Below are 57,466 nucleotides of genomic sequence, written 5' to 3'. Positions count from 1 at the left end.
GACGAATTTACCGATGCGGGTTGTACCAGTGTCATCCATCTGAACTGCCGCAACCAGCGTTGGGTAGGTTGGCAGAATGAACAGGCCGGAAACAGCTGCGAAAGAGGCAACAGCGGTCAGCGGGGAAACGTTCAGCGCCAGAGCCATCGGCATCAGTGCTTTAGCGGTTGCTGCCTGAGAGTACAGCAATGCAGAAGCAAAGAAGAAGATGACGGCCAGCAGCCACGGATGACCCTGAATTACGCTACCTGCAGTATCTTTGATCCAGTCAATGTTGTGAGATACGAAGGTATCACCCAACCACGCAACGCCCAGGATACAAATACAGGCGCTCATACCGGCTTTGAAGGTGCTGGAGTTCAGAATGGAGTCAGTTTCAACGCGGCAGATGATGGTAGTCAGCGTCGCGATGCTCAGCATGATGATCAGGATAGCGTTGGTGGTATTCATCAGCGGTTTAGCGACCAGACCGAGGCTTGGGCTGTTAACGATCGCATAGACAACAACGCAAATTACGCCCAGCAGGAACAGCCAAACGGAAGTTTTTGCGCCTGCTTTGATTTCAACTTGTCTTTCACCGCGCAGTTCAACCAAACCTTCTTCCAGACGTTTACGATAAATCGGATCGTCAGACAGTTTAGAGTTGAACAGCATAGTCACCAGGAAGGACATCACCAGAACGGCCAGCAGGGTGGACGGAATAACCACGGACAGCAGGTGAATATAGCTGATGCCATGACCTTCCATTACGGAAGACATGTAAACCACGGCTGCAGAGATTGGTGATGCTGTGATCGCAATCTGAGCAGAAACCACCGCAGTTGAGAGCGGACGGCAAGGTTTGATCCCTTGTTCCTTCGCAACTTCAGCGATAACCGGCAGAGTGGCCAGAGAGATGTTACCCGTACCCGCAAAGATGGTCAGGAAATAGGTCACGATGGGTGCCAGGATCGTGATGTATTTCGGGTTCTTACGCAGCAGTTTTTCAGTTTGATGAACCAGATAGTCCAGACCACCTGCAATCTGCATAGCTGAGATGGCAGCGATAACCGCCATGATAATGGAAATGACATCGAACGGGATATTACCGGGTTTTACGCCGATAGCGGCGAGAACCAGGACACCCAGCCCACCTGCAAATCCAATACCGATCCCCCCAAGTCTGGCACCTAAAAAGATTGCCAGCAAAACGATGATAAGTTCTAAAACTATCATATTAGCCTTCCTTGTTGTTTAACAAGTTGATATTAAATTGTTGTTTTTAAGTAACTTCGTGCAAGAAAAAAGGCACGTCATCTGACGTGCCTTCTCTGGTACTACCCTACACGATTACTGCTCGCTTTCATCAGTATAACGTTTTGCTTTATAAGCCGGGTGCATCAGGTTCTGTACTGAGAAGATATCGTCCAGTTCGGCTTCGGTCAACAGGCCGCGCTCGAGGACAACTTCACGTACGCTCTTACCGGTTTCGGCACAAATTTTACCAACGATGTCGCCGTTGTGGTGGCCGATGAACGGGTTGAGGTAAGTAACGATACCGATAGAGTTGTATACGAATGCTTCGCACACTTCTTTGTTAGCAGTAATGCCGCTAACGCATTTTTCCAACAGGTTGTAGCAAGCGTTGCTCAGAATGTGAATGGATTCGAACATTGCCTGGCCGATTACTGGCTCCATAACGTTCAGCTGCAGCTGACCTGCTTCAGACGCCATGGTGACAGTGATGTCGTTACCGATGACTTTAAAGCACACCTGGTTTACGACTTCCGGAACAACCGGGTTCACTTTAGCTGGCATGATGGAAGAGCCAGCCTGCAGTTCCGGCAGGTTGATCTCGTTCAGGCCGGCACGTGGACCAGAGGAGAGCAAACGCAGGTCGTTACAGATTTTGGACATCTTCACAGCCAGACGTTTCAGTGCGCCATGCACCATAACGTATGCGCCGCAGTCAGAAGTTGCTTCAATCAGGTCTTCTGCAGGAACACAGGCAAAACCGGTAACTTCAGCCAGTTTTTTCACTGCCAGCGGAGAGTATTCTTTCGGTGTGTTCAGACCCGTACCGATTGCCGTTGCGCCGAGGTTAACTTCCAGCAGCAGCTCTGCAGTACGCCCAATGTTTTTCACTTCTTCTTTCAGCAGGATGCTGAAAGCACGGAATTCCTGACCGAGGGTCATCGGCACAGCATCCTGCAGCTGGGTACGACCCATTTTCAGGATGTCCTGGAATTCATCGGCTTTTTTCTCGAAGCCTTCACGCAGCTGGTTCAGGGCATCAATCAGTTTGATGATGGATGCGTATACCGCGATACGGAAACCGGTTGGGTATGCGTCGTTGGTAGACTGACATTTGTTAACGTGGTCGTTCGGGTTCAGGTACTGATATTCACCTTTCTGGTGACCCATCAGTTCCAGACCGATATTGGCCAGCACTTCGTTGGTGTTCATGTTGACGGAGGTACCCGCACCACCCTGGTAAACGTCTACCGGGAACTGATCCATGCATTTTCCGTTATTCAGGACTTCATCACACGCCGCGATGATGGCATTTGCCACACTTTTAGGAATGGTTTGCAGCTCTTTGTTGGCCATCGCCGCTGCCTTTTTCACCATTACCATGCCGCGAACAAATTCAGGAATGTCGCTGATTTTGTTATTGCTAATGTAGAAGTTTTCAATCGCTCTCAGAGTGTGAACACCATAGTAAGCGTCCGCTGGAACTTCCCTGGTACCCAACAAGTCTTCTTCGATACGAATGTTGTTTAACATGTGAACCTTCTTTTTCAAGCTGCCAATGATTTGACTAAACACACAGGATATATGTGATTTCGATTGTTTCTCGACCGACGATTATCCCCTGCATCGGTCTGATACTCGAGATCATATGCTGGTTCAGGATTTCTACCGTAATCTGGATCACTTAAAGCGTGGAATTTACCCCTTATTTATTATTCTGTGAAATAGATCACCCCTTTAGGATTAACACTAAATATTAGTGTACAAGCGACTTGAAATTTTGCTAACCACCTCAATATCTGACTGATGCGAGTCACATAATTTTTGAACAGACGTTGTACAAAACGCCTGTTATTAACAGGAGTCCCCTTTGCGCTGGATACCATTACTTGCCATTTTTCTCTATGTTTACATAGAGATATCTATTTTTATTCAGGTTGCCCATGTGTTGGGCGTTCTGATGACCCTGATTTTGGTTATTTTTACGTCGGTTATCGGGATGTCTCTGGTTCGTAATCAGGGATTTAAGAACTTTTTACTGATGCAACAAAAAATGGCGGCAGGTGAAAGCCCGGCTGCAGAAATGATCAAGAGCGTTTCGCTGATTATTGCCGGTCTGCTATTAGTGCTGCCGGGTTTTTTCACCGATTTCCTTGGTCTTCTTCTTTTATTACCCCCGGTGCAGAAGCATCTGACGATGAAACTGCTGCCACATTTGCGTTTTTCTCGTATGCCCGGCGGTGGTTTTAGCGCCGGAACGGGTGGGGGCGAGACCTTTGACGGTGAGTTCCAGCGCAAAGACGAGCATCATGACAGTATCGAACATAAAGACGATCGTCGGGATTAAGCATCAGTATGTAGGCCGGATAAGCGTTAGCGCCATCCGGCACGTGTTCATATGCCGGATGATGGCGTCAGCGTCGACTTATCCGGCCTGCCGGGTAAAAATAACCACAGCGCAGCCAGCATAATCAGTGCATACAGGCTCTTCCAACCCACCATCGCCAGCAATAGCAGACATAGCAAACCGCCAACGATCGCTAATGCGCGATAGTGTCCTTTCAGTAATCGACAACCTGCCAGCATGCACAGCAGATAAATTATAATAAAGATGCCGTTAGCGTAGACGATTAACGCATCGAGATTGATTTGCAGCATATAGATGCACAAGGTACTGACCACGCAGCAACCTAGCACGGCGTTCAGCGCATTGCGCGGAAGGTGACGAGGGGAAAGACGCGCCAGATAACTCCCCGGCTTGTATTGTGCTTGCGACCAGACCAGCCGGGCGAAACTTTGAATATAAATGTTGAGACTGGCAAAGCAGGCCAGATAACCAATAATGCAGGCGACCCACAGTGCCTGTACGCCAAACAGCTGTACAACAATTTCTGGCAGTGATGCCGCCGCCGCCATTTTCTCGCCATAAGCGCCAAAATGGAGGACGACGACGGTGCATGCCCAGTAGACAGAACCTGCCAGCAGTAGACCGATCATTAGCGCGCGCGGGAAGTCTCGCTCCGGATTTTTAAATTCAGAGGCCAGGTGGGCAAATGCTTCAAGACCGACAAAGCACCAGAACATCACTGACAGGGCAGCGAACAGTCCGGGAAGCTCAATTTCGCTAATTGCAGGGAAGGGGATTTCACTGGGTTTTAGATCGCCCGCCCACCAGATGGCGACAATCAGGGCCACGATCAGCCCGGCAATGACCGTTTGTAGGTTAGCGCTGGAGCTGGCGCCGCGGGAGCCTATGTACCAGACCAACGCCAGTGTACCGAGTTCTGCCAGCAGAAGCTGCTCGTCATGCCAGCCAAACATCGCCTGGCCGAATCCTGCGGCAATATGTAATGCCGCAGGCAAGCCAACCGGGATTACCGACAAAAACAGCCATCCGGTGACGCGCTCCAGGCGCGAGCCAAAGGCCATACCGACAAAATGCGCCACGCCGCCCGCGCTGGGGAAATGGCGGCCGAGCACGGCAAAGACAATCGCCACGGGAAAGACTAAAACAATCAGCACCGGCCAGGCCCAAAGACTGTTGTTGCCAGCGACCAGCGCAGCCAACGCGGGGACGGCAAAAACGCCTGTACCTAATAATGATGTCGACAACAGGCCAACGCCCTGAGCCAGTCCCAGCTCTTGTTTCAGTCCGCTCATAAGTTGTTATCCGGTTATGCCCATTGACTGGGCTACAGCGCAGATTTTGATGGTATCACAATCGGATTTACTTATGACGACGTGACTGAAATCGTTATGAAATGTGAGGCGTGTCGGTGTTTTGACGGGATTTTCTGCTGATAAAAAATTTTTTTCGCTTGCCCCCTTGAAGGCACAAAAGCCCATCCCCATCTCTCTGGTCACTAGCCGGGAAACCGTTTACGGGCCGGCGTCACCCATAACTGATAAAGACTTTCTCAAAGGAGAGCTATCAATGAGTATTCGTCCGTTACATGATCGTGTGATCGTCAAACGTAAAGAAGTTGAATCCAAATCTGCTGGCGGCATCGTACTGACCGGTTCTGCAGCAGGTAAATCAACTCGTGGCGAAATCATCGCTGTCGGTAAGGGTCGCATCCTGGACAACGGTACCGTACAGCCGCTGGACGTGAAAGTCGGCGATATCGTTATTTTCAACGATGGCTACGGTGTTAAATCTGAGAAGATCGACAATGAAGAAGTGTTGATCATGTCTGAAAGTGACATCCTGGCAATTGTTGAAGCCTAATCCGCGAACGACACTGAACATACGAATTTAAGGGAAAGAGAAAATGGCAGCTAAAGACGTAAAATTCGGTAACGACGCTCGTGTGAAAATGCTGCGCGGCGTAAACGTACTGGCAGATGCAGTGAAAGTTACCCTCGGTCCAAAAGGCCGTAACGTAGTTCTGGATAAATCTTTCGGTGCACCGACCATCACTAAAGATGGTGTTTCCGTAGCACGTGAAATCGAACTGGAAGACAAGTTCGAAAACATGGGTGCGCAGATGGTGAAAGAAGTTGCCTCTAAAGCGAATGACGCTGCAGGCGACGGTACCACCACCGCAACCGTACTGGCTCAGTCCATCATTACTGAAGGTCTGAAAGCTGTTGCTGCGGGTATGAACCCGATGGATCTGAAACGTGGTATCGACAAAGCTGTCGCTGCTGCCGTTGAAGAACTGAAAGCGCTGTCCGTACCGTGCTCTGACTCTAAAGCAATCGCTCAGGTTGGTACCATCTCCGCTAACTCCGACGAAACCGTAGGTAAACTGATCGCAGAAGCGATGGACAAAGTCGGTAAAGAAGGCGTGATCACCGTTGAAGACGGTACCGGTCTGCAGGACGAACTGGACGTGGTTGAAGGTATGCAGTTCGACCGTGGCTACCTGTCTCCTTACTTCATCAACAAGCCGGAAACTGGCGCTGTTGAACTGGAAAGCCCGTTCATCCTGCTGGCTGATAAGAAAATTTCCAACATCCGCGAAATGCTGCCGGTTCTGGAAGCTGTCGCGAAAGCAGGCAAACCGCTGCTGATCATCGCAGAAGATGTTGAAGGCGAAGCGCTGGCAACTCTGGTTGTTAACACCATGCGCGGTATCGTGAAAGTGGCTGCTGTTAAAGCACCTGGCTTCGGCGATCGTCGTAAAGCGATGCTGCAGGATATCGCTACCCTGACCGGTGGTACCGTTATCTCTGAAGAGATCGGTATGGAACTGGAAAAAGCCACTCTGGAAGATCTGGGTCAGGCAAAACGCGTTGTTATCAATAAAGACACCACCACCATCATTGATGGCGTGGGCGATGAAGCGGCAATCCAGGGTCGTGTGACTCAGATTCGTCAGCAGATCGAAGAAGCTACTTCAGACTACGACCGTGAAAAACTGCAGGAGCGCGTAGCGAAACTGGCAGGCGGCGTTGCGGTAATCAAAGTTGGTGCTGCGACTGAAGTTGAAATGAAAGAGAAGAAAGCCCGCGTTGAAGATGCCCTGCACGCAACCCGTGCTGCGGTAGAAGAAGGCGTGGTTGCTGGTGGTGGTGTTGCGCTGATTCGCGTAGCGTCCAAAATTGCCGGCCTGAAAGGTCAGAACGAAGACCAGAACGTCGGTATCAAAGTTGCGCTGCGCGCAATGGAAGCTCCGCTGCGTCAAATCGTTCTGAACTGCGGCGAAGAACCGTCTGTAGTGGCTAACACCGTGAAAGCGGGTGACGGTAACTACGGTTACAACGCTGCAACTGAAGAATACGGCAACATGATCGACATGGGTATCCTGGATCCAACCAAAGTAACGCGTTCTGCTCTGCAGTATGCAGCTTCTGTTGCGGGTCTGATGATCACCACCGAGTGCATGGTTACCGATCTGCCGAAAGGCGATGCGCCTGACTTAGGTGCTGCTGGTGGTATGGGCGGCATGGGTGGAATGGGCGGCATGATGTAATTTAATCTTCATACTTCAAGCCGCAGGTTCGTTGGCTGCGTTCGTTCACCCCAGTCACTTACTTATGTAAGCTCCTGGGGTTCATGAACTTGCCGCCTGCCTGCAACTTGAATTATTTGATTAAATACGCCTCTCGCGAAAAATGAGAAACCCCCGGGCAGAAATGTCTGGGGGTTTTTCTTTTGGTCATCTTTTTAGTATATGATTCAGCTACGGACATAACGTCCAACTAATTGATTATGGGGAATGACATGCACGTGAAATATTTAGCAGGGATCGTTGGTGCCGCGCTACTGATGGCGGGTTGTAGCTCCAGCAACGAACTGAGTTCAGCCGGACAAAACGTACGCTTTGTCGAAGACAAGCCAGGCGCAGAGTGCCAGCTGATTGGCACTGCAACCGGTACGCAGAGCAACTGGCTTTCTGGTCAGCATGGCGAAGAGGGTGGGTCTATGCGTGGCGCAGCGAACGATCTGCGTAACCAGGCCGCAGCAATGGGGGGTAACGTAATTTATGGCGTCAGCAGCCCATCACAGGGAATGCTGTCCAGTTTTGTTCCTACCGCCAGTGAGATGAATGGTCAGGTTTATAAGTGCCCAAACTGATAAAAGCTGTTGATGCCGGATGGCGACGCTAAAGCGTCTTATCCGGCCTACGGTATAAATGATCGTAGGCCTGATAAGCGCAGCGCCATCAGGCATTCTGAGCTTTATGCGCAGACTGAACGCGTAAATGATGTAGCGCGCGCAAACACTGATCCTGATTGAGCTTTTGGGTTTTATCTGCCGTCAACGTTTTGACAAACACCTGGCACGGGACACCGGCAAGTTTTTTCAGTCGTGGGCTGAAGTCCAGAAGGCGTCGGGTAATGGCCTCAGCTTCTTTACTGCCGGAAAGGGCGCGAGTTTTCACTACTGAGCCACAGAATTGAGCTTTACCCTTTTCATCCTTATAGCGGTAGATAATCGCCAGGTAATGGTTAAACAGGTTATGTTTCCATTCTGGTTGTGTATATGAATCATATTCAAGATTATCGTTTTGCTGGCAGTCAACATCGTACAGCGGCAGGAAATCCAGCAGCGATGTCATTCTTAGCGCTAATTCCTGCATGCCAGCATTTTTTATTGCATGAATGATTGCATAGGCTAATACCTGGATCTGCAGTTCATTAATCAGTAATTCGTGGATTTGTCCGTTATGCAGTGTCAGAGAAAATGCTAAGCTTTCTCCTTTATCATCCACTAACACCAGAGAATTGATGCGACGGTTTATATCCGCATTTTTTAACTCATCTTCCTGAATTAAAGGGATATTCTCGTGCATCTTTTTACTGGCTTTGTCGCGTTCTTTTTCATATCGCAAACGCGCTTCTTCGCTAAGCTGGTGCTTCGCATGGAGTCTGCTCTCCAGAGCGATAAGCAGATCTCTTAGCCCCAACGGTGAGAGAAAAAACAGCGACTCTTTATTTCTTGGTTCTTTGATCTTGAGTGCCAGAGCAATAAATTCATTCTTCTGACGAATAACACCGGTATTAATACCCTTAATACTAATAGCCATCTAGGGTTCTCCCTAACCATATATTTATTGGGAATTTATATTTGTATTAATTTATAAATTTTGCAAATGAGTTGTTGCACAGTACCAGTTAAAATAGCACATATTAAAAGTGCGACTCCACCTGCACGGATATTAAATACTCGGGATTGGTAGTGAGTGTCCATAATCGGACACTCAATAAGCATTATTGCTGGCGTAATTGCAGATCCAACGGCGTTTTACTGGGTTCTCCGCCAATTTCTCGCGCCAGTTTAGGGACCATATAACCGGAAACCAGCGTCAGCAGTTCACGCACAATCTGACGTGCTTCGTCGTCGCTGACCATAAAGTGGGCGGCACCCTGCACTTTATCCAGTACGTGCAGGTAATAGGGCATAACACCCGCATCAAACAGTGCGTTACTTAGGTCGGCCAGGGTTTGGGCGTTATCGTTAACACCCCGTAGCAATACGCTTTGATTGAGTAGCGTGACGCCTGCTTTGCGCAGTCTGAGCATCGCCTGGCGAAACGTCTCATCAACTTCATTGGCATGGTTAATATGATTGACCAGCAGAATTTGCAATGAAGAGTGAGCAAAACGCTCGGTCAGCCCTTCGGTAATGCGCGCAGGGATCACAATCGGTAAACGGCTGTGAATGCGCAGACGCTTAATGTGTGGAATGGTTTCCAGTTGCGTGAGCAGCCAGTCCAGTTCGTGATCCTTGGCCATCAACGGATCGCCGCCGGAGAAGATTACCTCATCTAACTCAGGATGAGCAGTAATGTAGTCCAGAGCGACCTGCCAGTTGCGCTTGTTGCCCTGATTTTCGGCGTACGGGAAGTGTCGGCGGAAGCAATAACGACAATTTACCGCGCAGCCGCCTTTGACCAGCAGCAGCGCCCGGTTGCGATATTTATGCAGCAGGCCGGGAACCACACTGTGCTGTTCCTCCAGTGGATCGGTCGAGTAGCCTGGCGCCGCAACAAACTCTTCCTCGGCGGTAAGTACCTGACGCAGAAGCGGATCGTTCGGATTGCCTTTCTCCATGCGCGCAATAAACGCGCGTGGTACGCGCAGGGCGAAAAGTCGTCTCGCGTCGCGTCCGGCCAACAGTTTTTCATCTGCGTCTATATTCAAAAGATGCAGAAGTTCATCGGGATCGGTCACAACATCGGCAAGTTGCGATAACCAATCTTCTCTGGATGGGGTATTTAGGGTTACAATATGCGCCATTTTGTGGCTTAGCTACCAGTTAACAATTTTCAGAGGGCCTTATGGCAACGTACTATAGCAACGATTTTCGTGCTGGTCTTAAAATCATGTTGGACGGCGAACCGTATGCGGTTGAAGCCAGCGAATTCGTTAAACCAGGTAAAGGCCAGGCGTTTGCGCGCGTTAAGCTGCGTCGCCTGCTGACCGGTACTCGCGTAGAGAAAACCTTCAAGTCTACCGACTCTGCCGAAGGCGCAGATGTAGCCGACATGAACCTGACCTTCTTGTATAGCGACGGTGAATTCTGGCACTTCATGAACAACACCACTTTCGAACAGCTGGCTGCAGACGAGAAAGCGGTAGGCGATAACGCTAAATGGCTGCTGGACCAGGCTGAATGCATCGTGACCCTGTGGAACGGTCAGCCGATCTCCGTGACTCCGCCGAACTTCGTTGAGCTGGAAGTTATTGAAACCGACCCAGGTCTGAAAGGCGATACCGCTGGTACTGGCGGCAAACCGGCTACTCTGTCTACCGGCGCAGTCGTTAAAGTTCCGCTGTTCGTACAGATCGGCGAAGTGATCAAAGTGGATACTCGCTCAGGCGAATACGTTTCCCGCGTAAAATAAAACACTTATTTGATCTTGTGGCGCAGGTTGCTGCGCCATACTTTTTCCAGGGCAGGAATGATGAAACGTCTTCTCAGTCTTGTAATGCTAATCCTTTTCACCAGCACCCTACTGGCGGGCTGTAATACCGCGCGCGGCTTCGGTGAAGACATCAAACACCTCGGCAATTCAATCTCTCACGCCGCCAGTTAAACTTCTCACATAATCTGAAAAACGATTGTTTATCCATCACACTTCCGGATCTTGTCTATTATTAAGTAGCTATACACAAACAATATTGGCTAGAAAAGGAAGACGTTATGATTAAGAAGACAATTGCTGCGATCTTTTCTGTGTTGGTACTTTCTTCCGTATTAACTGCGTGTAATACCACGCGAGGCGTAGGGGAGGATATTTCTGACGGTGGTAACGCTATTTCTGGTGCAGCGACAAAAGCTCAGCAATAACGCTCAACGGTACGACGCCGGGTCGTACCGTTAACTTTCCTTATGCGGGAGCGAGAGAAACGGTGAGAAGCGGTTCCCCAGATGAAGCTTCATACGAATATTTCGTTTATAGGTATACACCGTTTTGCCATGAATGCTGAGCGTGGCGGCTATCGCATTGTTGCTCACACCATCCATCCACATTGACAATACTTTCTCCTCCTGCGGCGTCAGCAGTGGCGTCGGGTTTTCGGCTAATGCTAATGTGGGGCGATCTTGTAGCGCTTCCTGAATCGTGTGTGTGAGTGCGTTTAGCGAGGTGTGTTTGGTTAATACCGAATGGGCGATGGCTTGAGAAGTCGGGACGGATGTGTGCTGTCTGTCCGCTGATTGCAGTAAAATCAACGGGATGACGCCACAGCTCATGAAAAAGGGCTTAACTGGCGGAGTGGAATGCGCCTCGCTAATAAAACTGTATAAATCCGCAATGACCAGATGCGGTTTCCACTGCAAAATATGCTCTTTTGCCAACAGAAGATTATTAATTCCTGATACCAGAAATGAGGAGCTGAACCTGCCAGAATGATTAAGCAAGGCCTCAATCCCTGTGCGGGTAAAGTGGCATCGGTCAATCACTAAAATTTTAAGCATAAACTTTTCGCATTCAGAAGAGGGGCAATCGACTTTCTGATTTCAGAAAGCCCTTCATCATAGAGAACTCCGATGAGTGCCAAATGCGGGAACTACGCCGCTAATTATGCTTAATTCTTGCTTTTAACAGACGGTGAATAAAAAGGTTGAAATTCATTTTCTGTCGGGCAAAAATGCCATTTCACACACCAGCTTTGCAGGACGACCTGCAAACGCTTCTTTCACCGGGGACGGCCCCATTGTTCTGGAGCCTGATATGTCCTGGATCATTTTATTAATTGCCGGTTTGCTCGAAGTTGTTTGGGCGATTGGCCTGAAATACACCCACGGCTTCACTCGTCTGACGCCAAGCATTATCACCATTGTCGCGATGATCGTCAGTATCGCCATGCTCTCCTGGGCGATGCGCACCTTGCCAGTTGGGACCGCCTATGCCGTCTGGACCGGTATTGGCGCCGTCGGGGCGGCCATTACCGGGATTCTGCTGTTGGGTGAATCTGCCAGCCCGGCGCGTTTGCTGAGTCTGGGGCTGATTGTGGCTGGCATTATTGGTCTGAAGCTGAGCACTCACTAAGCACCAGGCTGTTTCACCCAAATCAGTTTATTGACGTCAAACCCTTCCCGGGTCGCGATAGCCAACATTTGCTGCTTCATTTCATCTGAAATGGTGGGTGTCCGTGAAAGGATCCACAGGTAATCGCGATCCGGACCACACACCAGCGCGTGGCGATATTCCCGGTCGAGCGCAATCACGTTATACCCACCATAGAAGGGGCCGAAGAATGACACCTTGAGCGCCGCCCGATTTGGGTCGCCGGTGAAATAGGCTTTACCCTCCGTTTTTTGCCACATCCCTCTGTCCGGGTTATAGCCCTTATTGATCACGTTGATACCGCCGTCGTCGCGCAAGCTATACGTTGCGGTCACTTTTTCCAGTCCACGTTCGAAGCGATGGTCTAAACGTGCAATTTCATACCAGGTACCAAGATAGCGTTTGGCGTCAAAGTTATTCACAACGGTAACGCCTTTTGGCGGTGTAGGGGAACTGCAGGCGACAACCAGAAATGCAGCGGTAACTGCAGCAACGACGGGCAGAATGCGCATAAGATTTTCCTTACTGTTTTTTGTTAAGTGTAGATGACAGCAGGAAAAGAAGAGGAAGAAACGAGGTCCGCTATAGCGGACCTCATCGTCAGTTACTGCAATTTTTCAAGAATGCGCCAGGCGGCCTCGACGCGAGCAGGGTTTGGGTAGCTTTTGTTTGCCAGCATCACGATGCCGAGATTTTTTTCCGGAACGAACGCAACGTAGCTGCCAAATCCGCCAGTGGAGCCGGTTTTGTGCACCCATGAGGCTTTCACTGCAGGGGCGGGCGGATTGACCTCAACGGCGGGAAGCGCCGCTAACGCGACTTTACTGTCGCTACCGTTGATTATCGAGTCGGCATTCACCGGCCAGTTCAGCATCTCCCAACCTAACCCCTGGTACATATCGCCAATATGCCAGTAACGAGCCTGCGCAATTTCAATTCCCTGTCGGAGCGTTTTCTCCTGCATCTGGCTGGCGTCCATGTTGGCCTGAACCCAACGAGTCATATCGACAAGGCTGGATTTCACCCCGTAGGCTTCGGCATCAAGCTGGCCCGGAGATACGTGCACGGGCTTCCCTTCGCGATAACCCCAGGCATAATCCTTTTGTTCGCTCTGTGGAACCGTAATCCAGGTATGCGCCAGTTTTAATGGTTGCAGGACGCGTTTGGTCATCGCCTCTTCATAGCCCATTCCTGAAGGTTTCACCGCCAGTGCGCCAAACAGACCAATACTGGAGTTAGCATACAGGCGTTTAGCGCCCGGGGCCCATTGCGGCTGCCAGTTTTGATAAAAGCGCAGTAATGCCGCTTTATCTGTAACGTCGTCAGGTACCTGAAGCGGCAGACCACCCGCCGTATAGGTGGCCAGGTTCAGCAGGCTGATACCCTGCCATTGTTTGCCAGTTAATTCGGGCCAGTATTGGGTGACCGGATCGCTGAGCTTAATTTCACCACGGGCGATAGCATCGCCGCCCAGCACACCGTTAAACGTCTTACTTACCGATCCAAGCTCAAACAGCGTTTGCCGGGTGACGGGGCGGTCATTGGCGATATCGGCTTTCCCCCAGGTAAAGTAATAGGGTTTTCCCTGGTAGATAATTGCCACGGCCATACCCGGAATAGCCTGTTCTTGCATCAGCGGTGTGATGGTACGGTTTACGATATCGGCAATCTGTTGTTCTGTTTTTGCGGCGGCAAACGTGGAGAAAGAGGCTGTCAGCAGCAACGCGCAGCATAACGATTTTTTCATCATGAAATCAGTTCCGTAATAAAAAGCGAAAGGGTGTCCGGGCCCGTCAGACGCAATCAGTTTGTTTGATTTGCAGTGTGTTGACAAACGGTTAAATTTAGCAGCAGATATAAGTTTTTCTAACAGGCCGGATGATGACGCGTAGCTATATTCCTCTTAACTCACTGCGAGCTTTTGAAGCCGCGGGCAGACACCTTAGCTTTACCCGCGCTGCGATTGAGCTCAACGTGACGCATTCTGCCATCAGCCAGCATGTCAAAGCGCTGGAACAGCAGCTAAATTGTCAGCTGTTTGTGCGCGGCTCCCGTGGGTTAATGCTGACGACAGAAGGGGAAAGTCTGTTACCTGTACTTAATGATTCTTTCGATCGTATGGCGGAGATGCTGGATCGTTTTGCTACTAAAAAAACCCAGGAAAAACTTAAAATCGGAGTGGTGGGGACCTTTGCGGTCGGTTGTCTTTTTCCTCTGCTCAGCGACTTTAAGCGTAGTTATCCGCATATTGATTTGCATATTTCCACCCACAATAACCGCGTGGATCCCGCCGCCGAGGGACTGGACTATACCATTCGCTACGGAGGAGGTGCCTGGCACGATACCGATGCACAATATTTGTGTAGCGCGCTGATGTCCCCGCTTTGCTCGCCAGAATTAGCCGCACAGATCAAGGTACCTGCAGACCTCCTGAAATTCCCGTTATTACGCTCTTATCGGCGAGATGAGTGGACGCTTTGGATGCAGGCCGCCGGAGAAGCGCCTCCGTCACCGACGCACAACGTGGTGGTGTTTGATTCGTCCGTCACAATGCTGGAGGCCGCGCAGGCGGGGATCGGGGTGGCGATTGCCCCGGTAAGAATGTTCACTCATCTGCTTGGTAGTGAACGTATCGTTCAACCGTTTCTAACGCAGATTGATCTGGGGAGCTATTGGATAACGCGTTTGCAATCCCGACCGGAGACATCTGCAATGCGTGAGTTTTCCCGTTGGTTGGCTGGGGCTCTGCACAAATAAAAAGGCCCGCCAATGGCGGGCCTGATAGTTAACGCATGCAATTAGATGGTCAGGATACCAATGGCCGTTACAACGGTCAGGATAGCTGCCAGTCCGTAGAATACCCATTTGCCAGCAGGCACGTGGATTTTCAGGTCATGCATCGCGTGATGCATACGGTGTAAACCGCACCACAGCGGCAGGACGATCATCAGGAACAGGAATGCGCGACCGATAAAGCTCTGAGCGAATGCCAGGACGCGTTCATAGCTGAAGGCATCAGGAACAAAGCCCAGCGGCAGCATAATGCCTACCAGCAGAATCATCACCGGCGCAATGATTGCGCTCCACATACCGCCTGCACCAAACAGGCCCCAGAATACGGGTTCGTCAGAGCGTTTTGGATTTGGATTAATCATTCCGGACTCCTTACCAGAACAGGGCAACAAACAGTATTACTACTGTCGCAACCACAGTAACCGCCCAAAGCCCTTTGATGATTGGCTCTGGCCCCATTTTTTCGTCTTTTACGATGATGTTGGCCGCTTTCGGCGCCAGCTCAAACCAGGTCTTGGTATGCAGCAGCGCGGCTGCCAGGGCGATGATGTTAAGGATCACCACCACCGGGTTCTGCAGGAACCCGACAAAGCCAGCCCAGGATTCCACACCGTGCTTAAGCGCAAACAGGCCGAAGATCAGTTCAATACTGAACCAGACAGCCGGAACGGCTGTGCCTTCACGCAGCATGTAAAAGCGATAAAACGGCAGTTTCTTCCACCAGGTGGACGTCATTGGCCGCACATAGGCGTTGCGTTTAGTCGTCATGTTGCACTCCTTAGCGTGGTTTCAGGGTTGCGATAAGAAAGTCTTTTGAACTTTCAACTTTACCCTGCTGAATGGCCGCAGCCGGATCGACGTGTTTCGGGCAGACTTCGGAGCAGTAGCCCACGAAAGTACAACTCCAGACGCCGTTCGGGCTATTCAATTGAGCCATACGCTCTTTCTTACCGTGGTCGCGGCTATCTTCGTTGTAACGATGCGCCAGCGTAATCGCAGCCGGTCCAATGAACTCAGGGTTCAGGCCGAACTGCGGGCACGCGGCGTAACACAGACCACAGTTGATGCAACCGGAGAACTGATGATACTTCGCCATCTGCGCCGGAGTCTGGGTGTTTGGACCCTGATCCGGTGTACGCGGGTTACCGATGATGTACGGTTTGATCGCTTCAAGGCTTTCGATAAAGTGCGTCATATCGACGACCAGATCGCGCTCAATCGGGAAGTTGCCCAGCGCTTCAACCTTCATACCGTTGGTGTAATCACGCAGGAAGGTTTTGCACGCCAGCTTCGGCACGTTGTTGACCATCATGCCGCAGGAGCCGCAGATTGCCATACGGCAGGACCAGCGATAGCTCAGGTCCGGCGCCAGGTTATCCTTGATGTAGCCCAACGCATCGAGCAGAGACGTGGTTTCATCGTAAGGAACTTCGTAGAAAGCACTGTGCGGCGCGGTATCGGTTTCCGGGTTATAGCGCACCACCTCAACTTTCAGGTTTTTCATCTCAGCCATTCGCCTTCTCCTTCTTATCGGCTGCTTCCGCTTCGCCACCGTAAACACGTTTAGCCGGTGGCAGAGTGGTGATTTTCACGTCGCTGTATTCCAGGCGAGTCGTGCCGTCAGCATCGCGGAAGGCGAGGGTGTGTTTGAGGAAGTTCACGTCGTCACGCTCGGTGCAGCCTTCATCCAGACGCTGATGCGCGCCGCGGGATTCTTTACGCGCCAGAGCGGAGTGCGCCATACATTCAGCAACGTTCAGACCGTGACCCAGTTCGATGGTGTACAGCAGGTCGGTGTTGAAGACGCTGGAGGTATCAGTGATACGCACGCGCTTGAAGCGCTCCTGCAGCTCAGCCAGCTTATCAACGGTTTTCTGCATGAGTTCCGGCGTACGGTAGATACCGCAACCTTCTTCCATGGAGATCCCCATTTCGTCACGGATCTTAGACCAGTTTTCGTTACCTTCCTGGTTAACCAGATCTTTCAGACGTTTTTCAATACCGGCAACCTGTGCATCAAGCGCGGCACTGTTTGCAGCGCCAGCCGTTGCAGCACGTTCCGCAGCCTGTTCGCCGGCCATACGACCGAAGACCACCAGTTCCGCCAGGGAGTTAGAGCCCAGACGGTTAGCGCCATGCAGACCAACAGAGGAACATTCGCCGACAGCGAACAGACCTTTAATGCGGGTTTCACAGTGCTGATCGGTTTCGATACCGCCCATGGTGTAGTGCGCGGTCGGACGTACCGGGATCGGTTCTTTAACCGGATCGACACCCACGTAGGCTTTCGCCAGTTCGCAGATGAACGGTAAACGTTCGAGCAGTTTTTTCTCGCCGAGGTGACGCAGGTCGAGGTGAACCACATCGCCACGCGGAGTGGAAATGGTGTTGCCTTTGCGCCATTCGTGCCAGAAAGCCTGAGAAACTTTGTCGCGCGGACCGAGTTCCATATATTTGTTTTTCGGCTCGCCCAGTGGGGTTTCCGGACCCATGCCGTAGTCTTGCAGATAACGGTAGCCATTTTTGTTGACCAGAATACCGCCTTCACCACGGCAGCCTTCAGTCATCAGGATACCGGAGCCTGGCAGACCCGTCGGGTGATACTGAACGAATTCCATATCACGCAGCGGAACGCCGTGGCTCAGCGCCATGCCCATACCGTCGCCGGTTACGATGCCGCCGTTGGTGTTGTAACGGTAAACGCGACCTGCGCCGCCCGTTGCCATTACCACTGCGTTAGCACGGATCTGCACCAGCGTGCCTTCCATCATGTTCATCGCGACGACGCCGCGAGCATGACCATCGTCAACCAGGATATCGAGAACGAAGTGTTCGTCAAAGCGCTGAATCTGTGGGAACTGCAAAGACGTTTGGAACAGCGTATGCAGCATGTGGAAGCCGGTTTTATCCGCGGCAAACCAGGTACGCTCGATTTTCATGCCGCCGAAGCGACGTACGTTGACGCTACCGTCTTCACGACGGCTCCATGGGCAGCCCCATTGTTCGAGTTGCGTCATTTCAGTTGGGCAGTGGTGGACAAAGTAATCCACGACATCCTGCTCACATAGCCAGTCTCCGCCTGCTACCGTATCGTGAAAATGGTAGTCAAAGCTGTCATGATCCTGCGCGACAGCAGCAGAGCCGCCTTCGGCAGCAACGGTATGGCTGCGCATTGGGTACACTTTTGAGATCAGTGCGATTTTAGCGTTGGGATTTGCTTGTGCGGCAGCAATTGCAGCACGTAATCCCGCGCCACCGGCGCCTATAATGGCAAGATCGGCTTGAAAGGTTTGCACGACATTCCTCCAGATTGTTGTTATTTCATCCCCGCCTGAACTCAGATGCTTCATCGGCTTCAAACAGGTTATGAACGCGTTTCCACTGCTCCTTTATAGGTACAATAGTATAGTCTTAGGGATGTGCGGGAAATTTGACGTGTTCGATTTTTTTAGCGTGTCAAAGGGGGGAATTATCATTGAATTTGATTAATTTAATTACTAAACCACCCAATGTCGCTTTTTTTACCCGATTGCCAGTGCTGATTACTACCGCGGGAAATTTGTCTCGTTAGCGCGATACGAGTAGACTTCGTGCCCTTGTCTTAAATCGGAGAAACAACCATGAGCGAAACGGCAACCTGGCAGCCGAGCGCGTCCATCCCCAATCTGTTAAAACGTGCAGCAATTATAGCGGAGATTCGCCGCTTTTTTGCCGATCGTGGCGTGCTTGAGGTTGAGACCCCTTGTATGAGTCAGGCAACGGTAACGGACATCCATCTGTTCCCGTTCGAAACACGTTTCGTCGGCCCTGGACATTCCCAGGGAATGAATCTCTATTTAATGACCAGTCCGGAATATCACATGAAGCGCCTGCTGGTGGCAGGATGTGGCCCGGTATATCAACTGTGCCGCAGCTTTCGCAATGAAGAGATGGGACGTCATCATAACCCTGAGTTCACCATGCTCGAGTGGTATCGTCCCCACTACGATATGTATCGCCTGATGAATGAAGTGGATGATTTGCTCCAGCAAGTGCTGGACTGCTCTCCGGCGGAAAGCCTTTCTTATCAGCAGGCCTTTCAGCGCCATCTGGAGATAGATCCACTATCAGCAGACAAAACCCAACTGCGGGAAGTAGCGGCTAAGCTGGATCTCAGCAATATCGCCGATACTGAAGAAGATCGGGATACGTTGCTGCAACTGCTGTTCACGATGGGCGTTGAGCCGCATATCGGCAAAGACAAACCGACGTTTGTGTATCATTTCCCCGCCAGCCAGGCATCATTGGCGCAAATCAGTACCGAAGATCACCGCGTGGCTGAGCGTTTCGAGGTGTATTACAAAGGTATTGAGCTGGCGAATGGTTTCCATGAGTTGACCGACGCGCGCGAGCAGCAGCAACGGTTTGAACAGGATAACCGCAAACGTGCCGCGCGTGGCCTGCCACAGCAACCTATCGATACCAACCTGCTTGAAGCGTTAAAAGTGGGCATGCCGGATTGCTCTGGCGTGGCGCTCGGCGTTGACCGTCTGGTGATGCTGGCTCTGGGCGCGGAAAGCCTGGCTGAGGTTATCGCATTTACCGTCGATCGCGCGTAATTTACGCTCTCTCCATACAAAGTGGCGGATAAACAGCCACTTTGTAGCATATTTTTTCATTTACCCTCTAATAGCCACAATTTACATCTGGATGTTTGATATCTTTCAGGTATCAATTCTGTGTTAATTTTTTATCGCTGAACTCCGCAATGAGAGCAGTGCCAATCGGTGAGCGGCGTTTGTGAAACGCTTGCCAGAGTAAGGGATGGTTTAATGACCCAAACAATAAAAAAGATGAGCCTGATTGGTCTCATCCTTATGATATTTACGTCTGTTTTTGGTTTTGCTAACAGCCCCTCCGCGTTCTATTTAATGGGGTACAGCGCGATTCCATGGTATATATTTTCCGCATTATTATTTTTTATTCCATTTGCTTTAATGATGGCGGAAATGGGTTCCGCCTATCGGAAAGAAGAGGGGGGAATCTATTCGTGGATGAATAATAGCGTTGGGCCACGTTATGCGTTTATCGGCACGTTTATGTGGTTTTCTTCCTATGTGATATGGATGGTCAGCACGGCGGCAAAGGTCTGGGTACCTTTTTCGACCTTCTTATTTGGCGCAGACATGACGCAGCACTGGCGTTTTGCCGGGCTTGAGCCTACGCAGGTTGTCGGGCTGCTCGCCGTCGGCTGGATGATTCTGGTGACCTGCGTGGCCTCACGGGGGATTAATAAGATTGCCCGTATTACGGCTGTAGGTGGAATTGCCGTAATGTGTCTTAATTTAGTTTTGTTGTTAGTGAGTGTCGCTATTTTGTTATTAACGGGTGGCCACTTTGCGCAGGATATTAATTTTATCTCCTCGCCTAATCCGGGATATCAGTCCGGTCTGGCAATGTTGTCATTTGTTGTGTTTGCTATTTTTGCTTACGGCGGAATTGAGGCCGTGGGCGGACTGGTAGATAAAACAGAAAAGCCAGAAAAGAACTTCGCGAAAGGGATTGTCTTTGCCGCTATTGTCATTTCTGTCGGTTATTCACTGGCGATATTTTTATGGGGCGTTAGCACCAACTGGCAACAGGTATTAAGTGATGGCTCGGTCAACCTCGGCAACATTACTTATATCCTGATGAAAAGCCTCGGGATGACGTTGGGTAATGCGCTGCACCTTTCCCCGGAAAGCGCGATGGCGTTGGGCGTATGGTTCGCGCGTATCACCGGCCTTTCTATGTTCCTCGCCTATACTGGCGCCTTTTTCACGCTCAGCTACTCGCCGCTGAAAGCGATTATTCAGGGAACGCCGAAGGCATTGTGGCCCGCGCCGATGACCAGGCTGAATGCGGTGGGGATGCCGACGACGGCAATGTGGTTGCAGTGTTTACTGGTGAGCTTGTTTATCCTGCTGGTTTCGTTTGGCGGCGACACGGCCTCAGCGTTTTATAACAAACTGACCCTGATGGCGAACGTCTCAATGACGCTGCCGTATCTGTTCCTTGCGCTGGCTTTCCCATTCTTTAAAGCGCGTACGGATCTGGAAAGGCCGTTTGTGATTTTTAAAACGCGGGCGGCGACGTTACTGACAACCGGCGTGGTGGTATTGGTGGTGACGTTTGCCAACGTGTTCACCATCATCCAGCCGGTGATTGAAGCCGGGGACTGGAACAGCGCATTGTGGATGACCGGCGGCCCGATCTTCTTCTCGCTGCTGGCGATGGCGATTTATCAGAACTATAGCCGTCGCATGGCCAACGAACCTGAGTGGGCGGTGGAGTAACCGTCCTGGCGTATCCGGCCTACAAAGAAGCATTTTCGTAGGCCGGATAAGACCCAACGGGTCGCCATCCGGCATGTCTTGCCTGAATCATGCGCTACAAACTTCCTGCCGGGCGGCTGGCTCTGCCCGCAGAACTTAACGTTCTTCCCGTTTGTTTACCGCCAAGGCTCTCCAGACGCATCTGGAACGGCGGGAATGGCATATCAATACCGTGTTCGCGGAAGCCTGCCAGAATCAGCTGGTGGATCTCATGACGCAGCGGCATACGGTGTCCCATCTCTGCGGCATAAATACGCAGTTCGAAGATTTGAATCCCCTGCTGCAGATCTACCAGAAAGACTTCTGGTGCCGGGTTATCGATAACCAGCGAACAGCGCTGCGCGGCAGTCAGCAAAATCTGCGTGACCTCCTCGCTGTTAGCCTCTGACGGCGCCGGGATAGTTAACACCACACGGGTGACCGAATCTGATAACGACCAGTTGATAAACTGCTCGGTGATAAAGGCCTTATTGGGCACGATGATCTCTTTGCGGTCCCAGTCGCTGATGGTGGTGGCGCGAGTGTTAATCTTCGTCACACTACCGGTAAGATCGCGAATGGTCACCGTGTCGCCAATGCGAATCGGTTTCTCAAACAGGATAATCAGGCCGGAAATAAAGTTGGCGAAGATTTCCTGCAAACCAAAGCCCAGACCAACACCGAGAGCAGCCACCAGCCATTGCAGTTTGGACCACTCAATGCCGATCATCGAGAAGCCAACCAGACCGCCAATCAGCATCAGCAAATACTTGGTAATGGTGGTAATGGCGTAACCGGTGCCGGGGGTTAAATCCAGATGTTGCAGCAGCGCCAGCTCCAGCAACGCGGGGAGGTTGCGCACTAACTGGGTGGTGATGATAAATACCAGTATCGCGATGAGCACCGCGCCCAGCGTGATCGGCTCTAAGCTTTCCACGCCTTGCACCGTAGAGGTGACATCCCACAACGAGATGTTTTCCAGGAAGCCAAATGCGGAATGAATTTCCGACCACAGCACAATGACTGAAAGCAGGGCGATAAGCATCAGAATAGAGCGCACCAGACGCAGCGATTGCGCGCTGATCGCGTCCAGATCCACTTCGCTTTCATCAACATCAATCGCGCCTTCAAGACTGGTGGAGTGCGGCGGTTCTTCTTCACCCCGCGCGCGCTGCGCCAGCATTTCGGCGCGTCGATGCTTGGCGCGGTCGAACGCCAGACGGCGGCGTTGGATCAGCATCCAGCGGCGGATGACGTGATACACCACCAGTAACAAGAACCAGATAGCCACGGACGTTTCCAGACGCGCCAGCAAAGCTTGCGATGTGGCTAGATAGCCCACTGCGGCCGCGAGGATGGCAATCAGCGGCGCGCCCATCAGCATATTCCATAGCATGCTGTTGACCATGTTATCGCTGTTGCCCTCTTTATCGAGATACAGCGGTATTCCGGCGCGCTTCAGGCTCAGAGTCACGACCGCCAGTGCGCCGCAAATCAAGATAAAGCACAAGCGTCCCAATGAGGCGGAGAATTCCCGGTCATTGAGGTTATCAAACATAATTACCGCCATGATCAGCGGGACAATCAGTCCGATGCTCATCAGGTAATAGTGCATAGCCTTCGCGACGCGATTACGCGGCCAGCCAAAGTGGGCAATGAACAGACCGTTAGGGCGTGCAAAGGTGGCGCAAATCATCACCGCCCATAGCATGGGCACCGTGGCAGTTACGCCATCGCCGATAGCGACGGCCAACGGATAAGGCCAGGCTTCCTGCAAACCGTAACCCAGGGTGGCCCACAGTACCGGTAGCGGCGAGGCGACGAGTATTGACCAGAATACCGTACGTATCGTCAGCCAGAAGTGGTCCTGGGTCACCTTACCCACCCGCGCGGACGAGCGTTCAAGAAAACGGGTAAAGTGTTTGCGAGAATAGAGGCTAAATCCAACCAGTACCAACGCACCGAACAGCGGTAGTAGCGTTTCTTTGCTGGTCAGCATCATGATGCTGGCTTTACCTAACTGATTAAAGGTATCTAATGAGATCAGACGCCGCAGATCCTGAACAATGTCGACAGGCCAGGAGAGGGAGATAGGGCTGACGTCAGACGTCCAGAACAGATAGCGGTGCGTCGCTTCGTTGACCTCTTTTAGCGCATCTTCCAGTTGGCTATTGGAGACTTTTAGTTTGGTCAGCTCAAGGATCAGCGTATCGCCACCCTGTAACAGAGAGTTCAGCAATTCACGCTGAGTGCGCAACTGGGCGTTGAGGATGCTGCTCTGTTCCGCGGTCAGCGGTTGCCCATCGGCCTGATGGATCTGGCGTAGTTGCGGCTGTTTATTGAGGAGATCTTCATAGCGCATACGATGCACACGTAGCTGCGCCATTTCGGTATCTAACTGCTGAGGTTTGGGCATTTCGGGCAGACGAGATACCTGCGCGCGTAGCGCTTCCCCCAGCATATTCGAGACCCCAAGCCACTGGGACTGTTCGCGCAGCGTATTCAACGCCTGACGCACCTGCAGCGTTTGGCTGGTGGCCTGACGCTGTTGCGACGCGACCAGATCCATACGCTGCGCCTGCTGGTTTAAGGCCTGGGACAGTTCGCGGTTTACCTTGAACTGGTCAACAATGCCTTCGGGCAGCCCCGCGCTGTTTTCCGCCAGCAGTTCGGTACTCTCCAGCGCTCGCTCAGCTTCACGCTGCCGCTGACTGTTGAGTTGATTACGTAATGCCTGCAGATAGGCGTCGAGCTGTTGGCTCTGTTTTTCCGCCAGTTCTGAGCGCATACGCGCCAGTTCCTGACGGTTGTTGGCGGAAAGCTGCGCCAGCTCCAGTTCATCGACCAGGGCTTTGAGTTTGGCGGACTCAGCCTGCATCGCCTGATTCTGCGCGGGATTGGCGTTGGCGGTACCAATACGCCGCTCAAGCTCATTTAATTGGCGGCGGGCATCGGTTTGCTGTTGAGGAAGCTGACTTAACGAGTCGGCGATTTCCCGGGCGCGATCCTGCTCCTGCTGGGCCTGACGACTCTTTTCCAGCAACTGACTGCTGACCTGGAGGATCTCCTGGTTTAACGCATCAGTTGTCAGTCCGGTTGGTACGTTGCGCGGTTCGTCACGCAGATTGCTAAGCTGTGCGCGTAGCGTAGCGGAGAGCTTGGGGAAGTTATCAATAACCTGCTGGTATTGCGCGGCGCGCTCGAGAGAGCCTTTCCGCTCCTCAAGGGCATTCAGCGCGGACTGGAGCGCCTCGACGGTTTCTGGCTGAGCGGGTTTCGCCGCCTTGGCCTGCTCCAGTTCCTGGGTGAGTTGTTTGGCGTCGGGGGCCGTCGCAGCGTACGCCCCCAGGCTGAGGCACCAGGCCATCAGAAAAGTGATAATCAGGCGCACAGCAGCGATTCCTATGTTTAAGTTTCGTCTTTTTTGTCGTCAACCAGCGGGCTGGCGTCGTGTTCTGCTTCGATCTCTTCTTTCGGCAGCGGGGCAGGTTCTGCCTCTGGTGTCACGAAAGTCTCGGTTGAGATGGCCATTGGCTGACCGATTTTCGTGACTGAAAGGTCCTGCAATTGCTCAACCAGGTTAACTTTGCCCGGTGCGAACAGGTTGATGACGGTGGAACCGAGCTTAAAGCGGCCCATTTCCTGACCTTTCAGCAGTGCCACCGACCCTTCGCTTTCGCCTTCAGGCCAGGTCCAGCGTTTAATTACGCCTTCACGCGGTGGGGTAATGGTGCCAGCCCATACGGTTTCAATGCTGCCAACGATAGTCGCCCCGACCAAAATTTGCACCATTGGGCCAAACTCGGTATCAAACAGGCAAATAACGCGTTCGTTACGGGCAAACAGATTCGGTACGTTTTGCGCTGTCAGGATGTTTACAGAGAAGAGGTCGCCTGGCACGTACATCATTTCGCGCAGGATACCGTTACATGGCATATGTACCCGGTGGTAATCGCGTGGTGATAAGTAAGTGGTCACAAACGTACCGTTGCGGAATTTGTCCGCCATCTGGTAGTTGCCGGCCAGCAGCGCTTCAAGCGTATAGCTGTGCCCTTTGGCCTGTAACAGCTTGTCTTCTTCGATGTTACCTAACTGGTTGATCACGCCGTCGGCAGGCATGACCAGTACATTCGGATCGGTATTGACTGGACGAGCCTCGTCGCGCAGGGGACGAACAAAGAAGTCGTTAAAGGTGCGATAGCTGGCGGTATCCGGCTTTTGCGCCTCTTTCATATCGACCTTGTAATATTTCACGAACAGATCGATCACCAGTTTGGTCAGCCATCCCGCTCGTTTGCTCGCACCCCAGCCCGCCAGGCGAGTGAGCCATAGTTTCGGCAGAATGTATTGTAGCGAAAGCTTAAATGAGTTTAACAAGGTAGCCTCCAGGCCATAATTTGTTCCCGATCCGGCATATGGGCCGGATCCTGAAAAAGGGGACGATTCTAGCGATGCTTAGCTTAGTTGTCAGTTGTCAGTATCAGAAAAGTTTTTACGCGTTTTTACCTGCGCCATGCTTTCCAGGATGCGGTGATAATTTTCAAACCGAGTTTCGGCTATTTCCCCTTTTTCTACAGCCTCACGGATAGCGCAGCCTGGATCGGCATCATGCTTGCAGTCGCGATATTTGCAATGACCCAGGTAGTCATGGAATTCGACAAAGCCATGGGTGATTTGTTCCGGTTCCAGATGCCACAGTCCGAACTCGCGTACGCCAGGGGAGTCGATAACGTCGCCGCCGTGCGGGAAGTGATACAGGCGAGAAGCGGTGGTGGTGTGCTGCCCAAGACCGGAGTTGTCGGAGACATCGTTGGTCAGGATCGCTTCCTGCAGGCCGAGAAGGTTATTGAGCAGGCTGGATTTACCTACACCCGACTGGCCGGCAAAAATGCTGATACGACCGGTTAACGCTTCTTCAAGCGGTTTCAGACCGTCTTTCGTGCGGCTTGATACCATCAACACGCGATAGCCAATGTTGCGATAGATATCCATCTGTTCGTTAACAAAGGCCATGCCTTCGGCATCCAGCAGATCGATCTTATTCAGTACGATAATCGGTTCAACGTGTAGCGTTTCGCAGGCGACCAGATAGCGGTCGATAATATTAAGCGACAGCTCGGGTAAGATGGCTGAGACAATAACGATCTGATCGATATTGGCGGCAATGGGTTTTACCCCATCGTAAAAGTCAGGACGTGTGAGCACCGAGGTACGTTCGTGAACCGCCTCAACGATGCCTTTGACATTTACCCCTTCTGCTGCCGCTTTACCTGGTCGCCAGACTACGCGATCGCCGGTAACCAGTGAACGAATTGTGCGGCGGATGTTGCAGCGGTGAATGTCGCCGTCAGCAGACTCCACGTCGGCATGCATGCCAAAACGGCTGATAACGATGCCTTCAGCGGTTTCGCCAAACAGGTTGTCGTCGTAGTCTGGCTTCTCCGCGGACGTTTTCAGACGACGCTGGTGATTGGCGTTCACACGGCGCTGTTGGCCTTTGGAGAGTTTATTCTTACTCAATCGGACTGGCTCCTGGTCGCCCATGATGGGCAAAACATTTATGATACACGCAATTTTAGATGAATATAGTCACACTGAATGTGACGCTGAAGGGTGGAAAATAGCATGAGTGCCAATGAAAACAACCTGATTTGGATCGATCTGGAGATGACTGGTCTGGATCCCGAGCGCGATCGCATTATTGAGATCGCCACGCTGGTGACGGATGCCAACTTAAATATTCTGGCTGAAGGACCGACGATTGCGGTGCACCAGTCTGACGAACAACTGGCATTAATGGATGACTGGAACGTACGTACGCATACCGGTAGCGGGCTGGTGGAACGGGTAAAGGCGAGCACCATGGGCGATCGCGAAGCAGAACTGGCCACGCTGGCCTTTTTGCAAGAATGGGTTCCTGCAGGAAAATCACCTATCTGCGGCAATAGCATCGGGCAGGATCGTCGTTTCCTGTTTAAATACATGCCGGAGCTGGAAGCGTATTTCCATTATCGCTATCTCGACGTCAGCACGCTGAAGGAACTGGCGCGTCGTTGGAAGCCGGAGATCCTTGCTGGCTTCACCAAGCAGGGAACGCATCAGGCGATGGATGATATTCGTGAGTCGGTTGCTGAGCTGGCTTACTACCGCGAACATTTTATTAAGCTTTGATTTTGTGGATTGCCGGGTGGCGGCTGCGCCTTACCCGGCCTACGAAAATCGTTCCTGCGAGCTTGCACTAAGTCAGGATTGTCGCTAAATTAAACGACTTGCCGATAAATTCAGCACTTAAACGAAAAAACAAGAAAATCGCTTTTAGGGGGGTTGCAGCTAAACGGATTTCTCGTATAATGCGCCTCCCGTAACGACAGAGAATTACGCGTTACGGCAGCAACAAAAGCAGTACAGATTTGCGGGAATAGCTCAGTTGGTAGAGCACGACCTTGCCAAGGTCGGGGTCGCGAGTTCGAGTCTCGTTTCCCGCTCCAAAATTTGAAAGTGCTTATTAAGCACAGACGCACCCAAGCGGGAATAGCTCAGTTGGTAGAGCACGACCTTGCCAAGGTCGGGGTCGCGAGTTCGAGTCTCGTTTCCCGCTCCAAAATTTGAAAGTGCTTATTAAGCACAGACCACCAATCGCAGGATTTCGAATTGCGACAAGGCGGCAACTGAATGAGTCCTCAGGAGCTTACTGAAGTAAGTGACTAAGGCGAGTGAAGGCAGCCAACGCGGTAGCGGTTCGAAAGACGAAGATTATGCGGGAATAGCTCAGTTGGTAGAGCACGACCTTGCCAAGGTCGGGGTCGCGAGTTCGAGTCTCGTTTCCCGCTCCAAATTCTTACCTCAAAAAAAATATCCACAACGAAGAATCGCGTTGGGGACGTTTTGTTTCGTCGTTGACATACTCTTGTAAACAGACTTATCCACAGGTCCGGGTATTATTCCTGGAATGCAAAAAACTTCGCCTGGTTAATAGTATCATTTTAACACATTGAAATTACTGGATTAATTATCATTTCAAATTGTTAATGCGATCACTTGACGATTTTTTCCCTCTTGAATATCAATGTGTTTTTATTTTTATACACAAGCTGTGGATGACTTAAGCGTCGCGCGGTAGACCCTTTTCGATGACCCTGACTAAACGTTGTTTCTTCGGCAACTGCACCTCAACTACGCAGGCGTTTCGCTTCTCAATTTGCTGAGCAACCGCCCACTCTATGTGTTCGTCGAGAAGTGGGTGCTCACCTCTACGGTTTTCCAGGGCGTTAATTACGGCTTCATCCCAGGGTGCATTGCCCAACGCAACAGCGATATTTCGCAGCCAGCGCAGATGACCAATACGACGAATGGCAGACCCCTCAGTGACTTTTAAAAACCACGCTTCGCTCCAGCTAAACAGCTCTATTAACTCCGGAGCATGAAGCTGCTTGCGTGGGCTAAAGTCATCCTCGACCGTCAACTGCGAATAGCGGTTCCAGGGACAAATGAGCTGACAATCATCGCAGCCGTAAATGCGATTCCCCAACAAGGGACGAAACGCTTCAGGGATAGCGCCTTCCAGTTCGATAGTGAGATAAGAGATACAACGGCGCGCATCTACGGTGTAGGGTTCAACGATGGCCCCGGTGGGACAGATAGTCATACAGGCGACACATTTCCCGCATCCTTCTTCTACTGGCTTATCGACCGGCAAGGGCAAGTCGATCAGTAATTCACCAAGGAAGAAAAATGAACCGGCTTCGCGATTAAGGATAAGTGAGTGCTTACCTGTCCAGCCAAGCCCGGCTTTTTCCGCCAACGGACGCTCAAGAATGGGCGCGGAATCGACAAAAGGTCTAAAATTCAGCGAAACGCAGTGTTGTTGAATCATCTCGCCCAGCTTTTTTAAGCGGTTACGCAGCAGCTTATGGTAGTCGCGCCCAAGCGCGTAGCGACTGACGTAACCCAGAGAGGGGTTTTTCAACGTGCTGGCAAAGGCCGCCTTGGCAGGGAGATAGTTCATACGTACGCTGATGACACGTAGCGTACCGGGCAATAATTCGTGAGGTCGGGCGCGCATCATGCCGTGACGGGCCATCCAGTCCATCTCGCCGTGATAGTGTTGATCCAGCCAGGCCTGCAGTTTGGGCTCCGCTTCGCTGAGGTCGGTATCGGCAATACCGACCTGCTGAAAGCCAAGCTCCAGCCCCCACTGCTTAATATTTTGCGCTAACTGATTGAGATCGAGGGGCTCTGACATGACGGACCATACAATGAAGAAAAACCCCGCAAGTATACCACACTCCATCTGGTACGCCGATGACATCAGGCGGATGGAGCGAGAGGCGGCAGACAGCTTAGGGCTGACGTTGTACGAACTGATGCAACGGGCGGGAGAGGCCGCGTTTCAGGTCGCCCGCGAAGCCTATCCGCACGCTCAACACTGGCTGGTGCTGTGCGGTCATGGCAACAACGGCGGCGATGGCTACGTAGTGGCAAGGCTTGCTAAAGCGCAGGGGCTTGAGGTCACGCTGCTGGCGCAAGAGAGTGACAAACCACTTCCGGAGGAAGCACAGCAGGCGCGCGATGCCTGGCTTAACGCCGGTGGCGTCATTCATGCTGCGGATATCGCCTGGCCTGGTAGCGTGGACGTCATCATCGACGCGCTGTCAGGGACTGGCTTAAAACACGCGCCGCGTGAGGCTCTCTCGGTATTGATTGAACGTGCCAATACTTACCCAGCCCCCATCGTGGCGATAGATATTCCTTCCGGCCTGCTGGCGCAAACAGGGGCGACACCGGGTGCGGTCATCAATGCGGCGCATACCGTCACCTTTATTGCGCTCAAACCAGGCCTGTTAACTGGTAAAGCGCGCGATGTCACCGGACGCCTGCATGTTAACGCGCTTGGGCTGGACGACTGGCTGGCTGGGCAGAATGCGCCAATTCAACGTTTTGATGCTCTACAGCTTGCGCACTGGCTGACGCCACGCCGACCTACCTCGCACAAAGGTTCCCACGGTCGGCTGGTGATTATCGGCGGGGACCACGGGACGGCAGGCGCAATACGTATGGCCGGTGAAGCGGCGCTGCGTGCAGGAGCCGGGCTGGTCAAAGTGCTGACCCGCAGTGAAAACATCGCTCCGATTCTGACCGCCAGGCCGGAACTGATGGTTGATACGCTAACGCCGCAGACTCTGGATGAAAGCCTGGCGTGGGCGGATGTTGTCGTCATTGGTCCTGGGCTTGGTCAGCAGGAGTGGGGCAAAAAAGCGCTGCAAAAGGTCGAGAATTTTCGCAAACCGATGCTCTGGGATGCCGATGCGCTCAACCTGCTGGCAATCAACCCCGATAAACGTCACAATCGCGTGATCACGCCGCATCCGGGAGAAGCCGCGCGACTGCTGGGCTGTTCCATTGCAGAAATTGAAGACGATCGCTTACTTTGTGCACAACGTCTGGTAAAACGGTACGGAGGCGTGGTAGTGCTGAAAGGCGCGGGTACGGTTGTTGCTGCTGAACCGGCTGAGTTGGGTATTATTGCTACCGGCAATGCAGGCATGGCCAGCGGCGGAATGGGTGATGTGCTTTCCGGTATTATTGGCGCATTGCTCGGACAGAAGCTTACCCCGTATGATGCAGCATGTGCGGGATGTGTTGCGCACGGTGCGGCGGCGGATGTGCTGGCGGCGCGTTTTGGTACGCGCGGCATGCTGGCGACCGATCTCTTTACTACGCTACAGCGTATTGTTAACCCTGATGTGATTGACGTTTATCATGATGAATCGAGTAATTCCACTACCTGATGAACAGGCGACTTTAGACCTGGGACTGCGGGTAGCCAAAGCCTGTGACGGCGCGACGGTAATTTATTTGTACGGCGACCTGGGAGCGGGCAAAACCACTTTTAGCCGTGGATTCCTGCAGGCGTTAGGTCACAAAGGTAATGTCAAAAGCCCGACTTACACGCTGGTTGAACCCTATTCGCTCGATAATTTGATGGTTTATCACTTCGATCTGTATCGACTTGCGGACCCGGAGGAGCTGGAATTTATGGGGATCCGCGATTATTTTGCCAATGATGCCATCTGCCTGGTGGAATGGCCGCAACAAGGTAAAGGTGTTCTGCCAGACCCGGACGTCGAAATACACATCGAATACCAGGCACAAGGTCGAGAGGCGCGCGTAAGCGCAGTCTCCTCATCGGGTGATTTATTGCTGGCGCGTTTAGCCGATTAACCTTAAGGGTGGCGGGATGATTTATCGCATCAGAAACTGGCTGATGGCAACCCTGGTCCTGCTGTGCGCGCAGGCAGGGGCCGCCAGCCTCTCCGATCTTCAGGTTTCCAACGGCGATCAACAGGCGCGGATTACGCTGAGTTTTATCGGCGATCCTGAATACGCCGTTTCGCAGGATGGGAAACGAACCGTCGCGCTGGATATTAAACAAACCGGTGTGATTCAGGGATTACCGTTGCTGTTTAGCGGTAATAATCTGGTCAAATCTATCCGTTCCGGTACGCCAAAAGACGCGCAGTCTCTGCGCCTGCTGGTGGATTTAACCGAGAACGGCAAAGCCGATGCCGTAAAACGCCAGAACGGCGGTAATTATACCGTCGTGTTTACCATCAAGGCCGATGCGCCACCGCCGCCTCCACCGCCTCCGGTGGTCGCGAAACGTGTCGAAGCGCCGGTTGTCGCCCCGCGCCCTGCCGAGCCTGCACGTAATCCGTTTAAAGCGGAAAACGATCGCACTACGGCGGTTACCAGCAGTAATACGTCCACGCGACCTGCGGCGCGCGCCAGCACCAATAGCGGCGACAAAGTGGTTATCGCCATTGATGCCGGGCATGGCGGACAGGATCCCGGCGCAATTGGCCCCGGCGGTACGCGTGAGAAAAATGTCACGATTGCCGTGGCGCGTAAACTACGCAGTTTGCTGAATGATGACCCGATGTTTAAAGGCGTCCTCACCCGCGATGGCGATTACTTCATCTCGGTCATGGGACGTTCCGACGTTGCGCGTAAACAAAACGCCAACTTCCTGGTTTCGATTCATGCTGACGCCGCGCCAAACCGGGATGCCACTGGCGCTTCCGTCTGGGTACTGTCAAACCGCCGGGCGAACAGTGAAATGGCTGGCTGGCTGGAACAGCATGAGAAGCAATCAGAATTGTTAGGTGGTGCGGGCGATGTGCTGGCCAACAGCCAGGCCGATCCTTACCTCAGCCAGGCTGTGCTGGATCTGCAGTTCGGTCATTCGCAACGCGTCGGGTATGATGTGGCGACCAGCATGATCGGGCAGTTAGAACGTATTGGCTCAATGCATAAACGTCGGCCGGAACACGCCAGTCTTGGGGTACTCCGTTCGCCGGATATCCCGTCAGTGCTGGTTGAAACTGGCTTTATCAGTAACAACAGCGAAGAGCGTCTGTTGGCGAGCGATGATTACCAGCAGCAACTGGCCGAGGCGATTTACAAAGGATTACGTAACTATTTCCAGGCGCACCCGATGCAAACCGGGCCGCAGGGCGCACCGGCGCAAACCGCCAGCGCCGTGTCGCCTGGCAACACGTTAACAAATTAAGGATTAGCCATGCCGATTCAGGTTCTACCGCCACAGTTGGCGAACCAGATTGCCGCGGGCGAGGTGGTAGAACGGCCTGCGTCAGTGGTGAAAGAACTGGTGGAAAACAGTATCGATGCCGGCGCGACGCGTATTGATATTGATATCGAACGCGGCGGCGCGAAGCTTATTCGTATTCGTGACAACGGCTGCGGGATTAAAAAAGACGAGCTGGCGCTGGCGCTGGCGCGTCATGCCACCAGTAAAATTGCCTCGCTTGACGATCTCGAAGCCATCGTGAGCCTTGGGTTTCGCGGCGAAGCGTTAGCCAGTATTAGCTCGGTCTCTCGTTTAACCCTGACGTCGCGCACGCAAGAGCAGCCTGAAGCCTGGCAAGCCTATGCTGAAGGACGCGACATGGATGTCACGGTTAAACCCGCCGCGCATCCGGTGGGTACCACGCTGGAGGTGTTGGATCTGTTCTACAACACCCCGGCGCGGCGCAAGTTTATGCGCACCGAGAAAACCGAATTTAATCATATCGATGAGATTATCCGCCGCATTGCGCTGGCGCGTTTTGATGTGACGATTAATTTGTCGCACAACGGCAAAGTGGTGCGTCAGTACCGTGCAGTGGCTGCGGATGGACAAAAAGAGCGCCGTCTGGGCGCGATTTGCGGTATGCCGTTTCTGGAACATGCGCTGGCGATTGAATGGCAGCATGGCGATTTGACGCTACGGGGCTGGGTAGCCGATCCTCACCACACAACGACGGCGCTGGCGGAAATCCAGTACTGTTACGTGAATGGCAGGATGATGCGTGACCGCCTGATCAACCACGCTATCCGCCAGGCCTGTGAAGATAAGCTGGGCGCCGATCAGCAGCCGGCATTTGTTTTATATCTGGAAATCGATCCGCATCAGGTGGATGTTAATGTGCATCCCGCCAAGCATGAAGTCCGTTTCCATCAGTCGCGTCTGGTACATGATTTTATCTACCAGGGCGTATTGAGCGTTCTGCAACAGCAGCTTGAAACGCCGCTGCCGTTGGCTGATGACGACGAACCTGCCCCACGGCACATCCCGGAAAACCGCGTTGCAGCCGGACGTAACCATTTTGCCGAGCCCGCTCCGGCGCGTGAAGCTGCTGCACCTCGCTACTCTGCCCCCGCTGGCGGTGGTGGTCGTCAGGCGGGCGCCAGCTGGCCTCATGCCCAGCCTGGATATCAAAAGCAGCAGGGTGAGATTTATCAGCAACTGCTGCAGACGCCAGTTCCAACGCGTAAAGCGCCGGTATCTGAATCGCCATCGGCTCCTCTGTCCGGCAACAGTCAGGGGTTTGGTCGGGTGCTAACGATTGTCGGTGCGGACTGTGCGTTACTCGAATGCGATGGTCATATTCGGTTACTGGCATTACCTGTGGCGGAACGTTGGCTGCGTCAGGCGCAATTAACGCCGGGACAGGGGGCTGTTTGCGCCCAACCATTACTGATTCCTTTACGTCTAAAAGTGACCGCCGATGAAAAAGCGGCGCTGCAGAAAGGGCAGAGCCAACTGGCCGATCTGGGCATTGAATTTCAACTGGATGCGCAGCATGTGACCATCCGGGCAGTGCCTTTACCCTTACGCCAACAAAATTTACAAATCTTGATTCCTGAACTGATAGGCTACCTGGCGCAGCAGTCCGTATTCGAGCCGGGCAATATTGCACAGTGGATTGCACGTAACCTGATTAGCGAGCATCCGCAGTGGAGCATGGCCCAGGCGATTACGCTGTTAGCGGATGTTGAGCGGCTTTGCCCACAACTCGTGAAGGCGCCGCCGGGTGGTCTGTTACAACCTGTTGATTTACATTCGGTAATGAATGCCCTGAAACATGAGTGATACCCGTAAGGCGAGCCTGCCAAAGGCGATTTTTTTAATGGGGCCAACGGCCTCCGGTAAAACAGCGCTCGCAATTGAATTGCGTAAAGTTTTGCCTGTAGAGTTGATAAGCGTTGATTCCGCCCTTATTTACAAAGGGATGGATATCGGTACAGCCAAGCCTGATGCAGATGAATTACAGGCCGCGCCGCACCGATTACTGGATATTCGCGATCCGTCGCAAGCGTACTCTGCTGCGGATTTTCGCCGCGATGCGTTAGCCGAGATGGCCGATATCACCGCCGCGGGGCGTATCCCGCTGCTGGTGGGCGGCACAATGTTATATTTCAAAGCCTTGCTTGAAGGGCTGTCGCCGTTACCGTCGGCGGACCCGGACGTCAGGGCCAGAATTGAGCTACAGGCGGCAGAGCATGGGTGGGATGCGTTACACCGACAGCTTCAGGAGATCGATCCCGTAGCTGCCGCGCGTATTCATCCAAATGATCCGCAAAGACTTTCCCGGGCACTGGAAGTTTTTTTCATTTCGGGTAAAACTTTAACGGAGCTGACGCAAACGTCAGGAGATGCTTTGCCGTATGAGGTGCATCAGTTTGCAATCGCCCCGGCGAGCCGTGAACTGCTCCATCAGCGAATTGAGCAGCGTTTTCATCAGATGTTAGCTTCAGGTTTTGAAGCAGAAGTCCGGGCGCTTTTTGCCCGTGGAGATTTGCATACGGATTTGCCTTCCATTCGTTGTGTCGGGTATCGCCAGATGTGGTCATACATTGAAGGCGAAATTTCATACGATGAAATGGTTTATAGAGGTGTTTGCGCCACGAGGCAGTTGGCGAAGCGGCAGGTGACCTGGTTGCGTGGTTGGGAAGGGGTGCACTGGCTTGACAGTGAAAAGCCTGACCAGGCGCGAAACGAAGTATTACAGGTTGTTGGTGCTATCGCGAACTGAATGTGTACAATTGAAACGTATCGTGCGCAATTTTTCAGAATCGAAAGGTTCAAAGTACAAATAAGCATATAAGGAAAAGAGAGAATGGCTAAGGGGCAATCTTTACAAGATCCGTTCCTGAACGCACTGCGTCGGGAACGTGTTCCAGTTTCTATTTATTTGGTGAATGGTATTAAGCTGCAAGGTCAAATCGAGTCTTTTGATCAGTTCGTGATCCTGTTGAAAAACACGGTCAGCCAGATGGTTTATAAGCACGCGATTTCTACTGTTGTCCCGTCTCGCCCGGTTTCTCATCACAGCAATAATGCCACCGGCGGCACTGGCAGCAACTACCATCACGGTAGCAACGCGCAAGGTTCATCTGCGCAACAGGACAGCGAAGAAACCGAATAAGGTTGATTGCTGTTTTACATACGGGGAGCCAGCGAACCTGCGTTCCCCGTTGATACATATTAAGGGGTTGACGCTTGTTTGACCGTTATGATGCCGGTGAGCAGGCGGTACTGGTACACATCTATTTTTCGCAAGACAAAGATATGGAAGACCTCCAGGAGTTTGAATCTCTGGTCTCTTCCGCCGGTGTCGAAGCAATGCAGGTGATTACCGGGAGCCGTAAAGCACCGCACCCGAAGTATTTTGTTGGTGAAGGCAAGGCAATCGAAATTGCCGAAGCCGTAAAAGCGACTGGCGCTGCGGTGGTGATTTTTGATCATGCTCTAAGCCCTGCCCAGGAACGTAACCTGGAACAATTGTGCCAGTGTCTGGTTATCGACAGGACTGGTCTTATTCTGGATATTTTTGCCCAGCGTGCGCGAACCCATGAGGGTAAGTTGCAGGTTGAGCTGGCGCAACTGCGCCATATGGCTACGCGTTTGGTCCGTGGCTGGACCCACCTTGAAAGGCAAAAGGGCGGGATTGGTTTGCGCGGTCCGGGTGAAACCCAGCTCGAAACCGACCGTCGTTTGCTGCGTAATCGCATTTTGCAGATACAGTCGCGCCTGGAAAAAGTTGAAAAGCAACGTGAGCAGGGGCGACAGTCGCGTAAGAAAGCGGATGTCCCGACCGTATCACTGGTGGGATATACCAACGCCGGAAAATCCACCCTGTTCAACCAGATAACTGAAGCCCGGGTCTACGCAGCGGATCAACTGTTTGCGACCCTGGACCCGACCCTGCGGCGGATCGACGTCGCGGATGTCGGTGAAACCGTGCTGGCGGATACCGTAGGGTTTATCCGTCACTTACCGCACGACCTGGTGGCGGCATTTAAAGCCACCTTGCAGGAAACACGTCAGGCGACATTGCTGCTGCACGTTATTGATGCAGCAGATTTTCGTGTGCAAGAAAACATCGAGGCCGTCGATACGGTGCTTGAGGAGATCGATGCGCATGAGATCCCGACCCTGCTGGTGATGAATAAAATCGATATGCTGGATGACTTTGAACCGCGTATCGACAGAGATGAAGAGAATAAACCCATTCGCGTTTGGGTTTCAGCGCAAACGGGAATAGGTATACCACAGCTTTTTCAGGCTTTGACTGAGCGGCTTTCCGGTGAGGTGGCGCAGCATACGTTGCGTTTGCCGCCGCAGGAAGGGCGTCTGAGAAGCCGGTTTTATCAACTTCAGGCAATAGAAAAAGAGTGGATGGAGGAGGACGGCAGCGTAGGTCTGCAGGTTCGTATGCCGATCGTAGACTGGCGTCGCCTCTGTAAACAAGAACCGGCACTGGAAGACTATGTTGTCTGATCTGACGGATATGGCCTGAAGATTTTTTCGCCTCTATACCTTGTGGATTTTGCGTAGCCAACGCATCGGCAGCACAAAAGACGCAGGTATAGCATCGCATAACAAATATGGAGCACAAAAATGGCGTGGAATCAGCCCGGTAATAACGGACAAGACCGCGACCCGTGGGGAAGCAGCAAACCTGGCGGCAACCCTGAGGGAAATGGAAACAAAGGTGGGCGCGATCAGGGACCTCCCGATCTGGATGATATCTTCCGCAAACTGAGCAAAAAGCTCGGTGGTCTGGGCGGCGGTAAAGGTACTGGTTCTGGCGGCGGTAGTTCATCGCAAGGTCCGCGTCCGCAACTGGGCGGTCGGGTCTTTACTATCGCTGCGGCCGCTATCGTCATAATCTGGGCGGCCAGCGGTTTCTACACCATTAAAGAAGCGGAACGCGGCGTGGTGACACGCTTCGGTAAATTCAGCCATTTGGTTGAGCCGGGTCTGAACTGGAAACCGACCTTTATCGACGAAGTGACCCCGGTCAACGTTGAAGCCGTGCGTGAACTTGCCGCATCTGGCGTCATGCTGACATCTGACGAAAACGTTGTGCGCGTTGAAATGAACGTGCAGTACCGTGTGACCGATCCGCAGCGTTACCTGTTTAGCGTAACCAGCGCGGATGACAGCCTGCGTCAGGCAACCGACAGCGCACTGCGTGGCGTTATCGGGAAGTACACTATGGACCGTATCCTGACCGAAGGGCGTACCGTTATTCGTAGCGATACCCAGCGTGAACTGGAAGAAACGATCCGTCCGTACAACATGGGTATCACCCTGCTGGACGTCAACTTCCAGGCCGCACGTCCGCCGGAAGAGGTAAAAGCTGCGTTTGACGATGCGATTGCCGCGCGCGAAAACGAACAGCAGTATATCCGTGAAGCGGAAGCGTACACCAACGAAGTTCAGCCGCGTGCGAACGGTCAGGCGCAGCGTATTCTGGAAGAAGCGCGTGCTTACAAAACGCAAACCATCCTGGAAGCCCAGGGTGAAGTGGCGCGCTTCGCGAAAATTCTGCCGGAATATAAAGCCGCGCCGCAAATTACTCGCGAGCGTTTGTATATCGAGACCATGGAAAAAGTGCTGAGCAATACCCGCAAAGTCCTGGTTAACGATAAAGGCAGCAATCTGATGGTTCTGCCGCTGGATCAAATGCTGAAAGGCGGTAGTGCGCCAGCAGCAAAGAGTGACAGCAGTTCAAACCTGCTGCGTCTGCCGCCAGCGACGACCTCCAGCACTGGAGCAAGCAACACCTCGTCCACCAGTCAGGGCGATATTATGGACCAACGCCGCGCGAACGCGCAGCGTAACGACTACCAGCGTCAGGGGGAATAACGATGCGTAAGTCAGTTATTGCGATTATCATCATCGTTCTGGTAGTTCTGTTCATGTCTGTCTTTGTGGTCAAAGAAGGCGAGCGCGGTATTACGCTGCGCTTTGGTAAAGTTCTGCGTGATGATGAAAACAAGCCGCTGGTCGTTGCACCTGGCCTGCACTTCAAGATTCCGTTTATTGAATCAGTGAAGATGCTGGATGCGCGTATTCAGACCATGGACAACCAGGCCGATCGCTTTGTCACCAAAGAGAAGAAAGACCTGATCGTTGACTCCTACATCAAGTGGCGCATCAGTGACTTTAGCCGTTACTACCTGGCAACGGGCGGTGGCGATGTTTCTCAGGCAGAAGTCCTGCTGAAACGTAAGTTCTCTGACCGTCTGCGTTCTGAAATCGGTCGTCTCGACGTGAAAGACATCGTTACCGATTCCCGTGGTCGTCTGACTCTGGAAGTCCGTGACGCGCTGAACTCCGGTTCTGCTGGTACGGAAGATGAAGTCGCGACGCCGGCGGCGGATAGTGCGATTGCCGAAGCGGCTGAGCGTGTTCAGGCTGAAACGAACGGTAAAGTACCGGTCATCAACCCGAACAGTATGGCGGCGTTGGGGATCGAAGTGGTTGACGTGCGTATTAAGCAAATTAACCTGCCTGCGGAAGTATCTGAGGCTATCTACAACCGTATGCGCGCTGAGCGTGAAGCGGTAGCGCGTCGCCATCGTTCACAAGGTCAGGAAGAAGCGGAAAAACTGCGTGCAACGGCGGATTACGAAGTAACGAAAACGCTGGCAGAATCTGAGCGTCAGGGCCGCATTATGCGCGGTGAAGGCGATGCAGAAGCCGCTAAACTGTTTGCCGACGCGTTCAGCCAGGATCCTGACTTCTACGCCTTCATTCGTAGCCTGCGTGCATATGAGAAGAGCTTTGAAGGTAACCAGGACGTGATGGTCATGAGCCCGGACAGCGATTTCTTCCGCTACATGAAGACACCGAATACCGCGACACGCTAAAATAGTTTCAGCGGTTTTAAACCAGAAAAACCACCGGCGTCCCCAGGGATGCGGTGGTTTTCTTTTTATATAAGGACGATGGATGAATTCAACAATTTTGCTGGCACTCGCGCTGGTTTTGGTGCTGGAAGGTCTGGGTCCGATGCTTTATCCCGGCGCATGGAAGAAAATGATCTCCGCGATGGCGCAACTCCCCGAAAATACTTTGCGTCGTTTTGGTGGAGGTCTTGTGGTTGCGGGCGTTGTGGTCTACTACATGTTGAGGAAAACGATTGGCTGATCAATAAGTAGCCTAATTTGCGGATTTTAGCATGCAAAAAGTGCTGTATATCTGAAAAAGCGGTGGTAGAATCCATTTTTAAGCAAACGGTGATTTTGAAAAATGGGTAACAACGTCGTCGTACTGGGCACCCAATGGGGTGACGAAGGTAAAGGGAAGATCGTCGATCTTCTGACTGAACGGGCTAAATATGTTGTGCGCTACCAGGGTGGACACAACGCAGGCCATACTCTCGTAATCAACGGTGAAAAAACCGTCCTCCATCTTATTCCATCAGGTATTCTTCGCGAGAATGTCATCAGCATCATCGGTAACGGTGTTGTACTGTCTCCGTCCGCGCTGATGAAAGAAATGAAAGGGCTGGAAGATCGTGGTATCCCGGTTCGCGAGCGCCTGCTGCTGTCTGAAGCTTGTCCGCTGATCCTTGATTATCACGTTGCGTTGGATAACGCTCGTGAGAAAGCGCGTGGTGAGAAAGCGATCGGTACTACCGGTCGCGGTATCGGCCCGGCTTATGAAGATAAAGTGGCTCGTCGCGGTCTGCGCGTTGGCGATCTGTTTGATAAAGCAACCTTCGCTGAAAAACTGAAAGAAGTGATGGAATATCACAACTTCCAGTTGGTGAATTTCTATAAAGTCGAAGCGGTTGACTACCAGAAAGTGCTGGATGATGTGATGGCGATTGCCGACATCCTGACTTCTATGGTTGTTGATGTTTCCGATCTGCTGGACCAGGCGCGTAAGCGTGGCGATTTCGTCATGTTCGAAGGCGCGCAGGGTACGCTGCTGGATATCGACCACGGTACTTATCCGTACGTAACCTCCTCCAACACCACCGCGGGTGGGGTGGCGACTGGCTCCGGCCTGGGCCCACGTTATGTGGATTACGTGCTGGGTATCATCAAAGCTTACTCTACTCGTGTTGGCGCGGGTCCGTTCCCGACAGAGCTGTTTGATGACGTTGGCGAGTTCCTGTGCAAACAAGGTAACGAGTATGGCGCAACCACTGGTCGTCGTCGTCGTACCGGTTGGCTGGACTCCGTTGCCGTACGTCGTGCAGTACAGATTAACTCCCTGTCTGGCTTCTGCCTGACCAAACTGGACGTACTGGACGGTTTGAAAGAGGTGAAAATCTGTGTCGCTTACCGTATGCCGGATGGCCGTGAAGTTACGACTACCCCGCTGGCGGCTGACGACTGGAAAGGTATCGAGCCGATTTACGAAACCATGCCAGGCTGGTCTGAATCCACCTTTGGCGTGAAGGAACGTAGTGGTCTGCCGCAGGCGGCGCTGAACTACATCAAGCGTATTGAAGAACTGACCGGTGTGCCGATTGATATTATCTCAACTGGCCCAGACCGTACTGAAACCATGATCCTGCGCGACCCGTTCGACGCATAATTCTGGTTATGGCGTAGCGTCGAATGGCGCTGCGCTTGCACTATCTTAGGCCGGATGAGGCGTTTTGCATTAGAATCCGGCTTAAAATCACGTAAGTTCCTCGCTTTTTTCCTTCCCGAACTGAAATAAATTAGCGACCTGGCTGGTGGCTGGTTTATCATCAATATAATTAATACCACCAGGTTTATCCGTTTTATCCCTTTTCCTGAGGTTGATGTGCAGTTAACAAGTTTCACCGATTACGGATTACGTGCGCTAATCTACATGGCGTCACTTCCCGAAGGACGTATGACCAGTATTTCTGAGGTGACAGAAGTCTACGGCGTGTCCCGTAATCATATGGTCAAAATAATCAATCAACTTAGCCGGGCGGGCTTTGTTACTGCTATTCGAGGAAAAAATGGCGGTATCCGCCTGGGTAAACCCGCTAAGGATATTTGTATTGGTGATGTGGTTCGCGAGCTGGAACCCTTATCGCTGGTCAACTGTAGCAGCGAGTTTTGCCACATAACCCCTGCCTGCCGACTCAAACAGGCGCTTTCTAAAGCAGTGCAAAGTTTTCTCACGGAACTGGACAACTACACACTTGCTGATTTGGTTGAAGAAAATCAACCGCTTTATAAATTATTGCTGGTGGAGTGACGAAAATCTTCATCAGAGATGACAACGGAGGAACCGAGATGTCACAAGATCCTTTCCAGGAACGCGAAGCTGAAAAATACGCGAACCCTATCCCGAGCCGGGAATTTATCCTCGAACATTTAACTAAACGTGAAAAACCGGCCAACCGCGATGAGTTGGCCGCTGAACTCAACATTGAAGGTGAAGAACAGCAAGAAGCGCTGCGTCGTCGCCTGCGCGCGATGGAGCGTGACGGGCAACTGGTCTTCACTCGTCGTCAGTGCTACGCGCTGCCGGAACGTCTCGACCTGCTGAAAGGTACCGTTATTGGCCACCGTGATGGCTACGGCTTTCTGCGCGTTGAAGGCCGCAAAGATGACCTGTACCTGTCCAGCGAGCAGATGAAAACCTGCATTCATGGCGATCAGGTGCTGGCGCAGCCGCTGGGCGCGGACCGTAAAGGTCGTCGCGAAGCGCGTATTGTGCGCGTACTGGTGCCGAAAACCAGCCAGATTGTTGGCCGCTACTTTACCGACGCTGGGGTCGGTTTTGTCGTCCCGGACGATAGCCGCCTGAGCTTCGATATCCTTATTCCGCCGGAAGAGGTGATGGGGGCGCGTATGGGCTTTGTGGTCGTGGTTGAGCTGACCCAGCGTCCAACCCGTCGCACCAAAGCTGTGGGTAAAATCGTTGAAGTATTGGGCGACAACATGGGCACCAGCATGGCTGTTGATATGGCCCTGCGTACCCATGAAATCCCGTATATCTGGCCGCAGGCAGTCGAAAAACAGGTTGCCGGGCTAAAAGAAGAAGTGCCGGAAGAGGCGAAAGTCGGGCGTGTTGATCTACGCGATCTCCCGCTGGTCACTATTGATGGCGAAGATGCGCGTGACTTCGATGATGCGGTTTACTGCGAGAAGAAACGCGGCGGCGGCTGGCGTTTATGGGTGGCGATTGCTGACGTAAGCTATTACGTCCGCCCGCCGACTCCGTTGGATCAGGAAGCGCGCAGCCGTGGCACGTCTGTCTACTTCCCGTCGCAGGTTGTCCCGATGCTGCCGGAAGTGCTGTCTAACGGATTGTGTTCGCTGAACCCGCAGGTAGACCGTCTGTGTATGGTGTGCGAAATGACCATTTCGTCGAAAGGTCGGTTAACCGGCTTTAAATTCTACGAAGCGGTAATGAGTTCCCATGCGCGTCTGACCTACACCAAAGTCTGGCACATGCTGCAGGGCGATCAGGAACTGCGCGAGCAGTATGCGCCGTTAGTGAAACATATTGAAGAGCTGCATAATCTCTACAAAGTGCTGGATAAAGCTCGGGAAGAACGCGGCGGTATCTCGTTTGAAAGTGAAGAAGCGAAGTTTATTTTCAACGCTGAACGTCGTATTGAACGTATCGAACAGACGCAACGTAACGACGCGCACAAGCTGATTGAAGAGTGCATGATCATGGCAAACATCTCAGCGGCGCGATTCGTTGAGAAAGCCAAAGAGCCAGCCTTGTTCCGTATTCACGATAAGCCGACGACCGAAGCGATTACCTCCTTCCGTTCCGTACTGGCCGAACTGGGCCTGGAACTGCCTGGCGGCAATAAACCCGAGCCGCGCGATTACGCTGAATTGCTGGAGTCGATTGCCGACCGTCCTGACGCGGAAATGCTGCAAACTATGCTGCTGCGCTCGATGAAGCAGGCGATTTACGATCCAGAAAACCGGGGTCACTTTGGTCTGGCGCTGCAATCTTATGCGCACTTTACCTCGCCGATTCGTCGTTACCCGGATCTCTCTTTGCACCGTGCAATTAAATATTTGCTGGCGCAGGAGCAGGGCCATAAAGGCAACACCACGGAAACCGGTGGCTACCATTATTCAATGGAAGAGATGCTGCAACTGGGCCAGCACTGTTCGATGGCCGAACGCCGTGCTGACGAAGCTACGCGCGACGTCTCTGACTGGCTGAAGTGTGACTTCATGCTGGATCAGGTGGGTAACGTCTTTAAAGGCGTAATTGCCAGCGTGACCGGGTTTGGCTTCTTTGTCCGTCTTGACGAACTGTTTATCGACGGTCTGGTGCATGTCTCCTCCCTGGATAACGACTACTATCGCTTTGACCAGGTTGGGCAGCGTCTGACGGGTGAGTCAAGCGGTCAGATGTATCGCCTGGGCGATCGTGTGGAAGTTCGCGTTGAAGCGGTCAACATGGACGAGCGTAAAATCGATTTCAGTTTGATCTCCAGCGAACGTGCGCCGCGCAATGAGGGCAAAACCGCACGCGAAAAAGCTAAAAAAGGCGATGCAGGTAAAACTACCGGTAAACGTCGTCAAATGGGCAAAAAGGTGAATTTCGAGCCGGACAGCGCATTCCGCGGCGAGAAGAAAGGCAGAGCCAAACCTCAGGCGGATAAAAAAACGGCTGAGAAGAAAGGCGATAAAAAAGCGAAAAAGCCATCGGCAAAAACGCGTAAAATCGCTGCCGCCACCAAAGCTAAACGTGCGGCGAAAAAGAACGTCGCACAATAACAGCCATAAACTGTAAGTCGGGCAACTATTATGTTGCCCGGCGTTACGCACAAACTATTAACGAGTACATTCATGAGTGAAATGATTTACGGCATCCACGCGGTGCAGGCTCTGCTGGAACGTGCGCCTGAGCGCTTCCAGGACGTCTTTATTCTCAAAGGCCGTGAAGATAAACGCCTGCTGCCGTTGATCCATGCACTGGAAGCGCAGGGCGTTGTCATTCAGTTGGCTAACCGTCAGTTCCTGGATGAGAAAAGCGAGGGTGCGGTACATCAGGGGATTATTGCGCGCGTGAAGCCGGGTCGTCAGTATCAGGAGAACGATCTGCCGGATCTGATTGCTGCGCTCGATCAGCCGTTCTTTTTGATCCTCGATGGCGTCACCGATCCGCATAACCTGGGCGCATGCCTGCGTAGCGCGGATGCTGCTGGTGTACATGCGGTTATCGTACCGAAGGATCGTTCCGCACAGTTGAATGCGACGGCGAAAAAAGTGGCCTGTGGCGCGGCTGAAAGCGTACCGCTGATCCGCGTAACTAACCTGGCGCGCACGATGCGAATGCTGCAGGAAGAGAATATCTGGATTGTGGGCACCGCTGGCGAAGCCGACCATACTCTCTATCAGAGCAAAATGACCGGACGTATGGCGCTGGTCATGGGGGCTGAAGGCGAAGGAATGCGTCGTCTGACCCGCGAACATTGTGACGAACTGATCAGTATCCCGATGGCAGGGAGCGTTTCGTCGCTAAACGTTTCAGTCGCGACCGGCATCTGCCTGTTTGAGGCCGTTCGTCAGCGCGGCTAATTCATTCTCAATTTCTCTCAAGCCATCCCCTGGGATGGCTTTTTTGTGACCTTCATCCCAGGCACTCTCTTGTCTGGCTGGCCATACTTAAGGCCACGGCCATTGACGGAGGGAAACACAATGCACTGGCAAACGCATACCGTTTTTAACCAACCTGTACCGCTCAATAACAGCAACTTATACCTGTCCGATGGCGCCCTGTGCGAAGCGGTTATCCGCGAAGGGGCGGGCTGGGACAGCGATGTGTTGGCGAGTATTGGCCAGCAGCTAGGTACCGCGGAGTCGCTCGAACTGGGTCGCCTGGCTAATGCTTTTCCACCCGAGCTTTTGCGCTACGATCCGCAGGGGCAGCGACTGGACGATGTGCGTTTTCATCCTGCCTGGCATTTGCTGATGCAGGGGCTGTGCGCCAACCGCGTGCATAACCTTGCCTGGGAAGACGAAGCGCGGCAGGGAACATTTGTTGCCCGCGCGGCGCGTTTCATGCTGCATGCGCAGGTGGAAGCAGGCACGTTGTGTCCGGTAACCATGACTTTTGCCGCCACGCCGCTGTTACTGCAGATGCTACCTTCACAATTTCACGACTGGTTTACGCCGCTGCTAAGCGACCGTTATGACTCGCATTTATTGCCTGGTGGGCAAAAGCGTGGGCTGCTGATCGGTATGGGAATGACCGAGAAACAGGGGGGCTCAGATGTGTTGAGCAATACCACCCAGGCGGAACGCCTCGCAGACGGCTCGTATCGGTTGGTGGGACATAAGTGGTTTTTCTCTGTGCCGCAAAGCGATGCCCATTTGGTGCTGGCGCAGGCAAAGGGGGGATTATCCTGCTTTTTTGTACCGCGATTTTTACCCGATGGTCAACGTAATGCTATCCGTCTCGAGAGGCTGAAAGATAAGTTAGGCAACCGCTCCAATGCCAGCTGCGAAGTCGAATTCCATGATGCTATTGGCTGGCTGCTGGGCGAAGAAGGAGAAGGTATACGCCATATCCTGAAAATGGGTGGTATGACGCGTTTTGACTGTGCGCTCGGTAGCCATAGCATGATGCGACGTGCCTTTTCCGTGGCGATTTATCATGCGCACCAACGACAGGTATTTGGCAAGCCATTGATTGAACAGCCGATGATGCGTCAGGTCTTAAGCCGAATGGCGCTCCAACTGGAAGGCCAGACTGCGTTACTGTTTAGGCTGGCACGGGCCTGGGACCGCCGCGCTGATGCCAAAGAAGCGCTGTGGGCTCGGTTGTTTACGCCAGCGGCGAAATATTCTGTCTGCAAAAGCGGGATGCCGTTTGTCGCTGAGGCGATGGAAGTATTGGGTGGGGTTGGCTACTGCGAGGAGAGTGAGCTGCCACGTCTGTACCGTGAGATGCCGGTAAACAGTATCTGGGAAGGCTCCGGCAATATTATGTGTCTTGATGTATTGCGGGTGCTGGCAAAACAACCCGGTATCTACGATATGCTCAGCGAAGCCTTTGCCGAGGTCAAAGGGCAGGATCGTCATTACGATCGGATGGTTCGTCAGTTGCAGCAACACCTGCGTAAACCCATTGAAGAATTGGGACGGGAGATTACGCAGCAGCTTTTCCTGCTCGGTTGCGGGGCGCAAATGTTGCGCTATGCCTCTCCGCCAGTGGCGCAGGCCTGGTGTCAGATGATGTTGGATACACGTGGTGGACGACGATTGTCTGAACAGGTACAGAATGATCTGCTGCTACGGGCAACGGGAGGATTACGGTAATAATATGCCTGATGGCGACGCTGGCGCGTCTTATCATCAAAGCAGGCCGGATAAGTTTACCCCATCCGGCAATCTGTTACGCATAGAGTATGGCCTGGACGCGCCAGTTATCGGGGTGCTGATCTTCATACATTTGAATGATCCGATACCATGAAGCACCTTGTTCATCCGCTTTTAACGCAATGACACGTTCTACATCCTGCGGATTTCCTGCAATGTTACTGACGGATATCAGCCCTATTTCGTTCAGGCCGGTAACACAGTCAGCACTGGCGAACTCGGCAGACTGCGCCGTAGTACCTACCAGTCCGGTAGAAAGCAGCAGTGAGGATAAGGCAAGTGATTGTTTCATCGTCAGCTCCATTATTCGTACCCCTACACACGGCAGGGCATTCCATCGCGATAATAAACCTCAAGCTTCCTGCTGTTGGTTTATTGTGCACAGGTAAACGCATAGGGGCGCAAAGCAATGTAAAGCTGACTAAATTTCAAACCAATGTTATTTACGATACAAAATCGCTTGTGAATACCATTGGCCTGTCACAATGGTCTCATCGACTAATAAGACCACATAATAATCAGCTTTTGCCGCGACGGCTTTGTCGCGGATTTCAGCCAGCGCATCATCCGGTGAGCCTCTTACCAGCGCGCTAACCGTCCCTATTCGCTGTAACCCATTACTCTGGTTACGGCGGATCTCCTGCGGGTGGTCGGCAACGGGCGGTGCGGGTTGCGGCGTTCCCTGTAGCACGCTACAGGCGCTTAAAACTAAAACCAGCAACAAAGAGGCAAACCGACGCATAACTCTATCTCGTTTCCTGATAGCCATAGTGTAGTGCCTTATTAATTTCCCTTTAGGGGAATGTTCCCGAATTGTTATCTCTCACGCGATTTTCGAATGAAAATGTTGCGAAAGCGTAACCCAGTTCTCAACATTATGAATCATTGTCGAACACATTCGCTTGCGTTAAGTATTGCTGCGTGGCATACCAGAAAGAAAGAGGCGACAAATGATCGAAATTGAAACACGACAGTTGGCGGGTATCCCTGTCCTGCACGCCGTTCCGGCTGGCAAACGCGCATGTTCACTCCCCTGTATTATTTTCTATCACGGATTTACATCTTCCAGCCTGGTCTACAGCTATTTTGCCGTTGCTCTGGCTCAGGCTGGATTCCGGGTAGTGATGCCAGATGCGCCAGACCATGGTGCCCGCTTCAAGGGTGACGCACAGGGGCGGATATACCGCTTTTGGCACATATTGCAGCAAAACATGCAGGAATTTTCGACGTTACGTGCGGCGCTGGTGGCAGAAAATTGGCTGTCAGATGAACGGCTTGCCGTAGGCGGGGCGTCAATGGGGGGCATGACGGCCCTGGGCATTATGGCTCGTCACCCCGAGGTGAAATGTGTAGCCAGCCTGATGGGTTCGGGCTACTTTACCCGGCTTGCGCAGACGCTTTTTCCGCCTTTATTGGTCCAGACGCCAGAACAGCAGGCTGCGTTTGATGCCCTCATCGCGCCGCTGGCCGAATGGGAAGTGACGCACCAGTTGCCACGCCTGGCCGACAGACCGTTGCTACTATGGCATGGGCAGGAAGATGATGTGGTACCGGCTATTGAAACTTTTCGCTTACAGCAGGCGCTGATTCAGGCAGGTCTGGACAATAACCTGACCTGTCTGTGGGAAGCAGGCGTACGCCACCGCATTACGCCAGAAGCGCTGGCTGCGACGGTGACGTTTTTCCGCCAGCACCTTTAAACGCGCATAATGCTTACACCCTGAGCTTCGAGCTGTTGCAGGATCTCAGGGTCCGCATTTTTGCCGGTAATCAGCATATCGATTTGATCGGCGCGGCTGAACAGCATCCCCGCGCGTTCACCGACCTTACTGCTATCGACCAACACCACCAGTTTACCCACCACGTTAAGCATCTTCTGCTCCGCCATCGCGGTCAGCATATCGGTTTTATACAGTCCATCTGCGGTCAACCCTTTGCCGCTGGTGAACATCCAGTGCCCGGCATACAGGCTATTTTCACTACCTTGTGGGCTAAGCGTGATGGATTGGCTTTTGTTGTATTGTCCTCCCATGATGATCACGCTCTCGTGCTCCTGGTCGATCAAATAGTTCGCCAGCGGCAGATAATTAGTGATGATCTGCACTGGCTTGCCGCACATTTCACGTCCGAGCAGGAAGGCGGTCGATCCGCAGTTGATCACCACGCTTTCACCGGCATTCACCAGTTGAGAGGCCGCTTTGGCAATGCGAACCTTTTCATCGTGGTTCTGCGCCTGATGCAGATTCATTGGCGTCCAGCGCGGGCGCTGCTGCGTGATGGCTTCTGCGCCGTTACGAACTTTCTTGAGTTTGCCGCTTTCGTCGAGTTTGTTGATATCCCGGCGGGCTGTGGCGGGGGAAATTCCCAGGCGCTCAATTACGTTCTCAACGGTAACAAAGCCCAACTGCGCCAGCATATCCAGCAATATTTGATGTCTTTGTGCTTCAGTCATGAGCTATTCCGATACAAATTGATTTGAAAAGATGATATTTGAAATAGCCTGGAAATACTAAAGTAAATGGGGAAAAAATGCCGGGTTATGCCCGGCATTTGGTGTGAATCACAAGAAGGATTTAAACGGTAGATCCGGTTCAATTGTGAAACAGTCATCAAAGCCGCGTGGATAGTGATATTCAAAGTTATCTTTATCCAGCGGCCAGGTGAATTTGCCACCTACCTGCCAGATGAATGGCTTAAAGCCATACTTCAGTCGATCTTTTTTCATCTCCCACAGCACGCGAATCTCCTGAGGATCGGCCTGGAAATTTGACCAGATGTCATGATGGAAGGGGATGACGACTTTTGTATTCAACGCTTCGGCCATACGCAGCATGTCGGAGCTGGTCATCTTGTCGGTAATGCCACGCGGGTTTTCGCCATATGATCCGAGCGCGACGTCGATCTGATGCTCATTGCCGTGTTTTGCATAATAGTTGGAGTAGTGTGAGTCGCCGCTGTGATACAGCGTGCCGCCCGGTGTTTTGAACAGATAGTTAACGGCGCGCGCGTCCATACCGTCCGGCAGCACGCCCGCCGCTTTCTGATCGGCGGGAAGAGTAATCAACGCGGTACGATCAAAAGCATCAAGCGCATGAATTTCAATATCTTTCACTTTAACCACATCGCCGGGTTTTACCACGATGCAGCGATCTTTCGGCACGCCCCAGCCGACCCACAGATCCACACAGGTTTGTGGCCCAATAAACGGCACGTCGTCCGCACAGTTCTGCATGACCGCTGCCGCGACATTAACGTCGATGTGATCGTTATGATCGTGCGTAGCCAGCACCGCATCGATCTGGCGAATCGCAAACGGATCAAGTACAAACGGCGTAGTACGCAGGTTTGGCTGCAGTTTCTTCACGCCCGCCATGCGTTGCATCTGGTGACCGGTTTTCATCAGCGGATTACCGTGACTTTGCTTACCTGTTCCGCACCAGAAATCGACGCAGACGTTAGTCCCGCCTTCCGACTTTAGCCAAATTCCGGTACAGCCAAGCCACCACATAGCAAAGGTGCCAGGTGCGACCTGTTCCTGTTCGATCTCTTCATTCAGCCAGCTTCCCCACTCCGGGAATGTGCTCAGAATCCATGATTCGCGCGTGATGCTTTTTACTTTACTCATCGCATTTACCTTCATGTTGGTTCAAGTTGAATCAAATTGTGATTTGTTTTGATTGATAATGACATCAATTTATCAAGAAGGCAATGCGTGGATTTTTCTGATTCCGTCGTAAAGCGTCTATTACTCACAACGTAACGGGATGCTTTGTAGCAATCTATTTTTGTATTTTATTGTTTTTATGAGTTTTATTTTTTGCTCTATGAATGTTCCATAAAACCCTGGTTCGGGTAAGAGATTTATTTGCGTACTCCATCACATTTAATCAAATTCAATCTTGTTGTGATTACTTTTGAAAATTAGAGTGGGGGCACAACATCCTGAACATCTGTAATGAATGTTCAGCAACTTTGTCTACTGGAGATCGTTATGGAGATCCTCTACAACATCTTTACCGTCTTTTTTAATCAGGTCATGACCAACGCGCCGTTGCTGTTGGGTATTGTGACCTGCCTCGGCTACATCCTGTTGCGCAAAAGCGTCAGCGTCATTATCAAAGGCACGATCAAAACGATTATCGGTTTTATGCTGCTGCAGGCGGGATCGGGCATTCTGACCAGCACGTTTAAACCGGTGGTGGCGAAGATGTCCGAGGTTTACGGTATCAATGGTGCGATTTCCGATACGTATGCCTCCATGATGGCAACCATTGAACGTATGGGAGACGCTTATAGCTGGGTAGGTTATGCCGTGCTGTTGGCGCTGGCGCTGAACATTTGTTACGTCTTGCTGCGGCGTATTACCGGCATTCGCACCATCATGCTCACCGGGCACATCATGTTCCAGCAGGCGGGCTTAATTGCGGTCTCTTTCTATATCTTCGGTTATTCCATGTGGACCACCATTATCTGCACGGCGGTGCTGGTGTCGCTCTACTGGGGGATTACCTCCAATATGATGTACAAGCCGACGCAGGAAGTGACCGACGGCTGCGGTTTTTCCATCGGCCACCAGCAGCAGTTCGCTTCATGGATTGCCTACAAGGTCGCGCCTTATCTGGGTAAAAAAGAGGAGAGCGTAGAAGATCTCAAACTGCCTGGCTGGCTGAATATCTTCCATGACAACATCGTTTCGACCGCGATTGTCATGACCATTTTCTTCGGGGCGATCCTGCTCTCTTTCGGCATTGATGTGGTTCAGGCGATGGCGGGGAAAACGCACTGGACGGTGTACATCCTGCAGACCGGTTTTTCGTTTGCCGTGGCGATCTTCATCATCACCCAGGGCGTACGTATGTTCGTCGCCGAACTTTCAGAAGCGTTCAACGGTATCTCCCAGCGTCTGATCCCGGGCGCGGTATTGGCGATTGACTGTGCCGCCATCTATAGCTTTGCGCCGAATGCCGTTGTGTGGGGCTTTATGTGGGGCACCATCGGCCAACTGATTGCGGTCGGCATCCTCGTGGGCTGCGGCTCTTCCATCCTGATTATTCCTGGTTTTATCCCAATGTTTTTCTCCAACGCCACCATTGGCGTGTTCGCGAACCACTTTGGCGGCTGGCGCGCGGCGCTCAAGATTTGTCTGGTGATGGGGATGATTGAAATCTTTGGCTGCGTCTGGGCGGTGAAACTCACCGGTATGAGCGCGTGGATGGGGATGGCGGACTGGTCAATTCTGGCGCCGCCGATGATGCAGGGCTTTGCCTCCATCGGCATCGCGTTTATGGCCGTCATTATTCTGATTGCACTGGCTTATATGTTTTTCGCAGGACGCACGTTGCGCGCTGAGGAAGACGCAGAAAAACAACTGGCAGAACATTCTGCTTAATAAGGAGTTCCGATTATGACCGTACGTATTCTGGCTGTGTGTGGCAATGGGCAGGGCAGTTCCATGATCATGAAGATGAAAGTGGACCAGTTTTTAACCCAGTCAAATATTGACCATACAGTGAACAGCTGCGCAGTGGGTGAGTACAAAAGTGAACTGAACGGCGCGGATATCATCATCGCCTCTACCCATATTGCCGGTGAAATTGCCGTAACTGGCAATAAATATGTTGTTGGCGTACGCAACATGCTGTCGCCCGCCGATTTTGGACCAAAACTGCTGGAAGTGATCAAAGCGCATTTCCCACAGGACGTGAAGTAAGGATACGGCATATGAAATTACGTGATTCGCTGGCAGACAATAACGCCATCCTGCTACAGGCCGAGGCCAACACCTGGCAGGAAGCGGTAAAGCTGGGCGTCGATCTGCTGGTTAAGGCCGACGTGGTTGAACCGCGCTACTACCAGGCCATTCTTGATGGGGTTGAACAGTTTGGTCCGTACTTTGTGATTGCGCCAGGACTGGCGATGCCGCACGGGCGCCCGGAAGAAGGCGTTAAGAAGACCGGCTTTGCGCTGGTGACGCTGAAAACACCGTTGGTGTTTAACCACGAAGATAACGACCCGGTGGATATTCTGATCACGATGGCGGCGGTCGACGCCAACACGCATCAGGAAGTGGGCATCATGCAGATCGTGAATCTGTTTGATGATGAAGCCAATTTCGACCGTCTACGTGCCTGCCGCACCGCGCAGGAAGTGCTGGATTTAATTGATAACGCCACTGCGGCGGCTGTTTAAAAGGATACCGAAATGTCATTACCTATGTTGCAGGTTGCGCTGGATAACCAATCAATGTCTTCTGCGTATGAAACGACGCGTCTGATCGCCGAAGAGGTCGATATCATTGAGGTGGGCACCATTCTTTGTGTTGCTGAGGGCGTACGTGCCGTACGTGACCTGAAGGCGCTCTACCCACATAAAATTGTGCTGGCGGACGCCAAAATCGCCGATGCGGGTAAAATTCTCTCTCGCATGTGTTTCGAGGCCAACGCTGATTGGGTCACTGTTATCTGCTGTGCGGATATCAATACCACCAAAGGTGCGCTCGAGGTGGCGAAAGAATTTAACGGCGACGTACAGATTGAACTGACCGGTTACTGGACCTGGGAACAGGCTCAGGAGTGGCGTGACGCGGGTATCGGGCAGGTTGTCTATCATCGCAGTCGTGATGCGCAGGCCGCAGGTGTGGCGTGGGGAGAGGCGGATATCAGTGCCATCAAACGCCTGTCTGATATGGGCTTTAAAGTCACCGTCACCGGCGGTCTGGCGCTGGAGGATCTGCCGCTGTTCCAGGGGATCCCGATTCACGTCTTTATCGCTGGCCGCAGCATTCGTGATGCCGCTTCTCCGGTTGAGGCGGCGCGTCAGTTCAAACGTTCCATCGCCCAGTTGTGGGGCTAAGGAGCGACTATGCTGTCGAAACAGGTCCCGCTCGGTATTTATGAAAAAGCGCTCCCCGGAGGGGAGTGCTGGCTGGAGCGCTTGCGGCTGGCGAAAGAGTTAGGTTTTGACTTTGTCGAAATGTCGGTTGATGAAACCGATGCCCGCCTCGCGCGCCTTGACTGGAGCCGCGAGCAGCGTCTGGCGCTGGTGGCCGCCATCGCCGAAACGGGAGTACGTGTACCTTCTATGTGCCTGAGCGCTCACCGCCGTTTCCCGCTGGGGAGCGAAGATGATGCGGTGCGCGATCAGGGACTGGCGATCATGCGGAAAGCCATTCAGTTTGCGCAGGATATTGGTATTCGCGTGATTCAACTGGCGGGTTACGACGTCTATTACCAGCAGGCTAATAACGAAACGCGTCGTCGATTTCGCGAGGGGCTAAAAGAGAGCGTTGAGATGGCAAGTCGCGCGCAGGTGACGCTGGCGATGGAGATCATGGATTATCCGCTGATGAATTCGATCAGTAAGGCGCTGGGTTATGCCCACTATCTCAATAATCCGTGGTTCCAGCTGTATCCCGATATCGGCAATTTGTCGGCGTGGGATAACGACGTGCAGATGGAGTTGCAGGCAGGAATAGGCCATATCGTGGCCGTTCACGTGAAGGACACCAGACCCGGCGTGTTCAAAAATGTGCCGTTTGGTGAAGGTGTTGTCGATTTCGAACGTTGTTTTGCGACGCTCAAACAGAGTGGGTATTGCGGGCCATACCTGATTGAGATGTGGAGTGAAACAACGGACGATCCGGCGCGTGAAGTGGCGAAGGCGCGCGATTGGGTGAAAGCGCGGATGGCCAGCGCAGGTCTGGTGGAGACGGTGTAATGCAAAAACTTAAACAGCAGGTTTTTGAGGCCAACATGGATCTGCCGCGTTATGGGCTGGTGACGTTTACCTGGGGTAACGTCAGCGCCATCGACCGCGAACGGGGGCTGGTGGTGATTAAGCCCAGCGGCGTCGACTACCAAACAATGACAGTGGATGACATGGTGGTTGTGGATCTGCACGGCAACGTGGTGGAAGGACGCTATCGTCCTTCTTCCGATACCGCCACCCATCTGGCGCTGTATCGCCGCTATTTATCTCTTGGCGGCGTGGTGCACACCCACTCAACCCACGCGACGGCATGGGCACAGGCGGGTCTGGCAATTCCGGCACTCGGCACGACGCATGCGGATTACTTCTTTGGCGATATCCCCTGCACGCGGGCATTAACTGAAGCAGAGGTTCAGGACGAGTATGAGCTGAATACCGGCAAGGTGATTATCGAAACGCTGGGGAACGTGGAGCCTCTGCATACGCCCGGCGTAGTCGTGTATCAGCATGGTCCGTTTGCCTGGGGTAAAGATGCGCACGACGCGGTACACAACGCTGTGGTGATGGAAGAGGTCGCAAAAATGGCATGGATTGCGCGTGACATTAATCCGGCCCTCAGCCCCATCGACAGTTATCTGATGAATAAACACTTCATGCGTAAGCACGGCCCAAACGCCTACTACGGGCAGAAGTAACGTCTTTGCCCCGGACAACGTGCATCTGCGGATGTGCGTCACCGATCTGTTCGGGGCAATCTTCAGCGTTGCTGGTAAGCTGCTGGCGTAAATCGCATTCCTGCTAAAACCAACGCACAAATGGCAGCACCAGCGTAAAACGTCGAGGCTGCGCCCAACGTTTCCCACAGAATGCCCGCGCCGGTACTGGCTAACAGCAGGGCGATGCCACTGATCAGATTAAACATACCGAAGGCCGTACCGCGTAGTTCTGCTGGCGCGGTATGCGCAATCATGGCAGCCAGCAACCCTTGCGTCATGCCCATATGAATCCCCCACAGTCCCACGCCTATCAGTAACGTGCTCCAGTGGTGACTCAGCGCCAGAGTGATATCCGCCGCGATCAGGACCAGCAGGCCCGCCTGTAACATGCGGGAGTGGTTCATGCTGTCAGACATTTTTCCAAAAGGATAAGCCGACAGACTGTAGACCAGATTCATGGCGACCATCACCAGCGGAATGGCAAACAGCGGGATATCCATTTGATATGCGCGCAACACGAGAAACGCTTCGCTAAAGCGGGCGAGCGTGAAGAGCGCGCCCAGTCCCACGACCCACCAGTAGGCTGCACTCAACTTTTTCAGGTTTTCCCGTCGTAACGGATTGGTGCGTTTATCAGTGACGGGGGTTTTCGGTTCACTCAGGCCAAACCATAGCAGGGCGATAGAGAGCACCCCAGGGATGACGGCAACCCAGAAGATAGTGTGAAAATCGTTGTTCCATAGCAGCATTAGCCCGACGGCGAGCAGGGGGCCCAGAAATGCGCCAATGGTATCCAAAGACTGGCGCAGACCATAGGCGGCGCCGCGGATCTCGGACGGGGTGACATCCGCGACTAACGCATCCCTGGGAGCGCCGCGAATACCTTTACCCACACGATCAATCATGCGAGCGCTGAGTACCATGCCTGATGAGCCCGCCATCGCGAACAGGGGCTTACTCAGCGCCCCCAAACCATAACCGAGCATCGCCAGCCCTTTGCGCTTTCCCAGATAATCACTGAGAACGCCGGAAAAAACCTTAATGATCAGCGCGGTGGCTTCAGCTAATCCTTCAATCAGGCCAATGATAATGACGCTGGCTCCCAGCGTGGTTGCCATAAACAACGGCAACAGGCTATGGATCATTTCGGAGGAGACATCCATGAGCAGACTCACGCCGCCCAGCACCCAAACGCCTTTTGGTATGCGATTCAGCGTTGCATAGCGTGCAAACATGGTTTCGCCCCAGAGTATCAGTTCGGTAATGCTTTATTTAATCAGTAAATGATGACCAGGATAAGATACAAAGAAAAATAATTCTCATTTACCTGATGTGCAAAAAAAAGCCCCCGGTGAGGGGGCAAGTCAAACGGTGGCAATGTTCTCGTTGGTTGTTTCTGGTGTTAGCGATAAATATCCGCACTGGCGTGCATATTTCCGTTACTGCCGGGTTCCCTGGTGAGGATCACGTGGTAGTAGTTTGCGCCTTGCGCATCGGTCTCTTCATTCAGGGCCTGAGTGGCTTCACTTTCAGTGGCGAAGTTATGATTTATGTAAATGACGCCTAAGCTCTGCACATCATCCATATTCCTGGCCTGATGATTGTCAATTTGGATGGCTGCCGTTGCATTTGCACTGAGCAAAAGCACAGCCAGAAGGGTTAAAACACGGGCTCGCATATGTACCTCCTCGACTGCGGTCTCTGGTTGCTTCTCTCCTGTGAGTGATGAGCTTCTGATGTAATTTTAACCGCTACTGGCGCAGGCGTTAGCGACCATTTCTGATGC

The 57,466-nt window shown here is 52.6% G+C and carries 56 protein-coding genes and 3 tRNA genes (1 of these 59 only partly in view); 37 read left to right on the top strand and 22 right to left on the bottom strand.

All coding sequences use genetic code 11. The annotated features are described in order from the left end of the window. Positions 1–1,215, bottom strand: the 5' portion of a protein-coding gene (gene dcuA / locus AC534G_RS22850; protein WP_038636462.1) for an anaerobic C4-dicarboxylate transporter DcuA. It extends 87 nt beyond the left edge of the window; the window shows 1,215 of its 1,302 coding nt (coding positions 1–1,215); it begins with the start codon at positions 1,213–1,215; its stop codon lies beyond the left edge, outside the window. Between the two features lie 114 nt (positions 1,216–1,329). Continuing rightward, positions 1,330–2,766 (bottom strand): aspartate ammonia-lyase, encoded by a 1,437-nt coding sequence (aspA, locus tag AC534G_RS22845; RefSeq protein WP_032940252.1) that lies wholly within the window; start codon positions 2,764–2,766, stop codon positions 1,330–1,332. Positions 2,767–3,103: 337 nt separating this feature from the next. Here aspA and AC534G_RS22840 point away from each other — a divergent pair, with 337 nt between their 5' ends. After that, entirely contained in the window at positions 3,104–3,580 is a 477-nt protein-coding gene (locus tag AC534G_RS22840; protein WP_038636465.1) for an FxsA family protein, read from the top strand. 47 nt (positions 3,581–3,627) lie between these two features. On the opposite strand, the gene yjeH is transcribed toward AC534G_RS22840, so the two are convergent. After that, positions 3,628–4,893: an L-methionine/branched-chain amino acid transporter gene (gene yjeH / locus AC534G_RS22835; RefSeq protein ID WP_110496182.1), complete on the bottom strand. Its 1,266-nt coding sequence runs from the start codon at positions 4,891–4,893 to the stop codon at positions 3,628–3,630. Positions 4,894–5,167: 274 nt separating this feature from the next. On the opposite strand from yjeH, the gene AC534G_RS22830 reads away from it, so the two are divergent. The 3 genes from AC534G_RS22830 to AC534G_RS22820 all read left to right on the top strand — a co-directional run bounded on the left by AC534G_RS22830 (position 5,168) and on the right by AC534G_RS22820 (position 7,756). Next, on the top strand, positions 5,168–5,461 hold the full coding sequence (locus AC534G_RS22830; RefSeq protein ID WP_000027827.1) for a co-chaperone GroES: 294 nt from the start codon (positions 5,168–5,170) through the stop codon (positions 5,459–5,461). Positions 5,462–5,504: 43 nt separating this feature from the next. Beyond that, entirely contained in the window at positions 5,505–7,151 is a 1,647-nt protein-coding gene (gene groL / locus AC534G_RS22825) for a chaperonin GroEL (protein ID WP_006686275.1), read from the top strand. Positions 7,152–7,402: 251 nt separating this feature from the next. After that, on the top strand, positions 7,403–7,756 hold the full coding sequence (locus AC534G_RS22820) for a DUF4156 domain-containing protein (protein ID WP_038636474.1): 354 nt from the start codon (positions 7,403–7,405) through the stop codon (positions 7,754–7,756). A gap of 88 nt (positions 7,757–7,844) precedes the next feature. Here AC534G_RS22820 and yjeJ read toward each other — a convergent pair whose 3' ends face one another. Together yjeJ and epmB are read right to left on the bottom strand one after the other, a co-directional pair. After that, positions 7,845–8,708, bottom strand: a complete 864-nt coding sequence (gene yjeJ / locus AC534G_RS22815) for a YjeJ family protein (RefSeq protein ID WP_110496181.1) — start codon at positions 8,706–8,708, stop codon at positions 7,845–7,847. Between the two features lie 184 nt (positions 8,709–8,892). Next, complete coding sequence (gene epmB / locus AC534G_RS22810; protein ID WP_038636478.1) at positions 8,893–9,921, bottom strand: EF-P beta-lysylation protein EpmB; 1,029 nt, start codon at positions 9,919–9,921, stop codon at positions 8,893–8,895. 41 nt (positions 9,922–9,962) lie between these two features. Between epmB and efp the strand changes: the two genes are divergently transcribed. From efp to ecnB, 3 genes are all read left to right on the top strand, one after another. After that, positions 9,963–10,529 (top strand): elongation factor P, encoded by a 567-nt coding sequence (gene efp, locus AC534G_RS22805; RefSeq protein WP_006686282.1) that lies wholly within the window; start codon positions 9,963–9,965, stop codon positions 10,527–10,529. 57 nt (positions 10,530–10,586) lie between these two features. Then, positions 10,587–10,721 (top strand): lipoprotein antitoxin entericidin A, encoded by a 135-nt coding sequence (ecnA, locus tag AC534G_RS22800; RefSeq protein ID WP_016151394.1) that lies wholly within the window; start codon positions 10,587–10,589, stop codon positions 10,719–10,721. Between the two features lie 107 nt (positions 10,722–10,828). Continuing rightward, positions 10,829–10,975: a lipoprotein toxin entericidin B gene (gene ecnB / locus AC534G_RS22795; RefSeq protein ID WP_032940256.1), complete on the top strand. Its 147-nt coding sequence runs from the start codon at positions 10,829–10,831 to the stop codon at positions 10,973–10,975. Between the two features lie 30 nt (positions 10,976–11,005). Here the strand turns inward: ecnB and AC534G_RS22790 are convergent, their stop codons facing one another. Next, positions 11,006–11,605 carry a helix-turn-helix transcriptional regulator gene (locus AC534G_RS22790; protein ID WP_110496180.1) on the bottom strand — a complete coding sequence of 200 codons (600 nt, stop codon included), beginning with the start codon at positions 11,603–11,605 and terminating at the stop codon, positions 11,006–11,008. Positions 11,606–11,861: 256 nt separating this feature from the next. On the opposite strand from AC534G_RS22790, the gene sugE reads away from it, so the two are divergent. Further along, a complete protein-coding gene (gene sugE / locus AC534G_RS22785) occupies positions 11,862–12,179 on the top strand; it encodes a quaternary ammonium compound efflux SMR transporter SugE (protein ID WP_038642963.1) in 318 nt (105 codons plus the stop codon). Here sugE and AC534G_RS22780 read toward each other — a convergent pair. Next, positions 12,176–12,709, bottom strand: a complete 534-nt coding sequence (locus AC534G_RS22780) for a lipocalin family protein (RefSeq protein ID WP_038636486.1) — start codon at positions 12,707–12,709, stop codon at positions 12,176–12,178. The two genes, sugE and AC534G_RS22780, sit on opposite strands and share 4 nt — an antisense overlap. Before the next feature lie 92 nt (positions 12,710–12,801). After that, on the bottom strand, positions 12,802–13,947 hold the full coding sequence (gene blaCMY / locus AC534G_RS22775; RefSeq protein WP_110496179.1) for a CMY-2 family class C beta-lactamase: 1,146 nt from the start codon (positions 13,945–13,947) through the stop codon (positions 12,802–12,804). 131 nt (positions 13,948–14,078) lie between these two features. Here blaCMY and ampR point away from each other — a divergent pair, with 131 nt between their 5' ends. Beyond that, positions 14,079–14,954: a LysR family transcriptional regulator AmpR gene (ampR, locus tag AC534G_RS22770; RefSeq protein ID WP_110496178.1), complete on the top strand. Its 876-nt coding sequence runs from the start codon at positions 14,079–14,081 to the stop codon at positions 14,952–14,954. A 41-nt stretch (positions 14,955–14,995) separates the two neighbouring features. Here ampR and frdD read toward each other — a convergent pair whose 3' ends face one another. The 4 genes from frdD to frdA are packed head-to-tail and all read right to left on the bottom strand — an operon-like array spanning position 14,996 to position 18,286. Beyond that, on the bottom strand, positions 14,996–15,352 hold the full coding sequence (frdD, locus tag AC534G_RS22765) for a fumarate reductase subunit FrdD (RefSeq protein ID WP_003025535.1): 357 nt from the start codon (positions 15,350–15,352) through the stop codon (positions 14,996–14,998). Positions 15,353–15,362: 10 nt separating this feature from the next. Further along, complete coding sequence (frdC, locus tag AC534G_RS22760; RefSeq protein WP_006686290.1) at positions 15,363–15,758, bottom strand: fumarate reductase subunit FrdC; 396 nt, start codon at positions 15,756–15,758, stop codon at positions 15,363–15,365. A 10-nt stretch (positions 15,759–15,768) separates the two neighbouring features. Beyond that, complete coding sequence (gene frdB / locus AC534G_RS22755; protein ID WP_006686291.1) at positions 15,769–16,503, bottom strand: fumarate reductase iron-sulfur protein; 735 nt, start codon at positions 16,501–16,503, stop codon at positions 15,769–15,771. Then, positions 16,496–18,286: a fumarate reductase (quinol) flavoprotein subunit gene (gene frdA / locus AC534G_RS22750; protein WP_038636496.1), complete on the bottom strand. Its 1,791-nt coding sequence runs from the start codon at positions 18,284–18,286 to the stop codon at positions 16,496–16,498. The genes frdB and frdA overlap by 8 nt, the downstream gene beginning before the upstream one ends. Before the next feature lie 324 nt (positions 18,287–18,610). Between frdA and epmA the strand changes: the two genes are divergently transcribed. Both epmA and yjeM read left to right on the top strand, forming a co-directional pair. After that, positions 18,611–19,588, top strand: a complete 978-nt coding sequence (gene epmA / locus AC534G_RS22745) for an elongation factor P--(R)-beta-lysine ligase (protein ID WP_003830517.1) — start codon at positions 18,611–18,613, stop codon at positions 19,586–19,588. A 213-nt stretch (positions 19,589–19,801) separates the two neighbouring features. Beyond that, positions 19,802–21,304, top strand: a complete 1,503-nt coding sequence (gene yjeM / locus AC534G_RS22740; protein WP_038636500.1) for a glutamate/gamma-aminobutyrate family transporter YjeM — start codon at positions 19,802–19,804, stop codon at positions 21,302–21,304. Between the two features lie 94 nt (positions 21,305–21,398). On the opposite strand, the gene mscM is transcribed toward yjeM, so the two are convergent. From mscM to rsgA, 3 genes are all read right to left on the bottom strand, one after another. Beyond that, positions 21,399–24,713: a miniconductance mechanosensitive channel MscM gene (gene mscM / locus AC534G_RS22735; protein ID WP_038636503.1), complete on the bottom strand. Its 3,315-nt coding sequence runs from the start codon at positions 24,711–24,713 to the stop codon at positions 21,399–21,401. A gap of 17 nt (positions 24,714–24,730) precedes the next feature. Next, complete coding sequence (gene asd, locus AC534G_RS22730; protein ID WP_038636505.1) at positions 24,731–25,699, bottom strand: archaetidylserine decarboxylase; 969 nt, start codon at positions 25,697–25,699, stop codon at positions 24,731–24,733. A gap of 90 nt (positions 25,700–25,789) precedes the next feature. After that, positions 25,790–26,842, bottom strand: coding sequence for a small ribosomal subunit biogenesis GTPase RsgA (gene rsgA, locus AC534G_RS22725; protein ID WP_170973222.1), 1,053 nt, complete (start codon positions 26,840–26,842; stop codon positions 25,790–25,792). Positions 26,843–26,947: 105 nt separating this feature from the next. Between rsgA and orn the strand changes: the two genes are divergently transcribed. The 4 genes from orn (at position 26,948) to AC534G_RS22705 (ending at position 28,155) form a co-directional block, all read left to right on the top strand. Then, a complete protein-coding gene (gene orn / locus AC534G_RS22720; RefSeq protein ID WP_006686300.1) occupies positions 26,948–27,493 on the top strand; it encodes an oligoribonuclease in 546 nt (181 codons plus the stop codon). A gap of 241 nt (positions 27,494–27,734) precedes the next feature. Further along, a tRNA-Gly gene (locus tag AC534G_RS22715) sits at positions 27,735–27,810 on the top strand. Positions 27,811–27,847: 37 nt separating this feature from the next. Beyond that, positions 27,848–27,923: transfer RNA gene (locus AC534G_RS22710), tRNA-Gly, on the top strand. Positions 27,924–28,079: 156 nt separating this feature from the next. Then, positions 28,080–28,155: transfer RNA gene (locus AC534G_RS22705), tRNA-Gly, on the top strand. 269 nt (positions 28,156–28,424) lie between these two features. Here the strand turns inward: AC534G_RS22705 and queG are convergent. Further along, positions 28,425–29,564, bottom strand: coding sequence for a tRNA epoxyqueuosine(34) reductase QueG (queG, locus tag AC534G_RS22700; RefSeq protein ID WP_085048474.1), 1,140 nt, complete (start codon positions 29,562–29,564; stop codon positions 28,425–28,427). On the opposite strand from queG, the gene nnr reads away from it, so the two are divergent. From nnr to AC534G_RS22625, 15 genes are all read left to right on the top strand, one after another. Then, a complete protein-coding gene (nnr, locus tag AC534G_RS22695) occupies positions 29,563–31,110 on the top strand; it encodes a bifunctional ADP-dependent NAD(P)H-hydrate dehydratase/NAD(P)H-hydrate epimerase (RefSeq protein WP_110496177.1) in 1,548 nt (515 codons plus the stop codon). The two genes, queG and nnr, sit on opposite strands and share 2 nt — an antisense overlap. Next, the gene (gene tsaE, locus AC534G_RS22690) at positions 31,082–31,543 is read left to right on the top strand and encodes a tRNA (adenosine(37)-N6)-threonylcarbamoyltransferase complex ATPase subunit type 1 TsaE (RefSeq protein WP_008786002.1); all 462 of its coding nucleotides are present in this window, start codon (positions 31,082–31,084) and stop codon (positions 31,541–31,543) included. The genes nnr and tsaE overlap by 29 nt, the downstream gene beginning before the upstream one ends. A gap of 16 nt (positions 31,544–31,559) precedes the next feature. After that, entirely contained in the window at positions 31,560–32,891 is a 1,332-nt protein-coding gene (gene amiB, locus AC534G_RS22685; RefSeq protein WP_038636515.1) for an N-acetylmuramoyl-L-alanine amidase AmiB, read from the top strand. Positions 32,892–32,900: 9 nt separating this feature from the next. Next, entirely contained in the window at positions 32,901–34,754 is a 1,854-nt protein-coding gene (gene mutL / locus AC534G_RS22680) for a DNA mismatch repair endonuclease MutL (protein WP_110496176.1), read from the top strand. Continuing rightward, positions 34,747–35,697, top strand: a complete 951-nt coding sequence (gene miaA / locus AC534G_RS22675; protein ID WP_110496175.1) for a tRNA (adenosine(37)-N6)-dimethylallyltransferase MiaA — start codon at positions 34,747–34,749, stop codon at positions 35,695–35,697. The genes mutL and miaA overlap by 8 nt, the downstream gene beginning before the upstream one ends. A gap of 84 nt (positions 35,698–35,781) precedes the next feature. Beyond that, positions 35,782–36,090 carry an RNA chaperone Hfq gene (gene hfq, locus AC534G_RS22670; protein ID WP_003025584.1) on the top strand — a complete coding sequence of 103 codons (309 nt, stop codon included), beginning with the start codon at positions 35,782–35,784 and terminating at the stop codon, positions 36,088–36,090. A 74-nt stretch (positions 36,091–36,164) separates the two neighbouring features. Beyond that, positions 36,165–37,445, top strand: a complete 1,281-nt coding sequence (gene hflX / locus AC534G_RS22665) for a ribosome rescue GTPase HflX (protein WP_003025589.1) — start codon at positions 36,165–36,167, stop codon at positions 37,443–37,445. Positions 37,446–37,565: 120 nt separating this feature from the next. Then, on the top strand, positions 37,566–38,819 hold the full coding sequence (hflK, locus tag AC534G_RS22660; RefSeq protein ID WP_069324734.1) for an FtsH protease activity modulator HflK: 1,254 nt from the start codon (positions 37,566–37,568) through the stop codon (positions 38,817–38,819). Between the two features lie 2 nt (positions 38,820–38,821). Continuing rightward, positions 38,822–39,826, top strand: a complete 1,005-nt coding sequence (hflC, locus tag AC534G_RS22655; protein WP_003830491.1) for a protease modulator HflC — start codon at positions 38,822–38,824, stop codon at positions 39,824–39,826. Positions 39,827–39,908: 82 nt separating this feature from the next. Continuing rightward, the gene (locus AC534G_RS22650; RefSeq protein WP_006686310.1) at positions 39,909–40,106 is read left to right on the top strand and encodes a DUF2065 domain-containing protein; all 198 of its coding nucleotides are present in this window, start codon (positions 39,909–39,911) and stop codon (positions 40,104–40,106) included. 102 nt (positions 40,107–40,208) lie between these two features. Further along, entirely contained in the window at positions 40,209–41,507 is a 1,299-nt protein-coding gene (purA, locus tag AC534G_RS22645; RefSeq protein ID WP_003025606.1) for an adenylosuccinate synthase, read from the top strand. Positions 41,508–41,723: 216 nt separating this feature from the next. Continuing rightward, positions 41,724–42,149, top strand: a complete 426-nt coding sequence (gene nsrR, locus AC534G_RS22640; protein ID WP_038636528.1) for a nitric oxide-sensing transcriptional repressor NsrR — start codon at positions 41,724–41,726, stop codon at positions 42,147–42,149. 38 nt (positions 42,150–42,187) lie between these two features. After that, positions 42,188–44,650 (top strand): ribonuclease R, encoded by a 2,463-nt coding sequence (rnr, locus tag AC534G_RS22635; protein ID WP_038636531.1) that lies wholly within the window; start codon positions 42,188–42,190, stop codon positions 44,648–44,650. A gap of 72 nt (positions 44,651–44,722) precedes the next feature. After that, a complete protein-coding gene (rlmB, locus tag AC534G_RS22630; protein WP_038636534.1) occupies positions 44,723–45,454 on the top strand; it encodes a 23S rRNA (guanosine(2251)-2'-O)-methyltransferase RlmB in 732 nt (243 codons plus the stop codon). Positions 45,455–45,574: 120 nt separating this feature from the next. Next, positions 45,575–47,197 carry an isovaleryl-CoA dehydrogenase gene (locus tag AC534G_RS22625; RefSeq protein WP_038636537.1) on the top strand — a complete coding sequence of 541 codons (1,623 nt, stop codon included), beginning with the start codon at positions 45,575–45,577 and terminating at the stop codon, positions 47,195–47,197. A 76-nt stretch (positions 47,198–47,273) separates the two neighbouring features. Here AC534G_RS22625 and yjfN read toward each other — a convergent pair whose 3' ends face one another. Both yjfN and bsmA read right to left on the bottom strand, forming a co-directional pair. Beyond that, positions 47,274–47,549, bottom strand: a complete 276-nt coding sequence (gene yjfN / locus AC534G_RS22620) for a DUF1471 family protease activator YjfN (RefSeq protein ID WP_199981193.1) — start codon at positions 47,547–47,549, stop codon at positions 47,274–47,276. A 147-nt stretch (positions 47,550–47,696) separates the two neighbouring features. Beyond that, on the bottom strand, positions 47,697–48,026 hold the full coding sequence (gene bsmA / locus AC534G_RS22615; RefSeq protein ID WP_110496172.1) for a biofilm peroxide resistance protein BsmA: 330 nt from the start codon (positions 48,024–48,026) through the stop codon (positions 47,697–47,699). Between the two features lie 181 nt (positions 48,027–48,207). Here bsmA and yjfP point away from each other — a divergent pair, with 181 nt between their 5' ends. Then, a complete protein-coding gene (yjfP, locus tag AC534G_RS22610; protein ID WP_085048467.1) occupies positions 48,208–48,957 on the top strand; it encodes an esterase in 750 nt (249 codons plus the stop codon). Here yjfP and ulaR read toward each other — a convergent pair. Both ulaR and ulaG read right to left on the bottom strand, forming a co-directional pair. Continuing rightward, positions 48,954–49,709: an HTH-type transcriptional regulator UlaR gene (gene ulaR, locus AC534G_RS22605; RefSeq protein WP_006686325.1), complete on the bottom strand. Its 756-nt coding sequence runs from the start codon at positions 49,707–49,709 to the stop codon at positions 48,954–48,956. The two genes, yjfP and ulaR, sit on opposite strands and share 4 nt — an antisense overlap. A gap of 108 nt (positions 49,710–49,817) precedes the next feature. Beyond that, positions 49,818–50,882: an L-ascorbate 6-phosphate lactonase gene (ulaG, locus tag AC534G_RS22600; RefSeq protein ID WP_038636551.1), complete on the bottom strand. Its 1,065-nt coding sequence runs from the start codon at positions 50,880–50,882 to the stop codon at positions 49,818–49,820. Between the two features lie 366 nt (positions 50,883–51,248). On the opposite strand from ulaG, the gene ulaA reads away from it, so the two are divergent. From ulaA to AC534G_RS22570, 6 genes are read left to right on the top strand one after another with little or no spacing between them, the layout of a single operon-like run. Then, the gene (gene ulaA, locus AC534G_RS22595) at positions 51,249–52,646 is read left to right on the top strand and encodes a PTS ascorbate transporter subunit IIC (protein WP_038636554.1); all 1,398 of its coding nucleotides are present in this window, start codon (positions 51,249–51,251) and stop codon (positions 52,644–52,646) included. A gap of 15 nt (positions 52,647–52,661) precedes the next feature. Further along, complete coding sequence (ulaB, locus tag AC534G_RS22590) at positions 52,662–52,967, top strand: PTS ascorbate transporter subunit IIB (RefSeq protein WP_069324739.1); 306 nt, start codon at positions 52,662–52,664, stop codon at positions 52,965–52,967. Between the two features lie 11 nt (positions 52,968–52,978). Then, a complete protein-coding gene (ulaC, locus tag AC534G_RS22585; RefSeq protein ID WP_038636563.1) occupies positions 52,979–53,446 on the top strand; it encodes a PTS ascorbate transporter subunit IIA in 468 nt (155 codons plus the stop codon). A 12-nt stretch (positions 53,447–53,458) separates the two neighbouring features. Further along, complete coding sequence (gene ulaD, locus AC534G_RS22580) at positions 53,459–54,109, top strand: 3-keto-L-gulonate-6-phosphate decarboxylase UlaD (RefSeq protein ID WP_032940270.1); 651 nt, start codon at positions 53,459–53,461, stop codon at positions 54,107–54,109. A gap of 9 nt (positions 54,110–54,118) precedes the next feature. Beyond that, positions 54,119–54,973, top strand: a complete 855-nt coding sequence (locus AC534G_RS22575; RefSeq protein WP_038636566.1) for an L-ribulose-5-phosphate 3-epimerase — start codon at positions 54,119–54,121, stop codon at positions 54,971–54,973. Continuing rightward, positions 54,973–55,659 (top strand): L-ribulose-5-phosphate 4-epimerase, encoded by a 687-nt coding sequence (locus AC534G_RS22570; RefSeq protein ID WP_069324740.1) that lies wholly within the window; start codon positions 54,973–54,975, stop codon positions 55,657–55,659. The genes AC534G_RS22575 and AC534G_RS22570 overlap by 1 nt, the downstream gene beginning before the upstream one ends. Positions 55,660–55,721: 62 nt before the next feature. Here the strand turns inward: AC534G_RS22570 and AC534G_RS22565 are convergent, their stop codons facing one another. Both AC534G_RS22565 and yjfY read right to left on the bottom strand, forming a co-directional pair. Beyond that, complete coding sequence (locus AC534G_RS22565; protein ID WP_069324741.1) at positions 55,722–56,915, bottom strand: MFS transporter; 1,194 nt, start codon at positions 56,913–56,915, stop codon at positions 55,722–55,724. Positions 56,916–57,082: 167 nt separating this feature from the next. After that, a complete protein-coding gene (gene yjfY, locus AC534G_RS22560) occupies positions 57,083–57,358 on the bottom strand; it encodes a DUF1471 family protein YjfY (RefSeq protein WP_038636575.1) in 276 nt (91 codons plus the stop codon). Between the last annotated feature and the right edge of the window lie 108 nt (positions 57,359–57,466).

Source organism: Citrobacter sp. CRE-46 (assembly GCF_059615875.1).
The sequence above is the reverse complement of the archived record's forward strand: the minus strand, read 5'-3'. Positions and strand labels throughout refer to the sequence as shown.

Bases quoted from the DNA above. Each gene is read 5' to 3' on its own strand.
- ecnA (WP_016151394.1), top strand. From the start codon at position 10,587: ATGATGAAACGTCTTCTCAGTCTTGTAATGCTAATCCTTTTCACCAGC.
- orn (WP_006686300.1), top strand. From the start codon at position 26,948: ATGAGTGCCAATGAAAACAACCTGATTTGGATCGATCTGGAGATGACT.
- aspA (WP_032940252.1), bottom strand. From the start codon at position 2,766: ATGTTAAACAACATTCGTATCGAAGAAGACTTGTTGGGTACCAGGGAA.
- bsmA (WP_110496172.1), bottom strand. From the start codon at position 48,026: ATGGCTATCAGGAAACGAGATAGAGTTATGCGTCGGTTTGCCTCTTTG.
- AC534G_RS22790 (WP_110496180.1), bottom strand. From the start codon at position 11,605: ATGCTTAAAATTTTAGTGATTGACCGATGCCACTTTACCCGCACAGGG.
- ulaG (WP_038636551.1), bottom strand. From the start codon at position 50,882: ATGAGTAAAGTAAAAAGCATCACGCGCGAATCATGGATTCTGAGCACA.
- ulaB (WP_069324739.1), top strand. From the start codon at position 52,662: ATGACCGTACGTATTCTGGCTGTGTGTGGCAATGGGCAGGGCAGTTCC.
- amiB (WP_038636515.1), top strand. From the start codon at position 31,560: ATGATTTATCGCATCAGAAACTGGCTGATGGCAACCCTGGTCCTGCTG.
- yjfP (WP_085048467.1), top strand. From the start codon at position 48,208: ATGATCGAAATTGAAACACGACAGTTGGCGGGTATCCCTGTCCTGCAC.
- yjeM (WP_038636500.1), top strand. From the start codon at position 19,802: ATGACCCAAACAATAAAAAAGATGAGCCTGATTGGTCTCATCCTTATG.
- ulaC (WP_038636563.1), top strand. From the start codon at position 52,979: ATGAAATTACGTGATTCGCTGGCAGACAATAACGCCATCCTGCTACAG.
- ulaR (WP_006686325.1), bottom strand. From the start codon at position 49,709: ATGACTGAAGCACAAAGACATCAAATATTGCTGGATATGCTGGCGCAG.
- ampR (WP_110496178.1), top strand. From the start codon at position 14,079: ATGACGCGTAGCTATATTCCTCTTAACTCACTGCGAGCTTTTGAAGCC.
- AC534G_RS22780 (WP_038636486.1), bottom strand. From the start codon at position 12,709: ATGCGCATTCTGCCCGTCGTTGCTGCAGTTACCGCTGCATTTCTGGTT.
- AC534G_RS22650 (WP_006686310.1), top strand. From the start codon at position 39,909: ATGAATTCAACAATTTTGCTGGCACTCGCGCTGGTTTTGGTGCTGGAA.
- AC534G_RS22575 (WP_038636566.1), top strand. From the start codon at position 54,119: ATGCTGTCGAAACAGGTCCCGCTCGGTATTTATGAAAAAGCGCTCCCC.
- ulaD (WP_032940270.1), top strand. From the start codon at position 53,459: ATGTCATTACCTATGTTGCAGGTTGCGCTGGATAACCAATCAATGTCT.
- queG (WP_085048474.1), bottom strand. From the start codon at position 29,564: ATGTCAGAGCCCCTCGATCTCAATCAGTTAGCGCAAAATATTAAGCAG.
- miaA (WP_110496175.1), top strand. From the start codon at position 34,747: ATGAGTGATACCCGTAAGGCGAGCCTGCCAAAGGCGATTTTTTTAATG.
- hfq (WP_003025584.1), top strand. From the start codon at position 35,782: ATGGCTAAGGGGCAATCTTTACAAGATCCGTTCCTGAACGCACTGCGT.
- epmA (WP_003830517.1), top strand. From the start codon at position 18,611: ATGAGCGAAACGGCAACCTGGCAGCCGAGCGCGTCCATCCCCAATCTG.
- nnr (WP_110496177.1), top strand. From the start codon at position 29,563: ATGACGGACCATACAATGAAGAAAAACCCCGCAAGTATACCACACTCC.
- hflC (WP_003830491.1), top strand. From the start codon at position 38,822: ATGCGTAAGTCAGTTATTGCGATTATCATCATCGTTCTGGTAGTTCTG.
- efp (WP_006686282.1), top strand. From the start codon at position 9,963: ATGGCAACGTACTATAGCAACGATTTTCGTGCTGGTCTTAAAATCATG.
- tsaE (WP_008786002.1), top strand. From the start codon at position 31,082: ATGATGAATCGAGTAATTCCACTACCTGATGAACAGGCGACTTTAGAC.
- AC534G_RS22625 (WP_038636537.1), top strand. From the start codon at position 45,575: ATGCACTGGCAAACGCATACCGTTTTTAACCAACCTGTACCGCTCAAT.
- AC534G_RS22565 (WP_069324741.1), bottom strand. From the start codon at position 56,915: ATGTTTGCACGCTATGCAACGCTGAATCGCATACCAAAAGGCGTTTGG.
- AC534G_RS22830 (WP_000027827.1), top strand. From the start codon at position 5,168: ATGAGTATTCGTCCGTTACATGATCGTGTGATCGTCAAACGTAAAGAA.
- yjfY (WP_038636575.1), bottom strand. From the start codon at position 57,358: ATGCGAGCCCGTGTTTTAACCCTTCTGGCTGTGCTTTTGCTCAGTGCA.
- ecnB (WP_032940256.1), top strand. From the start codon at position 10,829: ATGATTAAGAAGACAATTGCTGCGATCTTTTCTGTGTTGGTACTTTCT.
- groL (WP_006686275.1), top strand. From the start codon at position 5,505: ATGGCAGCTAAAGACGTAAAATTCGGTAACGACGCTCGTGTGAAAATG.
- mutL (WP_110496176.1), top strand. From the start codon at position 32,901: ATGCCGATTCAGGTTCTACCGCCACAGTTGGCGAACCAGATTGCCGCG.
- yjeJ (WP_110496181.1), bottom strand. From the start codon at position 8,708: ATGGCTATTAGTATTAAGGGTATTAATACCGGTGTTATTCGTCAGAAG.
- sugE (WP_038642963.1), top strand. From the start codon at position 11,862: ATGTCCTGGATCATTTTATTAATTGCCGGTTTGCTCGAAGTTGTTTGG.
- frdD (WP_003025535.1), bottom strand. From the start codon at position 15,352: ATGATTAATCCAAATCCAAAACGCTCTGACGAACCCGTATTCTGGGGC.
- frdC (WP_006686290.1), bottom strand. From the start codon at position 15,758: ATGACGACTAAACGCAACGCCTATGTGCGGCCAATGACGTCCACCTGG.
- rlmB (WP_038636534.1), top strand. From the start codon at position 44,723: ATGAGTGAAATGATTTACGGCATCCACGCGGTGCAGGCTCTGCTGGAA.
- rnr (WP_038636531.1), top strand. From the start codon at position 42,188: ATGTCACAAGATCCTTTCCAGGAACGCGAAGCTGAAAAATACGCGAAC.
- hflK (WP_069324734.1), top strand. From the start codon at position 37,566: ATGGCGTGGAATCAGCCCGGTAATAACGGACAAGACCGCGACCCGTGG.
- AC534G_RS22820 (WP_038636474.1), top strand. From the start codon at position 7,403: ATGCACGTGAAATATTTAGCAGGGATCGTTGGTGCCGCGCTACTGATG.
- yjfN (WP_199981193.1), bottom strand. From the start codon at position 47,549: ATGAAACAATCACTTGCCTTATCCTCACTGCTGCTTTCTACCGGACTG.
- blaCMY (WP_110496179.1), bottom strand. From the start codon at position 13,947: ATGATGAAAAAATCGTTATGCTGCGCGTTGCTGCTGACAGCCTCTTTC.
- epmB (WP_038636478.1), bottom strand. From the start codon at position 9,921: ATGGCGCATATTGTAACCCTAAATACCCCATCCAGAGAAGATTGGTTA.
- purA (WP_003025606.1), top strand. From the start codon at position 40,209: ATGGGTAACAACGTCGTCGTACTGGGCACCCAATGGGGTGACGAAGGT.
- yjeH (WP_110496182.1), bottom strand. From the start codon at position 4,893: ATGAGCGGACTGAAACAAGAGCTGGGACTGGCTCAGGGCGTTGGCCTG.
- ulaA (WP_038636554.1), top strand. From the start codon at position 51,249: ATGGAGATCCTCTACAACATCTTTACCGTCTTTTTTAATCAGGTCATG.
- AC534G_RS22570 (WP_069324740.1), top strand. From the start codon at position 54,973: ATGCAAAAACTTAAACAGCAGGTTTTTGAGGCCAACATGGATCTGCCG.
- frdB (WP_006686291.1), bottom strand. From the start codon at position 16,503: ATGGCTGAGATGAAAAACCTGAAAGTTGAGGTGGTGCGCTATAACCCG.